Source organism: Brooklawnia cerclae, assembly GCF_011758645.1.
Classification (GTDB): domain Bacteria; phylum Actinomycetota; class Actinomycetes; order Propionibacteriales; family Propionibacteriaceae; genus Brooklawnia; species Brooklawnia cerclae.
Genome location: NZ_JAAMOZ010000001.1, coordinates 1,719,797 through 1,777,059, shown reverse-complemented (window position 1 = coordinate 1,777,059; position 57,263 = coordinate 1,719,797). Strand labels below are relative to the sequence as shown.

General features: G+C 67.9%; 51 protein-coding genes and 1 pseudogene (1 of these 52 cut by a window edge). 29 read left to right on the top strand and 23 right to left on the bottom strand.

The window, feature by feature from the left end; genetic code table 11:
- Positions 1-56 precede the first annotated feature (56 nt).
- The 5 genes from miaB to FB473_RS08195 are packed head-to-tail and all read left to right on the top strand — an operon-like array spanning position 57 to position 6,835.
- Positions 57-1,556, top strand: coding sequence for a tRNA (N6-isopentenyl adenosine(37)-C2)-methylthiotransferase MiaB (gene miaB, locus FB473_RS08215; protein WP_167166344.1), 1,500 nt, complete (start codon positions 57-59; stop codon positions 1,554-1,556).
- A 3-nt stretch (positions 1,557-1,559) separates the two neighbouring features.
- Positions 1,560-2,498 carry a tRNA (adenosine(37)-N6)-dimethylallyltransferase MiaA gene (gene miaA, locus FB473_RS08210; RefSeq protein WP_167166342.1) on the top strand — a complete coding sequence of 313 codons (939 nt, stop codon included), beginning with the start codon at positions 1,560-1,562 and terminating at the stop codon, positions 2,496-2,498.
- Positions 2,499-2,510: 12 nt separating this feature from the next.
- Positions 2,511-3,329, top strand: coding sequence for a diaminopimelate epimerase (gene dapF, locus FB473_RS08205; RefSeq protein WP_167166340.1), 819 nt, complete (start codon positions 2,511-2,513; stop codon positions 3,327-3,329).
- Between the two features lie 34 nt (positions 3,330-3,363).
- Positions 3,364-4,839, top strand: a complete 1,476-nt coding sequence (gene hflX, locus FB473_RS08200) for a GTPase HflX (protein ID WP_167166337.1) — start codon at positions 3,364-3,366, stop codon at positions 4,837-4,839.
- Positions 4,826-6,835 carry an ATP-dependent DNA helicase gene (locus FB473_RS08195; protein WP_167166335.1) on the top strand — a complete coding sequence of 670 codons (2,010 nt, stop codon included), beginning with the start codon at positions 4,826-4,828 and terminating at the stop codon, positions 6,833-6,835. The genes hflX and FB473_RS08195 overlap by 14 nt, the downstream gene beginning before the upstream one ends.
- Before the next feature lie 30 nt (positions 6,836-6,865).
- Here FB473_RS08195 and lexA read toward each other — a convergent pair whose 3' ends face one another.
- On the bottom strand, positions 6,866-7,678 hold the full coding sequence (lexA, locus tag FB473_RS08190; protein ID WP_167166334.1) for a transcriptional repressor LexA: 813 nt from the start codon (positions 7,676-7,678) through the stop codon (positions 6,866-6,868).
- 252 nt (positions 7,679-7,930) lie between these two features.
- On the opposite strand from lexA, the gene FB473_RS08185 reads away from it, so the two are divergent.
- A complete protein-coding gene (locus FB473_RS08185; RefSeq protein ID WP_167166332.1) occupies positions 7,931-8,446 on the top strand; it encodes a hypothetical protein in 516 nt (171 codons plus the stop codon).
- A gap of 114 nt (positions 8,447-8,560) precedes the next feature.
- On the opposite strand, the gene FB473_RS08180 is transcribed toward FB473_RS08185, so the two are convergent.
- Positions 8,561-10,171 carry an RDD family protein gene (locus FB473_RS08180; RefSeq protein WP_167166330.1) on the bottom strand — a complete coding sequence of 537 codons (1,611 nt, stop codon included), beginning with the start codon at positions 10,169-10,171 and terminating at the stop codon, positions 8,561-8,563.
- A gap of 79 nt (positions 10,172-10,250) precedes the next feature.
- On the opposite strand from FB473_RS08180, the gene FB473_RS08175 reads away from it, so the two are divergent.
- From FB473_RS08175 to FB473_RS08165, 3 genes are all read left to right on the top strand, one after another.
- Positions 10,251-10,673, top strand: coding sequence for a DUF2752 domain-containing protein (locus tag FB473_RS08175; RefSeq protein WP_208390485.1), 423 nt, complete (start codon positions 10,251-10,253; stop codon positions 10,671-10,673).
- Positions 10,674-10,867: 194 nt separating this feature from the next.
- Positions 10,868-11,371, top strand: a complete 504-nt coding sequence (gene nrdR / locus FB473_RS08170) for a transcriptional regulator NrdR (RefSeq protein WP_167166326.1) — start codon at positions 10,868-10,870, stop codon at positions 11,369-11,371.
- 109 nt (positions 11,372-11,480) lie between these two features.
- Positions 11,481-14,267 carry a vitamin B12-dependent ribonucleotide reductase gene (locus FB473_RS08165; protein ID WP_243863864.1) on the top strand — a complete coding sequence of 929 codons (2,787 nt, stop codon included), beginning with the start codon at positions 11,481-11,483 and terminating at the stop codon, positions 14,265-14,267.
- A 515-nt stretch (positions 14,268-14,782) separates the two neighbouring features.
- On the opposite strand, the gene FB473_RS08160 is transcribed toward FB473_RS08165, so the two are convergent.
- The 6 genes from FB473_RS08160 to FB473_RS08135 form a co-directional block, all read right to left on the bottom strand.
- Entirely contained in the window at positions 14,783-14,992 is a 210-nt protein-coding gene (locus tag FB473_RS08160; RefSeq protein ID WP_167166322.1) for a hypothetical protein, read from the bottom strand.
- Positions 14,993-15,229: 237 nt separating this feature from the next.
- Positions 15,230-15,562 (bottom strand): GNAT family N-acetyltransferase, encoded by a 333-nt coding sequence (locus tag FB473_RS08155; protein ID WP_167166320.1) that lies wholly within the window; start codon positions 15,560-15,562, stop codon positions 15,230-15,232.
- A gap of 128 nt (positions 15,563-15,690) precedes the next feature.
- Positions 15,691-15,864: an antitoxin gene (locus FB473_RS08150; protein ID WP_167166318.1), complete on the bottom strand. Its 174-nt coding sequence runs from the start codon at positions 15,862-15,864 to the stop codon at positions 15,691-15,693.
- Between the two features lie 126 nt (positions 15,865-15,990).
- Positions 15,991-16,302, bottom strand: coding sequence for an AzlD domain-containing protein (locus tag FB473_RS08145; protein WP_167166317.1), 312 nt, complete (start codon positions 16,300-16,302; stop codon positions 15,991-15,993).
- A complete protein-coding gene (locus FB473_RS08140) occupies positions 16,299-16,934 on the bottom strand; it encodes an AzlC family ABC transporter permease (protein WP_208390484.1) in 636 nt (211 codons plus the stop codon). Before FB473_RS08140 ends, FB473_RS08145 begins: the two co-directional genes overlap by 4 nt.
- A gap of 89 nt (positions 16,935-17,023) precedes the next feature.
- A complete protein-coding gene (locus FB473_RS08135; protein WP_167166313.1) occupies positions 17,024-17,545 on the bottom strand; it encodes a VTT domain-containing protein in 522 nt (173 codons plus the stop codon).
- Positions 17,546-17,639: 94 nt separating this feature from the next.
- Between FB473_RS08135 and FB473_RS08130 the strand changes: the two genes are divergently transcribed.
- From FB473_RS08130 to hrpA, 4 genes are all read left to right on the top strand, one after another.
- Entirely contained in the window at positions 17,640-17,840 is a 201-nt protein-coding gene (locus FB473_RS08130) for a hypothetical protein (RefSeq protein WP_167166311.1), read from the top strand.
- A gap of 76 nt (positions 17,841-17,916) precedes the next feature.
- A complete protein-coding gene (locus FB473_RS18235) occupies positions 17,917-18,855 on the top strand; it encodes an AEC family transporter (RefSeq protein ID WP_167166309.1) in 939 nt (312 codons plus the stop codon).
- A 130-nt stretch (positions 18,856-18,985) separates the two neighbouring features.
- Positions 18,986-21,493, top strand: a complete 2,508-nt coding sequence (locus FB473_RS08120; protein ID WP_167166308.1) for a phosphoketolase family protein — start codon at positions 18,986-18,988, stop codon at positions 21,491-21,493.
- Between the two features lie 146 nt (positions 21,494-21,639).
- Positions 21,640-25,770 carry an ATP-dependent RNA helicase HrpA gene (hrpA, locus tag FB473_RS08115; protein ID WP_167166306.1) on the top strand — a complete coding sequence of 1,377 codons (4,131 nt, stop codon included), beginning with the start codon at positions 21,640-21,642 and terminating at the stop codon, positions 25,768-25,770.
- On the opposite strand, the gene FB473_RS08110 is transcribed toward hrpA, so the two are convergent.
- The gene (locus FB473_RS08110) at positions 25,742-26,665 is read right to left on the bottom strand and encodes a LysR family transcriptional regulator (RefSeq protein WP_167166304.1); all 924 of its coding nucleotides are present in this window, start codon (positions 26,663-26,665) and stop codon (positions 25,742-25,744) included. The genes hrpA and FB473_RS08110 overlap by 29 nt on opposite strands.
- Before the next feature lie 20 nt (positions 26,666-26,685).
- On the opposite strand from FB473_RS08110, the gene FB473_RS08105 reads away from it, so the two are divergent.
- On the top strand, positions 26,686-27,762 hold the full coding sequence (locus FB473_RS08105) for a YeiH family protein (RefSeq protein WP_167166302.1): 1,077 nt from the start codon (positions 26,686-26,688) through the stop codon (positions 27,760-27,762).
- 31 nt (positions 27,763-27,793) lie between these two features.
- Here the strand turns inward: FB473_RS08105 and treZ are convergent, their stop codons facing one another.
- Both treZ and treY read right to left on the bottom strand, forming a co-directional pair.
- Positions 27,794-29,578, bottom strand: coding sequence for a malto-oligosyltrehalose trehalohydrolase (gene treZ, locus FB473_RS08100; RefSeq protein ID WP_243863508.1), 1,785 nt, complete (start codon positions 29,576-29,578; stop codon positions 27,794-27,796).
- Positions 29,575-32,283: a malto-oligosyltrehalose synthase gene (gene treY / locus FB473_RS08095; protein WP_167166300.1), complete on the bottom strand. Its 2,709-nt coding sequence runs from the start codon at positions 32,281-32,283 to the stop codon at positions 29,575-29,577. The genes treZ and treY overlap by 4 nt, the downstream gene beginning before the upstream one ends.
- A 137-nt stretch (positions 32,284-32,420) precedes the next feature.
- On the opposite strand from treY, the gene FB473_RS08090 reads away from it, so the two are divergent.
- The gene (locus FB473_RS08090) at positions 32,421-32,885 is read left to right on the top strand and encodes a hypothetical protein (RefSeq protein WP_167166298.1); all 465 of its coding nucleotides are present in this window, start codon (positions 32,421-32,423) and stop codon (positions 32,883-32,885) included.
- 92 nt (positions 32,886-32,977) lie between these two features.
- Complete coding sequence (locus FB473_RS08085; RefSeq protein ID WP_167166296.1) at positions 32,978-33,871, top strand: acyl-CoA thioesterase domain-containing protein; 894 nt, start codon at positions 32,978-32,980, stop codon at positions 33,869-33,871.
- 15 nt (positions 33,872-33,886) lie between these two features.
- Here FB473_RS08085 and FB473_RS08080 read toward each other — a convergent pair whose 3' ends face one another.
- Positions 33,887-34,822, bottom strand: a complete 936-nt coding sequence (locus FB473_RS08080; protein WP_167166294.1) for a sigma-70 family RNA polymerase sigma factor — start codon at positions 34,820-34,822, stop codon at positions 33,887-33,889.
- A 290-nt stretch (positions 34,823-35,112) separates the two neighbouring features.
- On the opposite strand from FB473_RS08080, the pseudogene FB473_RS08075 reads away from it, so the two are divergent.
- A pseudogene (locus tag FB473_RS08075) lies at positions 35,113-36,531 on the top strand (RNA polymerase sigma factor); the annotation flags it as partial.
- Positions 36,491-36,784, top strand: a complete 294-nt coding sequence (locus FB473_RS08070; protein ID WP_167169319.1) for a hypothetical protein — start codon at positions 36,491-36,493, stop codon at positions 36,782-36,784. The pseudogene FB473_RS08075 and the gene FB473_RS08070, both read left to right, overlap by 41 nt.
- A gap of 67 nt (positions 36,785-36,851) precedes the next feature.
- Here the strand turns inward: FB473_RS08070 and FB473_RS08065 are convergent, their stop codons facing one another.
- From FB473_RS08065 to FB473_RS08055, 3 genes are all read right to left on the bottom strand, one after another.
- On the bottom strand, positions 36,852-37,769 hold the full coding sequence (locus FB473_RS08065; protein WP_167166291.1) for an aspartate aminotransferase family protein: 918 nt from the start codon (positions 37,767-37,769) through the stop codon (positions 36,852-36,854).
- Between the two features lies 1 nt (position 37,770).
- Complete coding sequence (locus FB473_RS08060) at positions 37,771-38,229, bottom strand: aminoacyl-tRNA deacylase (protein WP_167166289.1); 459 nt, start codon at positions 38,227-38,229, stop codon at positions 37,771-37,773.
- Between the two features lie 62 nt (positions 38,230-38,291).
- Positions 38,292-38,489 (bottom strand): DUF7455 domain-containing protein, encoded by a 198-nt coding sequence (locus FB473_RS08055; RefSeq protein ID WP_167166287.1) that lies wholly within the window; start codon positions 38,487-38,489, stop codon positions 38,292-38,294.
- A gap of 198 nt (positions 38,490-38,687) precedes the next feature.
- On the opposite strand from FB473_RS08055, the gene FB473_RS08050 reads away from it, so the two are divergent.
- From FB473_RS08050 to FB473_RS08035, 4 genes are all read left to right on the top strand, one after another.
- Positions 38,688-40,778 carry a toprim domain-containing protein gene (locus tag FB473_RS08050; RefSeq protein ID WP_167166285.1) on the top strand — a complete coding sequence of 697 codons (2,091 nt, stop codon included), beginning with the start codon at positions 38,688-38,690 and terminating at the stop codon, positions 40,776-40,778.
- Positions 40,779-40,930: 152 nt separating this feature from the next.
- A complete protein-coding gene (locus FB473_RS08045) occupies positions 40,931-42,250 on the top strand; it encodes an MFS transporter (RefSeq protein ID WP_167169316.1) in 1,320 nt (439 codons plus the stop codon).
- 85 nt (positions 42,251-42,335) lie between these two features.
- Positions 42,336-42,902 carry a hypothetical protein gene (locus FB473_RS08040; protein WP_167166283.1) on the top strand — a complete coding sequence of 189 codons (567 nt, stop codon included), beginning with the start codon at positions 42,336-42,338 and terminating at the stop codon, positions 42,900-42,902.
- A 35-nt stretch (positions 42,903-42,937) separates the two neighbouring features.
- On the top strand, positions 42,938-43,537 hold the full coding sequence (locus tag FB473_RS08035) for a GNAT family N-acetyltransferase (protein ID WP_167166281.1): 600 nt from the start codon (positions 42,938-42,940) through the stop codon (positions 43,535-43,537).
- Between the two features lie 132 nt (positions 43,538-43,669).
- Here the strand turns inward: FB473_RS08035 and FB473_RS08030 are convergent, their stop codons facing one another.
- From FB473_RS08030 to FB473_RS08015, 4 genes are all read right to left on the bottom strand, one after another.
- Positions 43,670-44,638, bottom strand: coding sequence for a DUF368 domain-containing protein (locus tag FB473_RS08030; protein ID WP_167166279.1), 969 nt, complete (start codon positions 44,636-44,638; stop codon positions 43,670-43,672).
- Positions 44,639-44,681: 43 nt separating this feature from the next.
- Positions 44,682-45,176 carry a beta-class carbonic anhydrase gene (locus FB473_RS08025; RefSeq protein ID WP_167166278.1) on the bottom strand — a complete coding sequence of 165 codons (495 nt, stop codon included), beginning with the start codon at positions 45,174-45,176 and terminating at the stop codon, positions 44,682-44,684.
- 92 nt (positions 45,177-45,268) lie between these two features.
- Positions 45,269-47,719 carry a DNA gyrase/topoisomerase IV subunit A gene (locus FB473_RS08020; protein ID WP_167166276.1) on the bottom strand — a complete coding sequence of 817 codons (2,451 nt, stop codon included), beginning with the start codon at positions 47,717-47,719 and terminating at the stop codon, positions 45,269-45,271.
- Positions 47,720-47,845: 126 nt separating this feature from the next.
- Positions 47,846-48,892, bottom strand: coding sequence for an App1 family protein (locus tag FB473_RS08015; protein ID WP_167166274.1), 1,047 nt, complete (start codon positions 48,890-48,892; stop codon positions 47,846-47,848).
- Between the two features lie 93 nt (positions 48,893-48,985).
- Between FB473_RS08015 and FB473_RS08010 the strand changes: the two genes are divergently transcribed.
- Both FB473_RS08010 and FB473_RS08005 read left to right on the top strand, forming a co-directional pair.
- Positions 48,986-49,570 (top strand): DUF5998 family protein, encoded by a 585-nt coding sequence (locus tag FB473_RS08010; protein ID WP_167166272.1) that lies wholly within the window; start codon positions 48,986-48,988, stop codon positions 49,568-49,570.
- The gene (locus FB473_RS08005) at positions 49,567-50,718 is read left to right on the top strand and encodes an alkaline phosphatase family protein (RefSeq protein WP_167166270.1); all 1,152 of its coding nucleotides are present in this window, start codon (positions 49,567-49,569) and stop codon (positions 50,716-50,718) included. Before FB473_RS08010 ends, FB473_RS08005 begins: the two co-directional genes overlap by 4 nt.
- A gap of 27 nt (positions 50,719-50,745) precedes the next feature.
- Here FB473_RS08005 and sepH read toward each other — a convergent pair whose 3' ends face one another.
- Positions 50,746-51,840, bottom strand: a complete 1,095-nt coding sequence (gene sepH, locus FB473_RS08000; protein ID WP_279588571.1) for a septation protein SepH — start codon at positions 51,838-51,840, stop codon at positions 50,746-50,748.
- Positions 51,841-52,053: 213 nt separating this feature from the next.
- On the opposite strand from sepH, the gene FB473_RS07995 reads away from it, so the two are divergent.
- On the top strand, positions 52,054-52,350 hold the full coding sequence (locus tag FB473_RS07995; RefSeq protein ID WP_167166267.1) for a DUF4193 domain-containing protein: 297 nt from the start codon (positions 52,054-52,056) through the stop codon (positions 52,348-52,350).
- A gap of 144 nt (positions 52,351-52,494) precedes the next feature.
- Here FB473_RS07995 and FB473_RS07990 read toward each other — a convergent pair whose 3' ends face one another.
- On the bottom strand, positions 52,495-52,785 hold the full coding sequence (locus tag FB473_RS07990; RefSeq protein ID WP_341770073.1) for a DUF4235 domain-containing protein: 291 nt from the start codon (positions 52,783-52,785) through the stop codon (positions 52,495-52,497).
- Between the two features lie 54 nt (positions 52,786-52,839).
- Between FB473_RS07990 and dut the strand changes: the two genes are divergently transcribed.
- The 3 genes from dut to FB473_RS07975 are packed head-to-tail and all read left to right on the top strand — an operon-like array spanning position 52,840 to position 54,594.
- On the top strand, positions 52,840-53,376 hold the full coding sequence (gene dut, locus FB473_RS07985) for a dUTP diphosphatase (protein WP_341770072.1): 537 nt from the start codon (positions 52,840-52,842) through the stop codon (positions 53,374-53,376).
- A complete protein-coding gene (locus FB473_RS07980; RefSeq protein WP_167169306.1) occupies positions 53,376-54,215 on the top strand; it encodes a DUF3710 domain-containing protein in 840 nt (279 codons plus the stop codon). Before dut ends, FB473_RS07980 begins: the two co-directional genes overlap by 1 nt.
- Positions 54,202-54,594, top strand: coding sequence for an OB-fold nucleic acid binding domain-containing protein (locus FB473_RS07975; protein WP_167166260.1), 393 nt, complete (start codon positions 54,202-54,204; stop codon positions 54,592-54,594). Before FB473_RS07980 ends, FB473_RS07975 begins: the two co-directional genes overlap by 14 nt.
- Here FB473_RS07975 and FB473_RS07970 read toward each other — a convergent pair.
- On the bottom strand, positions 54,566-55,297 hold the full coding sequence (locus FB473_RS07970; protein ID WP_167166259.1) for a potassium channel family protein: 732 nt from the start codon (positions 55,295-55,297) through the stop codon (positions 54,566-54,568). The two genes, FB473_RS07975 and FB473_RS07970, sit on opposite strands and share 29 nt — an antisense overlap.
- A gap of 10 nt (positions 55,298-55,307) precedes the next feature.
- On the bottom strand, positions 55,308-55,970 hold the full coding sequence (locus FB473_RS07965; RefSeq protein WP_167166257.1) for a potassium channel family protein: 663 nt from the start codon (positions 55,968-55,970) through the stop codon (positions 55,308-55,310).
- A gap of 136 nt (positions 55,971-56,106) precedes the next feature.
- Between FB473_RS07965 and FB473_RS07960 the strand changes: the two genes are divergently transcribed.
- Positions 56,107-57,263, top strand: partial view of an amino acid permease gene (locus tag FB473_RS07960; RefSeq protein WP_167166255.1) — the 5' portion only. 844 nt of this gene lie beyond the right edge of the window; only the first 1,157 of its 2,001 coding nucleotides appear in the window; it begins with the start codon at positions 56,107-56,109; the stop codon falls past the right edge of the window.

Sequence of the window (57,263 nt, the reverse complement as noted above, 5' to 3'; positions counted from 1 at the left end):
AGAGCCGTATCGCTCGGCAAGCCATGTTGGAGCCGACCGTCTACAGTGGATGAGCCATGGTTACTTCTCGCCTCGATCCCGCCGACCTGCGCCCGGATGGCGTCCGCACATATGCGGTCGTCACCTACGGATGCCAGATGAACGTCCATGACTCGGAACGCATCAGCGGTCTGCTGGAGCGGGCCGGCTACGTGCGGGCACCGCAGCCACGAGGCGAGTTGCCCGAGGCCGACATCGTCGTGTTCAACACGTGCGCCGTTCGCGAGAACGCCGACAATCGGCTGTACGGCAATCTCGGTCACATCGCGCGTCTGAAACGGGACCGTCCCGGTATGCAGGTCGCGGTGGGCGGCTGCATGGCACAGAAGGATCGCGAGATCGTCACCACGCGTGCCCCCTGGGTGGACGTCGTGTTCGGGACCAACAACATCGGGTCTCTGCCGGTGCTGCTCGAGCGGGCGCGCGTCGAGCAGGCGTCCCAGGTCGAGATCTCCGAGGCGCTGGAGATGTTCCCTTCCAATCTCCCGGCCCGGCGCGAGTCGGCCTACGCGGCATGGGTCTCGGTCAGCGTCGGCTGCAACAACACCTGCACCTTCTGTATCGTGCCCAGCCTGCGTGGCAAGGAGACCGATCGGCGTCCCGGCGAGATCCTGCGGGAGATCGAGGCGCTGGTGGACGAGGGCGTCCAGGAGATCACGTTGCTGGGGCAGAACGTCAACACCTATGGTGTCGAGTTCGGTGATCGGCAGGCGTTCGCGAAGCTGCTGAGGGCCTGCGGTGAGATCGAGGGGCTGGAGCGCGTGCGATTCACCAGCCCGCACCCGGCATCGTTCACCGATGACGTGATCGCGGCGATGGCCGAGACCCGCAATGTCATGCCGAGTCTTCACATGCCACTGCAATCCGGCTCCGACAAGGTTCTTCGTGATATGCGTCGCAGCTACCGCAGTGCGCGGTTCCTCGACATCCTGGGACGGGTACGCGAGGCGATGCCGCAGGCCGCCATCACCACCGACATCATCGTCGGCTTTCCCGGGGAGACCGAGGAGGACTTCCAGCGCACCGTGGACGTCGTCCGCGAGGCCCGGTTCAGCGCGGCCTTCACCTTCCAGTATTCGATCCGGCCCGGCACGCCTGCCGCGACGATGCCCGATCAGGTGCCGCCCGAGGTCGTCCAGGAGCGCTATGAGCGTCTCGTGCGCGAGATCGACGACATGGCCTGGCAGGAGAACCGCAGGCTCGTCGGGCAGCGGGTCGAGGTGATGTTCGCCGCCGGTGAGGGGCGAAAGGACGAGCGCACCTCCCGGATCTCGGGCAGAGCGCGCGACAACCGCCTCGTCCACGTGGCCGCACCGGCCGACGAGAGCCTGCGCCCGCGTCCCGGGGACCTCGGCGAGGTGGAGATCACCTACGCGGCACCGCATCATCTGGTGGCCGACTCGCCGATCCACGGCCTGCGACGCACCCGTGGGGGCGACGCATGGCAGGCCCGGCAGGGTTCGGAGGCCGCGCCGACGGGCGTCGGGCTCGGGCTACCGGCGATCCCGGGCAGGTGAACCATGGACGCCGGGACACCGCCGGTCGTGGCGCTGGTCGGCCCGACCGCCAGCGGTAAGAGTTCGCTGGCCATCGAGGTCGCCGAGCGGATCGCCTCGCTGGGCGGACGCGCCGAAGTGGTCAACGCGGATTCCATGCTCGTCTATCGGGGGATGGACATCGGCACGGCGAAACCCACCGTCGAACAGCGGAGACGAGTGCCCCACCACCTCGTCGACATCATGGACGTCACGCAGTCGGCGTCCGTGGCCGAGTTCCAGGGGCTGGCCAGGGGAGTGATCGCCGATCTCCGCGACCGGGGTGTCGTCCCGATCGTCGTCGGGGGAAGCAGCCTGTACATGAGGGCGATCCTGGACGTCTTCGACTTTCCCGGCACCGATCCGCAGGTGCGCCGACGCTGGGAGGACGAGTTGGAGGCGATCGGCCCCCACGCCCTGCATCGCGTTCTCGCCGACCGCAACCCGGAGGCTGCCGCTGCGATCCTTCCCGGCAACGGCCGACGCATCGTCCGTGCCCTTGAAGTGATCGATCTCACGGGCACTTTCACCGCACGGCTCCCCGAGCCGACCTATGCACTCGCCGGAGTGCATCAGTTCGGCCTGGAGCTTCCCCGGGAGGAGATGGACGAGCGCATCGCCGCCCGGGTGGACGAGATGTGGCGTCAAGGTCTTGTCGACGAGGTCCGCGGGCTGGTCGAAGCCGGCCTGAGGCGTGGTGTGACGGCTTCGCGAGGGCTGGGGTATCAACAGGTGTTGGCCTGTCTCGCCGGGGACATGGACGAGCAGGAGGCCAGGCGTGCGACCGTCGACGGCACCCGCAGATTCGCTCGCAAACAGCTGGCGTGGTTCCGGCGCGACCCGCGAATCAGCTGGATACCGGTCACGGACCGTGAGGCCTCGCGGCGAATCACGACCAGCTCGGGCATCGAGCAGCCGCAGTGACACACTGGGGTGGTGACCACGCTGAACTTCGCCAAAGGCCACGGCACGCGGAATGACTTCGTGATCGTCCTCGACCGCGAGGGAATCCTGCCGGTCGGGCCTGATGTCGTCCGCTTCCTGTGCGACCGTCGTGCGGGCATCGGTGGTGACGGATTGCTGCGTGCGGTCCGTGCCTCGCACATGCCCGAGTGGTCGGGACGCCCCGATGTGTGGTTCATGGACTACCGCAACGCCGACGGGTCCCTGGCGGAGATGTGCGGCAACGGGCTTCGCGTGTTCGTGAGATTCCTGCTCGAAGAGGGGCTCGTCGACCAGACGCCGATCCAGATCGCGACGCGAGCCGGGCTCATGGAGGCCTGGCCTCTGGACGGTGGCCTCATCCGCATCAGTCTCGGGCACGCGGAAGTGGCCGAGACCCCGACCTGGGTACGGCATGCGGGAATCGAGTACCCGGCCACGACCGTCGACGTGGGCAATCCCCACGCGGTCGTCGAACTCGCCGACCTCGATGCCCTGCGGGCGCTCGATCTCGGCGTGGCGCCGATCTTCGACCCGCAGATCTATCCCCAGGGTGTCAACGTCGAGTTCTACGTGGCTCGCGGGGACCGCGATCTGCAGATGCGCGTCCACGAGCGCGGCGTGGGTGAGACGGAGTCGTGCGGCACCGGGATCGTGGCGGTCGCGGCGGCGCAGGCCGCACATGCCGGGTTCCGCGGCGGCGTCGATGTGCACGTCCCCGGGGGAGACCTGCGCGTCGACCTCGCCGAGGACGGTGTCTTCCTGACCGGGCCGGCGGTCGTCGTCGCCCACGGCACCGTCGTGCTGCCGTGACGGCGTCCTGGTCATCGCGTACTCTGGACCGACGATGACTGAGCATTTCGCCTCGGACCGATGGGACGACGAGGCTGTCCTTCCCGAACGTCCGACTGATCGGATCGACGACCCCGTGTGGGACGAGGAACCGGCCCCCGGCGACCTCGACCTCGAGGAGCGCAACTCGCTGCGCCGGGTCGTTGGTCTTTCGACCGAGCTGGCCGACGTCACGGAGGTCGAGTATCGCCAGCTGCGGCTGGAGCGGGTCGTCCTGGTGAGCGTGTGGACGAGCGGCACGCAGCAGGACGCGGACAACACGATGTTCGAGTTGAAGGCGCTGGCCGAGACCGCCGGGTCGCAGGTGCTCGACGGGCTCATCCAGCGTCGCCAGCATCCCGATCCGGCAACGTACATCGGTTCCGGCAAGGTGCAGGAGCTTCGTGAGGTGGTGGTCTCGACCGGCGCGGACACGGTGATCTGTGACGGTGAGCTCACCCCTGCGCAGCTGCGCACGCTGGAGGACAGGGTCGGGGTGAAGGTCGTCGACCGCACGGCACTGATCCTCGACATCTTCGCCCAGCACGCCAAGAGCGTCGAGGGCAAGGCACAGGTGGAACTCGCCCAGCTGAACTACCTCAAGCAACGCCTGCGCGGCTGGGGCGACAGCCTGAGCCGTCAGGTCGGTGGCCGGGCGTCGTCCGGCGCGGGTATCGGCGGGCGCGGCCCCGGTGAGACGAAGATCGAGACGGACCGGCGGCGCATCAGCCATCGCATCTCGCAGTTGCGGCACAAGCTGCGCGACATGGAGGGCACGCGCGCCATCAAGCGCGCCGACCGGCAGCGTCACGCCGTCCCGTCCGTGGCGATCGTGGGATACACGAACGCGGGGAAGTCGTCGCTGCTCAACCGGCTCACTCATGCCGGCGTACTGGTGGAAGACGCGCTGTTCGCCACCCTGGACCCCACCACGCGGCGTGCGACCACCGACGACGGGCGTGTCTTCACACTCACCGACACCGTCGGATTCGTGCGACACCTGCCGACCGATCTGGTGGAGGCGTTCCGTTCCACTCTGGAGGAGACGACTCAGGCGGACCTGCTGCTGCACGTGGTCGACGGCTCCGATCCCGACCCGCTCGGGCAGATCGCCGCGGTCCGTGAGGTGCTGCACGACGTCGGCGCACAGGATCGTCCCGAGCAACTGGTGATCAACAAGATCGATCAGGCCGACCGTGACGCGCTCGCCGTCCTTCAGCTGCAGGTCCCGGACGCGATCCTGGTCTCCGCCCGCACGGGTGAGGGCGTGGACGATCTGCGCCGCGTGATCGAGGAACGGCTGCCCGTTCCGCAGGTCGAGGTGCGGGTGCTGATTCCCTGGGCCCGCGGAGACCTGGTCGATCGCATACACCGCGAGGGCGAGATCGTCGCACTGGAGCATCACGACGAAGGCACCCGGATCGACGCCCGCGTCCATCCGGATCTGGCCGCGCAGGTCGCGGCCTTCACGGTCACCGATGACGAACGCTGAACCGGAGCACGCGGCTGTCCTCGCCGAGTCGGTCGCCAGTATCGGCGGGTCCGCACGGCCGGGGCAGCAGACGATGGCCGACGCGGTCGCCCGTTCGCTGGACGACGGCGCGCACCTGCTCGTCCAGGCCGGCACGGGCACGGGTAAGTCGCTGGGCTATCTGGCTCCGGCGCTGGTCTGGGCGATGCGCTCCGACCAGCGTGTGGTGGTGGCGACCGCGACACTCGCGCTCCAGTCGCAGTTGGCCGGCAAGGACATCCCGGTGGCGTGCGACGCGATCGAGCGTGTGCTCGGCCGGCGCCCGCGCACCGAGGTGGTGAAGGGACGGTCGAACTACGCGTGCCTGTTGCGCATCCGCGATCAACTGGGTGCCGACCAGGAGACACTCATCGCGGGAGCCGATGTCGCCGACGCGGTGAGGACCTCGGGGGCCGACGCCGAGACCGTGCTCGGTGCCGAGGTCGTGGCGCTGCGCGAATGGGCCGAGGAGCAGGCACGTGATGGGGGCCTGGCCGATAGGGACGACGCCCCTGCTCATTCGCTTCGCGCCTGGGCCCAGGTTTCGGTGCCGGCCCGTGAATGCCTCGGGGTGAATGCCTGCCCTTACGGCGCCGAGTGTTTCGTCGAGGAGTCGCGTGCCCGTGCCCGGCAGGCTGATCTCGTCGTGACCAATCACGCGCTGCTCGCGATCAACGCCATGCACGGGGGAACGGCGCTCCCCGATCACGCCGCCGTGATCATCGACGAGGCGCACGAGCTGGTGACCCGCGTCACCGGGGCCGCGAGCAGCGAGCTGTCCCCGCAGCAGATCGATCGCGTCGCCAAACGATCGTCGTCCTGGCTCGACGATGACCTGTCCGTCGAGTTGCTGGACGTGGTGGACGCGTTGCGCGACGCGCTGGACGAGACAGCTCCCGGGCGCGTCACCGACGGCCAGTCGCCGGCGGCACTCGCGTTCGGCGTCGTGCGCGAGGTGACGCGCCGGGCGGTGTCCGCCATGTCGCAGGGCGGGGAGCAGGCCGATCCGGAGCGATCCCAGGCGGCCGCCGCGATGAAGGAGATCTTCGAGGTCGCCGAGAGGATGGCGAAGCTGGAGGCGACCGACGTGGTCTGGGTCAGCGATCGCGAACGCTTTGGTAGGCAGGCCAACGTCGCCCCGTTGTCCGTGGCCGGGCTCATGCGCGACAAGGTGCTCGGCGAATGCACGACGATCCTGACGTCGGCGACGCTGTCGATCGGGGGCTCGTTCGACGCGCTCGCAGGGGACGTGGGGTTGCGGCGCTCCGCTCGGCTGGACGATGCGGACGAACCTGCTGATGAGCTCGCCTGGCGCGGCATCGACGTGGGCTCGCCGTTCGACTACGCCCGTCAGGGGATCCTCTACGTCGCCACGGATCTGGCCAACCCGGGTCGTGACGGCATCGCCGGGGACGCGTTGGCGCGACTGGCCGAGCTGGTGTGGGCGGCCGACGGACGCACCCTGGGCTTGTTCGCGTCGCAGCGGTCTGCCGAACTGGCCACCGACCACGTGCGACGCGAGCTCCCCGGCGTGACGGTGCTGTGCCAGGGCGACGCGCAACTGAGTGAGCTGACGCGCGTGTTCGTGGCCGACGAGCAGTCCTGCCTGTTCGGCACGCTGTCCTTGTGGCAGGGGATCGACGTCCCGGGCGACACCTGCCGGCTCGTGGTCATCGACAAGCTTCCCTTCCCCAGGCCCGACGACCCGTTGATGCAGGCACGCCAGCAGGCGGTGGCCGATGCGGGTGGCAACGGGTTCATGCAGGTGGCGGCGAACCATGCGGCACTGCTGCTGGCGCAGGGGTCCGGCAGGCTGATCCGGCGGACGGACGACCGCGGGGTGGTCGCCGTGCTCGACCCCCGGCTGATGAAGGCACGATACGGCAGCTACCTGCGGGCGTCCCTTCCGCCCTTCTGGACGACCACGGACGCCGATATCGTCGTCCAGGCCCTTCAGCGGCTTGCCGACAAGGCCTGACGCACGAACTCTTCTCCTGGTACGCGAATCTCAGACGTGCCGGAGAACCGCGACGACCTTACCGAGAATGACTGCCTGGTTCCCGTCGATCGGCTGATAGGCAGGATTGTGCGGCATCAGCCACACCTGCCCGGGAGTGCGCTGCAGGGTCTTGACCGTGGCCTCGCCGTCGATCATCGCCGCGACGATCGCCCCGTTGTCGGCCGAGGGCTGTTGCCGGACGACGACATAGTCGCCGTCGCAGATGGCCGCGTCCACCATGGAGTCGCCGCGGACCTCCAGCATGAACAACGTGCCGTCGCCGACGAGTTGGCGAGGAAGCGGCATGATCTGTTCCACCTGCTCTTCCGCGAGGATGGGCGCACCGGCCGCGATTCGTCCGAGGAGCGGGACCTGCACCGCGACTGGGAACGCATCGGCCATGTCGGTCGGGTCGGCGGGGTCGTCCGGGTCGGGGACTCCGGCGAGGATGTTCTCGCTCGACGGGCGCGGCGCGGGAAGGCGGACCTCAAGCGCCCGGGGACGATTCGGATCCCGCCGCAGGAAACCTTTGGACTCGAGTGCCTTGAGCTGGTGCGACACGCTGGACGGGCTGGCGAGCCCGACGGCTTCACCCATCTCACGGATGGTCGGCGGGTAGCCCCGTGACTCGACCGTGGCCTGGATGAACTCGAGAATGCGGCGCTGGCGAGGAGTCAGACCATCGGGATCAGCCGGGCCGTCGGGCAACTCGCTGATGGACGCCGAGGTGGCCATTTCCCGGGCGACCGACTCGTCGGTGGGACGACCTGCTCGCCGTCGTGGGGGAGTGGGGCCTGTTCCCGGACGCCTGACTGTGATCATGGCACAACACTAGGGAAAACACGCCTCGGATTCAAACACCTGTTCGAAGATGTCGCGACCTGCGTGAAAAATGTCAGACCTGCCTGGTGCGATGGTGGACGACTCGCCGGACCGAGTTTCGAATCGAACACTTGATCGAAGGTGTGAGAAGGCTTAGAGTCTTGTATCGAACAAATGTTCGACATGGCCGGGTCGTGGTGCTGAAACGGATGGAAGACGGCGGCCGGGAAGACGGACAGACGGGGGAACATCATGAGCGCGACAGTTCATCATTTCCAGCAGGTCGGCGATGACGACGGAGGGACGCCGGGCGCCCGCGATGCTGCATCGTCGGCGAGCGACGCGGAAGGTGCCGTGATCCGGCAGTTCCCCCTCACTCCCGAAGCGCGGGCGGAACTGCGTCGGCGTCGTTCACGGTCCGCGGTCACCAGGCCGCTTGCTCCCGGTGGCCGCCCGAGTCAGCCCGGCGCCCCGTTGGTAGGGTCCTCGGTCGTCGCCGGCCGGGTCATCGTCCACAGGGCCACTGTCACGTTGCCCGCGTCCCCGGTGCCGCAGAGGGAGACGTCCTCGCGGCAGACCCAACTGCGCACCTCTTCCGGATCGCAACCCGCTGCTCGACGCGACGTGATCGGTCAGCCGATCAGACTGACGGAACGCGGCCTCGCGGTGGTCATGATCGCGTTCGCGCTGGTGGTCGTGCTGGGCCTTGTGGTGATCGGTGCGCAGTACCTGTCGCTCGACGCCACTTCCGCGACCGGTCTTTCCTGATCGTGGCCCGATCCGTTGTCCAGCTGCGTGCACAGGAAACGGCGCCCGCCGCGAGGGCAGGCGCCGTTCGTGCATCGTTCGCAGGTCGCTGTGGGGCGCCTGCGAACGAAGGTGTCAGTATCCCATCGGTTGCTGGGGCTGCTGCGGGTAGCCGGTGGGAGGCACAGGGCTCACCGACTCGTCGATGACCACGCTGGACGTCACCTTGTCAGCCAGCGTCTGGCGCTTGGCGTCCCACAGCGGGAACAGCCAGCCGATGCCGCAGATCAGGCTGTCGAGGAAGTGGGCGACCAACCTCAGGAAGCCCATGCCGAAGCCGAGAGGAGCGCCGGTCGACTCCGCCACGAGGCGGGTCTTCGCGATCCGGCGCCCGTACGACTGGCCGGTGGTGCCGCCGAGGTAACCCGTGTTGTAGATGAGGAAACCGTAGAAGAGCACGTACTCGACCACGTTGCCGATCCCGTTACCGTTGTAGTCCGTCCCGGCGACCCCGTTGATCGCCGAGCCGATGATCCCCGTGACGATCGCGGGGGCCAGGTAGTCGACGAGCCAACCGAGGGCACGCTTGCCCCACGATGCGTACGGCGCACCGGTTGCGCCCACCGGCCCGTACACCTCGCCGGAGTATGCGGGCTGGCCGTAGCCGTAGTTCGGCTGCTGCCCGTACGAATCCTGCGGCGGGTAGCCGGGTTGTCCGTAGCCGCCGGAAGCGCCCGGGGTCGCATATCCCGCGTCCTGCCCGTACGACGGGGTGCCGTAGCCCGCGCTCTGCCCGTAGGCGCCGGTCTGCCCGTAGTTCGGGGAAGCCTGGTTGGCGTCCTGTCCGTAGGCGCCGGTCTGTCCGTAGCCGCTCTGGCCATAGGACGTCGAGGAACCGTAGCTCGGGGAACCCTGGGAGGTCGGGGACGCGGACGATTGCCCGTAGGCGTCCTGGGCAGGAGAACCGGTCTGACCGTAGCCGCTCTGCCCGTAGGACGAGCCGTAGCTCGGCGATCCCTGCGAGGTCGGGGATCCGGCGGGCTGCTGACCGTACGGGGACTGGGACGAGGGTGTCTGCCCGTATCCCGACTGCCCGTACGTGGGCTGTCCGTAGCCCGACTGTGCGGTCGGGTCGTAGGGACTGGTGGCACCCGGCTGTCCGTATCCCGACTGCCCGGCCTGATCGTAGGAGCCCGATGTGCCCGCCTGCCCGTAGCCGGGGGTGCTGGCCTGTCCGTACGGGCTGGGCGTCCCGTAGGGGCTCGCGGTCGGGGTGGAACTCGTCCCCGGGGTGGACGGTGTGCCGGTCTGGCCGTACGACGACTGGCCGTACGACGACTGTCCGTAGGACGTCTGACCGTACGGCGACTGGCCGTAGGGCGACGACGGCTGCCCGGCCGGAGTGGCACCGGTCTGCCCGTAGGCACCGGCCTGCCCGGAGGGCTGCTGTCCGTACGGCGCGGAACCGTAGGGCGAAGGGGAAGGGCTTCCGTACGGCGACTGTCCGTAGGGGGCAGTGGGGTCGGAGGTGGCCGAGGAGCCTGCCGATGGGCCGCTCTGCTCGGAGGGGCTGGTCTGATTGGGCGAAGGCTGCTGGCCGTAAGCGGGTTGGCCGTATGTGGGCTGCCCGTCACCGGTCGGGGTCTGCTCAGCCTGCGGGGTGGAGTCCTGGTCCGACTGCCCAGGCTCGTGACCAGCTGGGTCTTGGCTCGGGTCGGCCGGTCGACCCCAGTAGTCGTTGCTCACAGCATTCTCCAATCGCGTTGCGTGACTGCACTGAATCCTACGGGCCGATGGGTCGCATCGAAGCTCAGAAGGACGGATAATGGCCACTATGTCTGCGCCGGCACCCGTGCTCCCAGCCTTCTCCGCGCGTCGCGCGTTGACAAGGCTGGGTGCATTCGTGCTCGTGGGAGGGGCGATCGCTGCCGCTCACGCGGTCCTGGGAGTGGGAGTCCCGTGTCCGTTCCGCGAACTGACCGGCCTGCAGTGCCCATTGTGCGGCTCGACGCGGGCGGCACTGCGGCTGACAAGGGGAGACGTGGCGTCCGCATGGTCGCTCAATGCACTGTTCGTCGTGGCCGTGGGCGTCTTGATCGTCTGCGGGGTCGTGTGGGCGGTGGAGGCCCTGGGCGGTCCGGCCGTTCGTCCTCCGCGGTGGGCGCGTCCGCTCCTGCGGCAGAACAGGCTGTATGTCATCGTCGGTGTCATCGGCGTGGTCTTCGCCGTCGTGCGCAACATCGTCTGACGCAATCGCGGCGACACGCCGAATCGCCCGGTTTCCCCGCGCGTCGTTCCCAAACCTCCTTGATTTGATGATCAAAAGATGTACTGTTCCTACATCTAGTAGTTACACGGATGTCTTTTGTCCACAGATTGTGGTCACCACCCACAAGATGTCCACAGAGCTATCCACAGACGCACGGCAGCCGAGGAGGAACGATGCACTGCCCCTATTGTCACCATTGCGACTCGCGCGTGCTCGACTCCCGGGTCTCCGAGGACGGTGCGAGCATCCGCCGTCGTCGTCAGTGCCCGGCATGCGAACGGCGTTTCACGACGATCGAGCAGATGCAACTGGTCGTGGTGAAGAAGTCCGGTGTGGTCGAACCGTTCAATCGCGACAAGGTCGTAGCCGGCGTCCGGAAGGCCTGCAAGGGGCGTCCTGTCACCGAAGCCCAGTTGGCACGGCTCGGGCAGGCTGTCGAGGAGGCCGTACGCGCGTCCGGCCAGGCCGAGATCCCGACGGAGGACGTCGGTGTGGCCATCCTCGGCCCGTTGAGCGAACTCGACCCCGTGGCCTATCTGCGCTTCGCGAGCGTCTACAAGCACTACAACTCGGTCGACGACTTCTTGGACGAGATCGCCCGGATGCGCGCCACCGAGCTACTGGCCGAAGCAGGGGATCTGGGCGACCAGGACCTCGAACCGACCGCCACGCACTGATCCGTCAGCGCGCACCAACCCACCCACCGCCATCACTCATGAGCAGGAGAAGATCGTGACCGACACGACGTATGACCAGAGGACCGACCTGCAGTCCGCAGGCCGCGGAATGACCATCGAGCGTGTGTTCACCACCGAAGGGGTGCACCCGTACGACCAGGTGACCTGGGAACTGCGTGACGTCGTCCAGACGAACTGGAAGACCGGGGAGACCGTCTTCGAACAGCATGGCGTCGAGTTTCCCGACTTCTGGAGCGTCAACGCGTCCACCATCGTCACCACGAAGTACTTCCGGGGGGCGCTGGGCACACCCCGGCGCGAGGCCAGCCTGAAGACGCTCATCGACCGCGTCGTCGGCAAGTATCGCCAGACCGGCCTCGACAACGGCTATTTCGCTTCCGAGGCCGATGCGGGCGTCTTCGCCGACGAGCTCACGTGGCTGCTGCTGCACCAGTACTTCAGCTTCAACTCGCCCGTGTGGTTCAACGTGGGCACGGAGGCACCGCAGCAGGTCAGCGCTTGCTTCATCCTCAGTGTGGACGACTCGATGGAGTCGATCCTGAACTGGTACCGCGAGGAGGGCATGATCTTCAAAGGCGGCTCGGGTGCCGGCCTGAACCTCTCGCGGATCCGTTCGTCCAAGGAACTGCTCCGCTCGTCCGGCGGCACCGCCTCGGGCCCGGTGAGCTTCATGCGTGGCGCGGACGCGTCGGCGGGCACGATCAAGTCGGGTGGCGCGACCCGCCGGGCCGCGAAGATGGTCGTCCTCGACGTCGATCACCCCGACATCGAGGAGTTCGTCGAGACCAAGGCCCGCGAGGAGGAGAAGATCCGCGTTCTGCGCGACGCCGGTTTCGACATGGACCTGGGCGGCAGGGACATCGCCTCGGTGCAGTACCAGAACGCGAACAACTCCGTGCGGGTGAGTGACGAGTTCATGCAGGCCGTCGTCGACGGTGGCTCGTTCGGCCTGAGGGCACGCACGACCGGTGAGGTCATCGACACGGTCGCCGCTCCCGAGTTGTTCCGCAAGATCGCCCAGGCCGCGTGGGAGTGCGCCGACCCCGGATTGCAGTACGACGACACGATCAACGCCTGGCACACCAACCCCGAGTCGGGACGCATCACCGCGTCCAACCCGTGCTCGGAGTACATGAGCCTGGACAACTCGTCGTGCAACCTGGCGAGCCTCAACCTCATGAAGTTCCTGCGTCCGGACGACACCTTCGACACCGCCCGGTTCACCAAGGCCGTCGAACTGATCATCCTCGCCATGGACATCTCGATCACGTTCGCCGACTTCCCGACCGAGCCGATCGCGAAGACCACCCGCGACTACCGTCAGCTCGGCATCGGGTATGCGAACCTGGGCGCCCTGTTGATGGCGCTCGGCAAGGGATACGACTCGGAGGGCGGACGCGCGCTCGCCGCCGCCATCACCTCGTTGATGACTGCCGTCGCCTATCGGCGCAGCGCAGAACTGGCCGCTGTGGTCGGCCCCTACACGGGGTACGCCCGCAACGCCGATGCCCACCAGCGGGTGATGCGCAAGCACCAGACCGCGAACGACGACCTCCGGCCGCTGCACTCGCTCGACCGCGAGGTGCGTGACGCCGCCGGCCATGAGTGGGAGCACGTGATCGAACTCGGCGCCCACAACGGGTTCCGCAACGCCCAGGCGTCCCTGCTGGCCCCGACCGGCACCATCGGCTTCATGATGGACTGCGACACCACGGGCATCGAGCCCGACTTCTCGCTGGTCAAGTTCAAGAAGCTGGTCGGCGGCAGCTCGATGCAGATCGTCAACCAGACGGTGCCCCAGGCCCTCAAGAACCTCGGCTACCAGCCGGAGCAGGTCGAGGCGGTCGTCGCGCACATCAGCGAGCACGGCAATGTCATCGACGCCCCGGGCCTGAGGCCCGAGCACTACGAGGTCTTCGACACCGCCATGGGCGCCAGGGCGATCAAGCCGATGGGGCACGTGCGCATGATGGCCGCTGTGCAGCCGTTCCTGTCGGGTGCGATCAGCAAGACCGTCAACCTGCCCGAGAGTGCGTCGGTCGACGATATCGCCGACGTGTACATGGAGGGCTGGCGCCTGGGCCTCAAGGCGATCGCGGTCTACCGCGACAACTGCAAGGTCGGTCAGCCGCTGTCGGACGCGAAGAAGGTCGACGAGAAGGCCGCGACTCCGGAGCCCGAGGTGCGCATCGAGTACCGACCGCGCCGCCAGCGCCTGCCCAAGTCGCGTTCGGGCCGCACCACGAGCTTCTCCGTGGCGGGGGCCGAGGGCTACATGACCTCGGGTTCGTACGACGACGGGCGTCTGGGTGAGGTGTTCCTGAAGCTCGGCAAGCAGGGGTCGACCCTGGCCGGTGTGATGGACGCGTTCTCGATCGCGGTGTCGATCGGCCTGCAGTACGGGGTGCCGCTGGAGAGCTTCGTCCAGAAGTTCACGAACCTGAAGTTCGAGCCCGCCGGCATGACCGACGACCCGGACATCCGGATCGCCCAGTCGATCATGGACTACATCTTCCGGCGGCTGGCGCTCGATTACCTCTCGTTCGACGAGCGGGCGGAGTTGGGCATCTACACCGCGTCCGAGCGCGCTCGCTACGTGGAGACGGGCAGCTACCTCTCGGAGGAGGAAGCGGCCGAGATGCCTGAGTCGGAGCAGCTCAAGAACGACGCGGGCGACGACCTCCGGGTCGACGGTGCCGGGCCGCTCCAGCCGGTGCTGATCGAGGCGAAGCCGCACACCACGGCCGAGTTGCTCGAGACCATGACGGGCTTGGCGGTGGACGCGCCACTGTGCATGACCTGCGGCACGAAGATGCGGCCGTCCGGAAGCTGCTACGTCTGCGAGGGCTGCGGCTCGACCAGCGGCTGCAGCTAGTCGACGCCCTGACGGCGGGCCGGTTCCTCCTCCGGGAGGGGCCGGCCCGCCGTCTGTGTGGGGCAGAAAACACGTTCGCACCCGGAGTCACCGGGCCAGGCCGTGACACAGTTCCTTCAAATTTTTCGGCCTGACCTGGTGGCTACGGGTGATGCTGACGTGAGCCACCGCCCGGCCTGATTTGAAGGAACTGTGTCACGCGGGTTCGCCCGCAGGGGGCCGCCGGCCCGGGAATCGCTCAACTCTGGTGCAAGAAGAACAGGGCATCGCCGGTGAGCAGGAATCCCGCTGCGTACAGCCCGCCGAACAGCAGCGCGGTGCCGAGGAGAACGGGCCCGCAACGTCGCTTCTCCCGATCGGCGGCTAGGTCACGTGGCGCCCGATACGTCCAAGCAGTCCGCGGGCCGTCTCGGGGGTGAAACTCGGCTGCCGACCGTCCGACGACGTGGACTCCGGCGGAATGCCAGGGATCAGCGGCATGCCGTCTGCCGCCGCGTTCGCCATCAGGACGTCGATCACCGCCCACAGCTGGCCAGGGGGAGGAACTCGGGCTCCGCGTAGATCGTCCATTGCGGGCCGTAGGGCGCCTCGACGCGGAAGTCGGCGCTCGCCGCGATGGGGGACCATCCCGCGGTGTGGCGCAGTGCGATCTCGGGATGGGTGCCGCGCAGAGGGACGACCGCCCAGCCGCGTCGCTCAGCGCGGGCCGGAACAGGAACAGCCACGCGGCGACCGGGAGCAACACCGGCAGGGTCCAGTGGACGGCCGATTCGACGGCCGTGGTCATGGGTGGCCTTCGCGGACGTGAGCGAGACCTCGGTGTTCCTGGCGCCACCGGGTGGACACCCCGCCGCGCCATTCCGTGCGGCTGGCACGAGGAATGTAACTCGCTGTCCGGGCGAGGGACGAGGGAAGATGAAAACTCAAGTACCGGTGTTCGCGTACCGCCCTGGACGCTGCGATCAGCGCTGCTGGGTGTCGTCCGGGACAGGAGCGCGCCCGCTGCTCATGCCGTAGCGAAGACTGGTGTAGTCGGGATGGTGATCGAGCCACGCCTGGACGAAGGAACAGGTCGTGAGCACCTGGCGGGTTCCTTCGGCTCGCACGTCGTCCATCGCGGCCCGGACGAGCTGGGAGCCGAGCCCGCGTCCGGCGAACGCGTCGTCCACCTCGGTGTGGGTGAACACGATGAGGTCGTCGGCGAGCATGTAGTCCGCGAAGCCGGCCGGTTCGCCGTCCACGGAGATCTCGAAACGGTGCGCCTGCTTGTTGTCGGTCACGTGGGTCTGGCCCATGACATCCTCCTCGGCCCCTCCAACTCGATACGGAAGACGGGACTGGGGGCCGGCGCCATGCCGACCCCCAGTCAGATACATAGGGTGTGTCTTTGACGGCTCACGGCCGCCTGAAGCCTTCGGCCTGTTCAGGCCTTGGCATCGTCGATCTGGTCCTTGAGGAAGTTCTGAGCCTGGTCGACCTGAGCGGCGAACTTGCCCTCGGTCTTCTCGTCGACCAGATCACCGACCTTGTCGATGACTTGCTCCACCTGGTCCTCATGGCCTGCGACGGCGGCCTTGATGTCGTCGAACGTACCCATCAGGACCTCCTTTCTCTCGACTCGTGCCGGCGGCTGCCCAGCGCCACTCCAGAGTAGGCCGTCAAGGCTTCAACTGCAGAGGATCGGCACAAGTTCTCGCTGAGCGATAACCGGCCGGTGGGCGCCTCACGGCAGTCCGGCGGCTCGTCCCAGAGCAGCGGCGAGAGCACCCAACACGACGACCAGAAGAAAGGGTGCCCGGGCCCACAGCGCGACCCCGGCGACCACCAGGGCCAGGACACGCGAGTCGAGTTCGATGTGGCTTCCGGACGCGAAGGCGTTGGACGCGACCAGCGCCGCGAGCAGGCCGATCGTCATCGCGCGACTCACCCGTCCGAACCGCTCCGATTCGAGCAGCCGATGGGGTAGGAGGTAGCCGACGAGTTTGGTGGCGAAAGCGACCAGGCATGCGAGCAGGACCCACGCGGTGAGACTCATCGGCGTCCTCGATGCGTGATCGCGCTCATGCCGACCGCGACCACGGCGGCGAGCAGCAGGGGAGTGCCGACGGGGACGAGCGGAACCGCGATGACGGTCACGACCGCGCACGTGATGGCGACGGCGACGGCGTCACGGCTCCTCAGCCGGGGCCACAGGAGCCCCAGGAACGCGGCGGTGGCCGCACCGTCGAGGCCCCATCGTTTCGGATCCCCGAGGGACTCGCCCGCCCAGGCACCGATGAAGGTGAACAGGTTCCACAGCACCCAGACGCCGATGCCGGCGGCCCAGAAACCTCGTCGTCGTTCGGCCGGATCGTCCTGGGCGGCGAAGGTGGCGAACGATTCGTCGATGGACAGTTCGGCCATGACGGGCTTGACGATCGCCCGTGGCTTCAGTGCGGCGTTGAGTTGGGCCCCGTACACGGCGTTGCGAACGCCGAGAAGGCTGGCTGCCGCCAGTGCACCACCGCCACCACCGGCTATCGCGCCGATGAAGGCGAACTGTGAGCCACCGGTGAACATGAGGGCGCTCAACAGCTGCGTCTGCACACGATCGAGGCCCGCGGCCATCGACAACGCCCCGAACGACACCCCGTACAGGCCGGTGGCGATCGATACCGACAGTCCCATTCGTACCGCTGGGCCGGGGCCACGACGAGCGGGAGCAGAGGCAGGCACCCGCCAACCGTAGCCCATGGGGAACGGTCGTCCCCTGTCTCTTATGCGGCGTCTGCAGAGTGATCGTCCGCAGCGGTGGCCGGCGCGTGCGGCGAGCGGCGTCGGACGCGGTGTTGCACGAGGACGAAGAGGGCGGCGGCCGCCGCCAGGGCGAGCGAGCCCACGATGGTCAGACTCGGCGACAGGCGGTAGGCGGCCAGCCACAGCTCCAGCCCGACGAAGCCCACGGTGCCGTAGATCAGGGCCCAGGCCACTCCGCCCACGGCCACGGCGGGCACGAAACGCGGAGCGGGCATGCGGGCCACCCCGGCGGCGACGAGCACCATCGTCTGGAACCCGACGGTCACGAAGCACAGCGCGACAGCGGGAGCACCGTAGCGGGCCACGATGTCGGCCGCGCGACGGTAGCGGGAGTCGGCCAGGATCCGCTTGAAGCGGCTGTGGCCGATTCCGCTCACGACGCCCCGTCCCACCCAGTAGGTGCCGGTCGCCCGGCAGGTGACGATGACGAACAGTGCGGCGTAGACGACCAGCTTGGGGGCGTCCCAGGCCAGTGGGTTCACGGGCGTCCTCCTGTCGGGCGATGCTCACAATCTACCTGCGCCCGATCCCGCGTCCCAGGGACGATGATGGGGATCGGACCAATGAGGAGGGACGATGTTCGGACGAAAAGTGCCCCCGGACCAGCCGCTGATCGGGCTCGACGTGCATGCGCAGGGCGTCTTCCCTGTGGAGATCTCGCAACCCGGGAACTGGCAGAAGAGACGTCGTGTGCCGCTGAAGGCGACTGTCGATCAGCAGACGGGGGAAGTGCACCTCTACATCGATCCCCAGCGGGTCAGGGAACTGAGGCGCTGAGCCCGGGGACGCGGCCCGCGTCCCATCAGGCGCGTTCGGTGCCCATGCGGCGCCGTGCGTCGTAAGCTGAACCCTCGTGGCAGACGTGCTGGCGGGCTTCTTCACCATCTGGGCGGTCATCGGCCTGGGATGGGCGCTGGCGCAGTTGAAGGTGCTCGACGAGTCGGCACAGAGGCTGCTGTCGAAGGTCTCGTTCCTGGTCGGCCTTCCCGCTCTGCTGTTCAGCAGCCTGCGGGTCGCCGAGTTGGGACGCATCTTCTCCACCAACGTCGTCGTCTCGCTGATCGCGATCTTCGCGACGCTGGGGATCTACCAGGTGCTGGCCATGGTGGTGTGGAAGCGTTCGGCGGGCCACCAGGTGATCGGTGGGTTCGCGTCCTGCTACGTCAACGCGAACAACATGGGGCTGCCCATCGCCAACTATGTGTTGCACGACACCAGTTGGGTGGCGCCGATCCTCCTCATCCAGGTGGTCTTCCTGCAACCGGTGGGGCTGAGCATCCTGGACGCGCTGGTCGCGCGGCGCCAGGGACGCCCCACCTCGTGGCTGAGCAACGCGACGCTGCCGGTGCGCAATCCGATGACCCTGGGTGTGCTGGCCGGGCTGGTCGTGAACCTGCTGGACGTCCCCCTGCCCACGGTGGTCACCGACACGATCTCGCTGGTCGGTGGAATCGCCGTGCCTGCGATGCTGTTGGCCTTCGGCATCTCACTGCGGTTGGGTCCGCTGCCCGGGCAGGGCAATGTGACCGAGACGGTGACGGTGTCGGTGCTCAAGGTCGTCGTCCAGCCGCTCATCGCGCTGGTCCTCGCGCACTGGGTGTTCCATCTCGATCCGACGACGGTGCTCGCGGTGACTGTCATGGCAGGCCTGCCGACGGCACAGAACGTGTTCGTGTTCGCGATGCGCGGTGAGCAGTCGGTGCAGTTGGCCCGCGATGCCATCTTCATCACGTCGTTCGCCTCCATACCGACCGTCACGATGCTCGCCGCCCTCGTCCACGCGGTGGTGTGAGCGAATACGCCGGGTTGGCAGCCAATCCGGAACATGCTGCTGCACTTATCACGCATGGATGGCAACTTTGTTGGCCATCCGGAATGCGCAAGTTGCATTATCGTGCTCGCGGGGCGGTTAGCGTGGAGACATGGCATCTGTCCCGAAACTCTCCAAGGATGAACTCCGACGCGTGGACGCCTGGTGGCGCGCCGCGAACTACCTGATCGTCGGACAGATCTACCTTCAGGAAAACCCGCTGCTGACCCGCTCCCTCAGCCCGGACGACATCAAGCCTCGTCTGTTGGGCCATTGGGGGACGAGCGCAGGTCTCAGCTTCATCTACTCCCATATCAACCGCCTGATCCGGCACACCGGTCAGGACGTCGTCTACATCGCCGGCCCCGGTCACGGTGGGCCCGCGCTGGTGGCTGCCGCTTATCTCGAGGGCTACTACTCGGAGGTGTTCCCGAAGGTCACCCAGGACGCCGACGGTCTGCGCAGGCTGTTCCGCCAGTTCAGCGCGCCGGGTGGTATCCCCAGCCACGCCTCGGTCACGACCCCGGGTTCGATCCACGAGGGTGGTGAGCTCGGCTACGCGCTGTCCCACGCTTTCGGCGCGGCCTTCGACAACCCCGACCTGCTCGTCACGGCGGTCGTCGGCGACGGCGAGGCCGAGACCGGCCCGCTCGAGGGCGGCTGGAAGGGCATCAGTTTCCTCAACCCCGTACACGACGGCGCGGTGCTACCGATCCTGCACCTCAACGGCGCCAAGATCGCCAGCCCCACGGTGCTGGCCCGCAAGGATCCCGAAGAGGTCAACGCCCTGTTCGAGGGGCACGGGTACGAGGTCGTCTGGGTCGAGGGTGACGATCTGCCCTGGATGCACGAGCGCTTCTCCGACGCCCTCACGTACTGCTACGACCGGATCAAGCAGATCCAGTCGGACGCGCGCAGCGGCAACTGGGATGGTGAGCGCCCCCACTGGCCGATGATCGTGCTGCGCACCCCGAAGGGGTGGACCGGCCCGCACACCGTGGACGGGAACACCGTTGAGGGCACATGGCGTGCTCATCAGGTGCCGCTGTCCGGTGTGAAGACCGATCTGGACCACCTGGCGTCGCTCGAGGAGTGGATGCGCTCTTACAACATCGACGAGCTGTTCCACGCCGACGGCACGCTGACCGACCTGGTGGCGTCCAACAATCCGGTGGGTGACAAGCGCATGTCGGCCAGCCCGTACGCGAACGGCGGCCGGCTGACCGTCGATCTCGACCTGCCCGACTTCCGCGACTACGCGGTCGAGGTGACTTCCGAGACCCGCGCGACCGATCGCATCGAGTCGACCCGCAAACTGGGCGAGCTCATGCGCGACATCTACGTGAAGAACCCGACCAACTTCCGGCTCTTCTGCCCCGACGAGACGAACTCGAACCGCCTGGGCGCGGTGCTCGAGGTGTCGGACCGCACCTTCATGGAGCGGACCAACATGATCGACGAGAAGCTCAGCTCCAACGGGCGGGTCATGGAGGTGCTCTCGGAGCACAACTGTCACGGATGGCTCGACGGGTATACCCTGACCGGTCGCCATGGCGTGTTCGCGTCCTATGAGGCATTCGGCATGGTGTCGGCGTCCATGACGATGCAGCAGGCCAAGTGGCTCCAGGAGGCCAATCACCTCGAGTGGCGCAAGAAGGTGCCGAGCACCAACGTCCTGCTGAGTTCCACCTGCTGGCGCAACGACCACAACGGGTTCTCGCACCAGTCACCGGAGTTGCTCCAGGTCGTGCTCAACCTGCGGGGCGACGTCTCGCGCATCTACCTGCCCCCGGACGCCAACAGCCTGCTGGTGGTCGCCGACGCCTGCTTCAAGTCGCGCAACTGCGTGAACCTGATCGTGCAGGACAAGCAGCCCCAGCCCCAGTGGCTGAGCATCGACGAGGCACAGGAACACTGCACCCGCGGTTTCGGTGTGTGGGACTGGGCGGGCACCGAGGGTCTGGGCGACGAGAAGCCCGACATCGTGCTGGCCTGTGCGGGTGACGTGGTGACCATGGAGGCCGTGGCGGCAGCCGAGATCCTCAAGCAGCAGCTGCCCGAACTCACGGTGCGCTTCGTGAACGTCGTCGACCTGATGACGCTCTACCGCACGAAGGATCACCCGCACGGCATGAGCGCCAAGCAGTTCTCCGATCTGTTCACCGACGACGTCGACGTGGTCTTCGCCTTCCACGGCTACCCGGGGGCGATCCATCAGCTCGTCCACGGACGCCCGGACGCCGACCGTTTCCGCGCTCGCGGCTTCCGCGAGCAGGGCACCACCACCACGCCGTTCGACATGGTGGTGCGCAACGAGGTCGACCGCTACCACCTGGTGATGGACTGCATCAACAACGCCCGCAACAAGCCGGCAGGCAGCCACGAGCTGTACCAATGGTGCGAGCAGCAGTTGCGACGGCACGAGGACTACATCGTCGAGTACCTGGAGGACATGCCCGAGGTGCGCGACTGGCGTCTCGGTGCGCACGCCTGGGAGACGGCGCTGATCGCCAAGGACGACCTCGACAACAAGGCGGAGGAGGAGCGCCTCGAAGCGCTCGACGCCCAGGTCGACGCTCCAGAGGGTGCCGAGCAGGGCGACGTGCTCGTGGAGCACTGAGCAGCCGCCAGGAACCTTCCTGATGGGCGCCGGACGGGTCTCGACAGGCTCGTCTGGCGCCCATCGGCGTCTGGCAGGCTGGGCCGCTGTCCGTGATTCCCGCCGACTGGGCCTCGCTTCGGCCCGACGCCTAGGCTGGCTGTGAGATGAGTGATCCTGCGCCCAACATCCTGACGTCCCCCGCGCCGCGGGTCTCCTACGACCCCGCACTGCCGATCAGCGCCCACGTCGACGAGATCGCCGGCCTGCTGCGTGATCACCAGGTGATCGTGGTCGCCGGCGAGACGGGGTCGGGCAAGACCACACAGCTGCCGAAGATCTGTCTGCAGATCGGGCGCGAGCACATCGGCCACACCCAGCCGCGCCGGATCGCGGCGCGGAGCGTGGCCGAACGCCTCGCCTCCGAGCTCGACGTCCAGCTGGGCGACCTCGTCGGCTACCAGGTGCGGTTCACGCGCCAGGCCGGACGGGACACGCGGATCAAGGTCATGACCGACGGCATCCTGCTGGCCGAGATCACCCGCGACCGCGAGCTGCGGCACTACGACACGATCATCATCGACGAGGCACACGAACGTAGCCTCAACATCGACTTCCTGCTGGGTTACCTGAAGCAGTTGCTGCCCCGGCGCCGCGACCTGAGAGTCATCATCACCTCGGCGACGATCGACACCGCGCGGTTCAGTGAGCACTTCGGGGACGCACCCGTCGTGGAGGTGTCGGGGCGCACCTTCCCCGTGGAGGTGCGCTACCGGCCGCTGGACGAGCCCGACCGGCCCGAGGTCGAGCCGCTGGAGCAGGCCGAGGGCATCGTCCGTGCCGTCAGGGAACTGTCGGCGGAAGGGCCCGGCGACATCCTGGTCTTCTGCTCCGGCGATCGTGAGATCCGGGACGCGGACACGGCGCTGACCAATGCCCGCCTCGACGGCACCGAGGTGCTTCCGCTGCATTCGCGCTTGTCGTCGAACGAGCAGCATCGGGTGTTCAGCCCTCATGCCGGACGCCGGATCATCCTGTCCACCAACATCGCCGAGACGTCGGTCACCGTGCCGGGCATCCGCTACGTGGTGGACGCGGGCACGGCGCGCATCTCGCGCTACTCCGCCCGCACCAAGGTGCAGCGATTGCCGATCGAGCCGATCAGCCGCGCGTCGGCGAATCAGCGGGCGGGCCGTTGCGGTCGCGTGGCCCCCGGCATTTGTGTGCGGCTGTACTCCCAGGAGGACTACGAGTCGCGGCCGGAGTTCACCGAGCCCGAGATCCTGCGGACGAACCTGGCGTCGGTGATCTTGCAGATGGCTCGCGCCGACTTGGGCGACATCACCGATTTCCCGTTCGTCGAGGCCCCGGACGCCGGCCAGATCGGCGACGGCATCAGGCTGCTGGACGAACTCGGCGCCCTGAAGCCGCGTGCCGGTGGGGCGCGAGGCGCTGGCGGTGCTCGGCGGGGCTCGGAGGTCCCGGGCGGTTCGGTCGTCCGGCTCACCCGTGTGGGACGTGCGCTGGCCGATCTCCCGATCGACCCGAGGCTGGGGCGGATGCTCATCGAGGCGTCCGGACGGGATGCACTGCGCGAGGTGCTGGTCGTCGTCTCGTTCCTCGCCATCCCCGACGTGCGGGAGCGACCCGCCGAACACCGGGACGAGGCCGATCGGCTGCATGCGAGGTTCTTCTCCGACGACGGCCTGGAGGACGCCGGCCGGGAGTCTTCGGATGCGGGTGGGGCGGCCCGTCCTTTCGACGAGCTCAAGGACCGTCGGCAGGGCAATCTCCAGGACAGTCGACAGGGCAATCTTCAGGACGGTCGACAGGGGAATCTCCAGGATGCGGGTGGGCCGGGGGAGCCCCTGCGTCACACCGCGCACACCTCGGGCGCGCTGCGTGCCCAGATGCTGGCGGGCAAACGCCGAGGCGGGAACAAGTCGCGGACGAATTCAGGTTCCGCGGGCAAGATCTCGTCCGCGGGAACGGATTCGGTCCGCGGCGACCCGGGTGGGGACATCATGGCCATCGTCCGGCTCTGGCGTTACCTGGAGACGCGCCGCCGGGAGCTGTCGGGCAACCAGTTCCGCCGGATGTGCCGGGACGAGTACCTCAACTACCTGCGGGTCAGGGAGTGGCAAGACCTGCACATCCAGCTCAAGCAGGTGTGCAAGGACCTCGACATGCACCGCAACGGTCGCGAGGCGCCCACCGAACAGGTGCTCACCTCCGTGTTGTCGGGGCTCTTGTCGCACGTCGGTCTCCAACTCCCGCCGCCGGCCCGCGAGCCGGGTGCGAAGGGACGGCGCCGTCGTCCCGTGACCGAGTACGCGGGAGCCAGGGGAGCGCGGTTCGCGATCCAACCCGGATCGGCGCTGGCCCGTCGCGACCCGCAACTGGTGATGGCGGTGGAACTGGTCGAGACGTCGCGGCTGTGGGCCCGCACGGTGGCGGCCGTCGAGCCCGAGTGGGTCGAGCAGGTGGGCGCCCACCTGCTGAAGCGCAGCTATTCCGAGCCGCACTGGTCGTCCAGCTCGGCCAGCGTGGTTGCCTACGAGAAGGTGACCTTGCTGGGCGTGCCCATCATCGCCGACCGGGCCGTGGGCTACGCGTCGGTCGACGCGGCGGTGGCCCGTCAGATCTTCATCCGTTCCGGGTTGGTCGAGGGGCAGTGGCATCCCTCCGACACGCACGCCGATCACGGCTTCCTGGCCCACAACGCGGCCGTGCTGCGCGACGCGGAGGACGCGTCCGACCGCATCCGGAGGCGTGGAATGGTGGTGGACGATCAGGACGTCTACGACTTCTACGACCTGCGGTTGCCGTCGTCGGTGGTGTCGGGCGCGACGTTCGACGACTGGTGGCGGGGTCAGCCCGACCCCACAGCGCTCGAGTTCTCGCTCGACATGCTCACCGACTCCGACGAACTGGACGATGCCCTGGCCGGGTTCCCCGAGCGCTGGCCGATCGCCGGGCTCAACCTGCCGGTCAGCTACGTGTTCGAGCCCGGGCACGAGCGCGACGGGGTCGCCGTCCGCGTGCCGCTCGCCCAGCTCAACCAGTTGGAGCCCGAGCCGTTCAGCTGGCAGGTGCCGGGACTTCGCCTGGAGCTGGCCACCGAACTCGTCAGAGCGTTGCCCAAGCAGGTGCGTACGAACTTCGTGCCCGCCCCCGATCACGCGCGCAATGCCCTCACGTGGCTGGAAGACCACTCGCCGGATCACGAACGCCGATTCTGTGACGAGCTCGGCCGCGCGCTGAGGGCGCTGACCGGCGTCGTGGTGGACGCGGATCAGTGGCGGCCCGACCTGGTTCCCGCGCACCTGCGGGTCGGCTTCGAGGTGACCTCCCCGGGTAAGCCGTCGCGCTACGGACGCGATCTCGCGGCGCTACGGCAGGAGCTGTCCCAGCAGGTCAGCCGGACGATCACCCGTGCGGCGCCGAAGGCGGTGGAGGCCACGTCGTGGACGTTCGGCACCATCGAGCCCCAGGTGCAGATCCGCCGGTCGGGCATCACGGCCGTCGGATATCCGGCGCTCAAGGACCTCGGCCGCGCGGTCACGGTCGTCATGGCGACCACGCCCGAGCAGCAGGCCGCGAGCCACAGGCTCGGCGTGCGGCGCCTGCTCGTCCTGGTCAACCCCGATCCGACGCGGTGGACCGTCTCGCACCTCAGCAACGCCGAGAAGCTCGTGCTGCCGACGGGGCCCTACCCGTCGGTGCCCAGTCTGCTGGCGGACGCGCGGCTGAAAGCCGTGGATCAATGCGCCCGCCGGGTGACCGACCCTGCGTCGGTCAGGGACGAGGCCGCCTTCGAGCGTCTCGCCCTGGCGGTGAGGCAGGAACAGGCCGATCAGATGCGGCGTGTGGTGACCACCGCGGCGAGCGTCCTCGAACTCGCCCGGGAGGTGCGGGCGAAGGCTGCGCGGGTGCCGTCCATCGGCGCCGAGGTGCTCGGACAGCTCGACAATCTGGTGTTCGATGGGTTCATCTCCTACATCCGCGATCCCTGGTACGACCACCTGCCCCGCTACCTCAAGGCGATGATCGCGAGACTCGACCTGGCTGCCGCCAACCCGGCGCGCGAAGCGCAACTCATTGCCCCGATCGACGAGGTGAGCGACGAGTACGACGATCTGGTCGGTGCGCTCCCGCCGGGCCGGATGCCGGATGCCGTGGACGACGTCGGGTTCTGGATCGAGGAACTTCGCGTCCAGGCGTTCGCGCAGACCCTCGGCACCTCGCTGACGGTGTCGCCGAAGCGGATCAGGAAGGCGATCGCGGCGCTCCCGTAGGACGCGAGGCCGCCTGCACCAGGGCCAGGAGTTCGCTCGCGGCGCCGAGCAACGGCGCGCCGGGGTTCCACACGGCATGGAGCGGACGGCGCAGGCGCTGGGGCTCGTCCACCGGGACGGGACGCACCTGGCCGAGCGACACGGCCGCCGAGACGGCGCGTTCGCTGAGGACAGCCGGTCCAGCGCCGGCGGCGACACTCGCCAGGACGCCGGCGTTGCTGCTGACGACGAGCTCCGGGGGCACCGGGTCGAACCGTGCGAGCGCCCGGTCGAGCGTCTCGCGGGTGCCCGAGCCCTGCTCGCGCACCACCAGGCTTGTCACTGCCAACTGGGCGAGCGACAGCGGCCTGCGCCGCCGCGCCCACGCGTGCCCCCGTCCGACGACGACCACGAGCTGGTCGTGGCCGATCAGGCGTCGGGCGAGGCCGGGACGCAGGGTGGGGGTCTCGACGAGGCCGAGCCTCTCGTCGCCGGCCGACAGCGCGTCCATGATCTGGGTGGAGTTGTGCACCGACATCCTGACCGCCGTGTCGGGCCTGGTGCGGTGGTACTCCGCGAGCCACCGCGGTGCATAGCACTCGGCCACCGTCTGAGAGGCGAGGATGGCCAACTCGTGACGGAGCTCCGCACCGAGCGACGCCAACGCGGCGGTGAACTGCACAGCCCCCGAGAGCAGGGGCGAGGCCCATTGGGCGACCAGGGCGCCTGTCGGAGTGAGCCTCGACCCGGTCGACGAGCGCACGACGAGTGCGTGACCGAGCTGGCGTTCGAGCCGGCCGATCGTCCGGGACGCATTGGGTTGGGCGATGCCGCAGGCGCTCGCGGCGCGCGTGAGGCTTTCCAGTTCGCCCACGCGAACGAGGAGTTCCAGAGCCGCAAGATCAGGCCAAGCCATATCGGTATGATATGGCAGGCATGTCCACTTCGATCTGGTGGACCACCCAGGGATCGGCCACAGTGGCTGGGGTGAAGTCCATTCCTGCTCGTGAACGAGCGATCGCCGCTGACACACCCACCCCGTCCTCCCTGGTGAAGGGCCTGCTGGCGTGCGCCGTCATCGCGGCCGCAGCGGTGATCGTCAACCGGTTCGTCCCCACCATCAGCGCGCTCCTGGTGGCCATCGTCGCCGGAGCGGTGGTGGGAAACGTACGTCCGGTGCCGTCGGCGTGGCGTCCCGGGATCGCGGTGGCATCGAAGACCCTGCTGCGTGCCGGCATCGTCCTGCTGGGTCTTCAGGTGCCGATCGCTTCGCTCCTCGGACTGGGGTGGCCCACGCTGCTGTTGGTGGTGTGCGTGGTGACACTCGGGGTGGGTGGCACGGTGCTGATCGGCCGTTTGCTGGGGGTGCCTCCGCGAATGACCGCGCTCATCGCCTGTGGATGCTCGATCTGTGGTGCGGCCGCGGTCGCGGCAGCCCGTGAGACCGTCGGCGCCGACGACGAGGAGACCGCCTCGGCACTCGCGCTCGTCGTGGTATTCGGCACGATCGCGATCCCGGTCACCCCGGCCCTCGCCCACCTGCTGGGCCTCAGCAGTCACGCCGCCGGGGTCTGGGTGGGAGGCAGCGTCCACGAGGTGGCGCAGGTCGTCGCGGCCGCCGCGATCGTCGGCGGGGACGCCATGACCGTGGCGGTGGTCGTCAAGTTGGCCCGGGTCGTGCTGCTGGCGGCGGTCATGGCTGCGCTGGGAATCGCCATGCGCCGCTCCGATGAGCCCCACACGGGCGGACGCCGTCCCCCGCTGGTCCCGGGATTCGTTCTCGGGTTCCTGGCCATGGTCGTCGTCGGTTCGATCGTCAGCGTGCCGGCGGGGTTGGCCGCGGCCGTGAAGCTCGTTCAGACTTTCTGCCTGGCGATGGCGATGGCCGCGCTGGGAACCGGCATCGTCGTGGGGAGGCTGCGCGGTATCGGGGCCCGTCCCGTGGTGCTGGGCGTGATCGCCTCCCTGATCGTGTCTGCGGTCGCCCTCACCGGCACGCTCCTGATCGGGTGATGGCTCCCCGATCGGCCGCTGCCTCGAGCGTTCAGTTCCGCAGGACGGCGACGGAACCGCCCGGCAGGTACAGCACACCGGACGTGTCGAGTTCGGCCTGCCCGAAGCCGGTCACGAGCCCGGACGCACGGACGGCCACATCGGCGGACGCGGTTCCCGGTGCGAGGACGACCGTGAACGGGCCGTACGTCATCGAGAACCAGCCTGGCCCGTGAGCGGTCGTCGCCGGGGACCCGTCGCCCGGCAACTCGGCGCGGCGCAGATCGATCAGAGTCCGGTACCAGCTGAGCATGCGTGCGTGCTCGGGACGCGACGGTTCGTCCCAGTCGAGCTTGCTCGCGGTGAACGTCGCGGGGGACTGGGGGTCGGGAACCGCGGCGTCCGTGCCGTAGATCTGCGACCACTCGTGTCCCTGGAACTCGCGGAGCCTACCGGCCGTGACCGCTCGCCCGAGGTCGGGGTCGTGGTCGGTGAAGAACTGGAAGGGACGGGTGGTACCCCACTCCTGCCCCTGGAAGAGCATCGGGGTGAAGGGGCCGAGCAGCAGGATCGCCGCCCCGCCGGCGACGATGCCGGGCTCCAGCCGGGCGTCGGGGCGGTCCCCGCGTCCCCGGTTGCCGACCTGGTCGTGATTCTGGGTGAACACGACGAAACGTCGGCGGTCGAGATCGTCGGGCACCGGGGCGCCCCAGGGGCGGCCACGGAACGTGGACCACGAACCGTCGTGGACGAACACGTGCTCCAACGCCTTGCCGAGTACCTCGGGCGAGCCGAAGTCCACGTAGTAGCCGAACCGCTCGCCCGTGAGGTAGGCGTGGAGGGCGTGATGGACGTCGTCGGCCCACTGCGCGTCCAGACCGAGCCCGCCGTCGTCACGGGAAAGCACGGTGGAGGGCTGGTTCCGGTCCGACTCGGCGACGAGGGACACGGGCCGCCCGAGCGCAGGGCGAAGATCGTCGACCCGTCGGCTGAGTTCGGCCAGGATGTGGACCGGCGAGTCGTCCCTGAGCTCGTGGACGGCGTCCAGGCGCAGGGCGTCGGCGTGGAAATCGCGAAGCCACCGGCACGCGTTGTCGGTGATGAAGGCCCGGACGCCGTCGCTGTGCGCGTCGTCCAGGTTGATGGCGTCCCCCCACGGGGTCTGGTGGCGACCGGTCAGGTAGGGGGCGAACACGGACGCGTAGTTCCCGGCCGGGCCGAAGTGGTTGTAGACGACGTCCAGGCACACGCCCAGCCTGCGCGCATGACAGGCGTCCACGAAGCGCTGGAGTGCCTCCGGCCCGCCGTAGGCCTCGTGAACCGCGTAGAGCGACACTCCGTCGTAGCCCCATCCGCGCTCGCCGGGGAAGGGGACGACCGGCATCAGCTCGACGACCCGCACACCGAGGTTCACGAGGTGGTCGAGCCGGTCGATGGCGGCGTCGAGCGTTCCCTGCGGGGTGAAGGTGCCCACGTGGAGCTCGTAGAACACCTCGCCGAGCACGTCGAGCCCGCCCCACTCGCCATCGGTCCAGGAGAAGGCGGTCTCGTCGAAGACCCGGGAGGGCCCGTGGACGCCGTACGGCTGGCGGGCGCTCCGCGGATCGGGGCGGGGATCGCCTCCGTCGACCGACAGGAGGTAGTCGGTGCCCGCGGGCAGGGCGATCGCCCAGTGCTCGTCGTCCAGCCGGGCCATCGGCAGCCACTGTGCCCCTGACAGCTCCTCGGCGGACAACGGCCGGTCGAGCCTGCCACGCGGTGTAGCGGGGACGACCACCGCGTCCGCCCGCTTCGCCAGCGGCGCCCACAGCCGGATCTCCCGGTCGGAGGCCATCATTCGGGACGATCCCGTCTTGGCTTGTCGGCGGGAACCGGGTGAGTGCCGTTCACCTCGCGTCCGTTCTTCTGCTCGGTCTGGTCCCTTTCGCCGAACCTGCGAGTGAGCCATCCCAGCAGACCTCCGGGGGCGGCGTCGGCCTCGGTCGTAGTGGGACGCGGATGCACCGGGTGGTGGGGCGCCTGCATGACGGCGCGCATCGTCGTGGTGCGCTCTCCGTCGGAGACGTCCTCGAGTACAGCGCAGGGGAACCGCGAGAGCATCGGTGCCAGTTCCACGTTGCCGGCCTCGTATTCGCGGCCGGTCAGCACGTCGAACCAGTGGCCCTCGGGCAGGACGACGGTGTGGTCGTTGAAGCCCTCCACCTCGGCTGCGGAGCGGAAGGCCGTGGTCGCGATGGTGACGACCTGGGGTGTGTCACCCCGCGCGAAGCTGAGCACGTGGCCTGTGGAACTGGGCAGCGGCCGGTAGGCGGCCCCGGACCCGACGAAGACCTCCGGGCGGCGCCGCCTCAGCCGCAGGATCTGCCTGGTCAGGTGAAGCTTCTCCTCGGCAAGGGTCTCGGGTTCGTGCTGATTGAGGGTGGCGGTCGTGGCGGCCAGTGCCGCGAAGTCGACCGGTTGCCGGTTGTCGGGATCCACGAGGTAGTTCTGCACCGTCTCACAGGACTGGTAGTTGTCGGCGACGCCGACACAGGTCAGCTGGATCGCCTTCCTGGCGAGGATCGCCACTCGCGCGGACTCCCGTGTGAAGTCGTACCAGTCGGTGAGCGTCCCGATGACCACGTCGTCGGCGTAGAGCGAGCGGATGGTCTCGAGGAGCCGCGTCTCGTCCTCGCTGTTGGGGCTGGTCCATGAGGTCCAGATCTTCTGCTCGCGGGCTGCCTTGACCATGTACTGCTCGAGGCGCTCCCGCTCGATCGGGCCGGCGTCGGTCCAGGTGCCGGCGAGTACCTGCCACAGGAGATTCTCGGTGTGGCCCTCGGTGCTGCTCGCGTACCGGTGGAGCTTGCCCAGCAGAGTCCGCCATTCGCCCGAGTACTGCGCCAGCACGGAGATGCGGCTGCGGACGTCCTCGGAACGTTTCGTGTCATGCGTCGTCCCGCACGTCATCGTCGCGGGCCAGTGGTCGGCGGTCTGCGAACACCAGCGATGGAAGTCGTCGGCGGACATGCCCCACGTGGCGGGGGAGCCACCGACCTCGTTCAGCGAGACCAGATGCGTCCAGCGGTAGAACGCGGTGTCCTCGACCCCCTTGGCCGTGACCGCTCCACACACCTGCTGGAACCGGACGACCAGTTCGTCCCGCTGCTCGCGCTGAGCGCGTCCCCGGGAGCCGACTTCGCGTCCGAGGACGAGGTCGACGACCACGGCGAGGGTGTCGTGGAGCTCCGGGTCGAGCACCCTGCGGGCCCGATCGGCTGCCTGGCCGACCAGGTCGACCGCCTCCTCGGGGGCCTCCTCGCCGGGCACGACGTAGGCGCGGTAGCGGGGAAAGGCGACGACGAGTTCGGTCACGCACTTGGCGATCCAGCCCTGCGTGTGGTCGCGCAGCATGATGTCGTCCCGGCAGATCTGATAGGCGAGGGCGGCGATGCGATGCACCTCGGCGATGAGTGAGGTGGTGGTGATCTCCCGCTTGGCCTGGGCGACCGCCTGATCGAGGGTGCCGGGGATGTCCCCGGCGACCTCGTGGGCGATCGAGCCGAGATCGCCGTAACCGTTCGGGTCGACCTGCAGCGCGCCGATACGCCAGGACGCGTCGTAGCCGGTCGTACCTGCCACGGGCCAGTCGTCCTGCATGGGCTCGTCGGCCTCGAGGATCTTCTCGGCCGCGATCCAGGCCCCGCCGGTGGCCTTCGACAGCCGACGCATGTACCCGCGCGGGTCGGCGAGGCCGTCGGGGTGGTCGATACGGAACGCGTCGATCAGGCCTGCGTGGAACAGTTCGAGCAGCAGGGCGTGCGTGGCGTCGAACACCCCGGGATCCTCGACGCGCACGGCCAGCAGCGTGTCGACGTCGAAGAACCGGCGGAAGTTCAGTTCTTCGGAGGCGACCTTCCAGTACGCGAGGCGGTAGTACTGCTGAGCGATGCACACCGGGATCGGGAGCTGTTCGGTGCCCGCACGAATCGGGAACACGTGGTCGTAATAGGCGAGGACCGGCTGGGCGCCGTCCTCCTCGAACCCGGGGATGACACGCCGTTCGAGGGTTATCTCGTCGTTGCTCAGCACGGTTCCGATCCGCGCGCCGAGGAAGGGCATGAGGATGCCGTCGCCGTCGTCGGTGCCGTCGAACCATCCCGCGTACGGCGACTGCGGCCCGTCCTTGAGCACCGACCACAGCGCGCGATTGTGGTAGATCGGCGTGGGCACGCCCATGTGGTTGGGGACGACATCGACGATGACGCCCATTCCCCGCTTGTGGGCGGCTCGTGCCAGGCGTTCGAAGCCGGCGCGGCCTCCCATGACGTCGCTGATGCGCGTGTGATCGACGACGTCGTAGCCGTGGGTGCTGCCCGGGGCGGCCTGCAGGATCGGGCTGAGATAGAGGTCGGTCACACCGAGGTCGTCGAGGTAGTCGAGGCAGCCGATCGCCTGGTCGAAGGTCAGGCCAGGGCCCAACTGCAGTCGGTAGGTCGACACCGGAGTGCGGCGTCCGAGCGACGGCAGATGGGTCGTCTGAGTGACACGAGCAGCAGGCATGGTGAGATACAACCTAGCGCTCCCGGCACCCGCGAAGCAGGCGACCCGGGACCTTCCCGGAGATTTCACTCGCCTGGCCTGCCGAAGCCCTTTGGTTCACTAGGCTTGATGGCGCAGCCAGGAGGGAAGGGACAGACATGGACTTTGGAGACAGGCTCCAGGATTTCGCGAAGCAGGCGCAGTCCCGCGTCAACAGCTTCGTCGATTCCGTCAAGGACAAGTACGAGGATTCCGACATCGACGACAAGCTGGCCTCCTTTACGCAGGAGGTCACCGACCGCTACAACGACTTCGCGGGTTCGGTCAAGGACAAGCTGGACGACACGGAGCTGGACGACAAGTTCCACAGCTTCACCACTTCGATCGGCGACAAGTACCGCGAGGTCTCGGACAGTGTGAAGGCCAAGTACGAGGACTCCGATCTCGACGAGAAGTTCGACGGGCTCAAGGCCGACCTCGGGGCGAAGTTCACCGATCTCAAGGCGTCTTTCGACCAGGCCGCTCCCGCGACCCCGGGGGAAGCAGCCGAGCAGGCGACGCAAGCCGCTGATGACGTGGCCGACGCGGTTGAGGACGCCGCGCAGGACCAGACCCAGAACTGAGTTCCACCATCCGGGTGGGTGGACGCGCGACGAGCGTCCCCCCACCCGGATTCTTGCGTTGCCACAACCGGAGTTGTGGCATGGTTGGTGGCGTGCCAGCGACGACTGCCGAACTGATCGAACTACTTCATGTCGTGCCCGCGGACGACGACCTGTTCATCGGCCCCCACCTGTCGACCCATCTGCAGCGGACCTTCGGGGGCCAGGTGCTGGCCCAGGCCTTGATGGCGGCCTATGCCACGGTCCGCGACGAACAGGTGGCCCACCATCTGGGGGCCTACTTCCTGCGTCCCGGCGTGGCCGACCAGGACATCGAGTACGTGGTCGACAGGGTGCGTGACGGGCGGACGTTCGCCTCCCGCCTGGTCATCGCGATGCAGGACGGTCGTGTGATCTTCTGGATGTCGGCGTCGTTCCATGTGCCCGAGGACGGGCTGGAGCATTCCGATCCCTTGCCACAGCCGGCCCCGCTGCCCGAGGAGTGCCCGTCCTTGCGCGATGTGATGGTCGAGCGGTTCGGCGCCTCGGAACTGTGGAACGAATGGAACGCCCTCGATGTCCGGTTCGCGGGCGACTCCGGTGCGTCCCATCAGATCACCCCGCGCGTGCACAGCTCCCACCTACGCGTGTGGGTGAGGACGACCGATGCCATGCCCGACGACCTCAGGCTGCATCAAGCGGTCATGGCCTATCTGTCCGACATCACCTTGCTCAGCGCGAGTGTCGTCCCTCATGCCGTCAACTTCACGTCCCCACGTCTCATGGTGCGGTCGATCGATCACACGATGTGGTTCCACCGGCCGTTCCGCGCCGACCAGTGGATCCTGTACGACCAGATCTCGCCGACGGCGTCGAGTTCGCTCGGATACTCGACCGGCAGGCTCTTCCAGAACGGGATCATGGTGGGCTCCGCGTCCCAGGAGGGCCTGATACGCGTACTCCCCGAGACCACGGAGATCTCGGGGAGCGACGGGTTCAGCAAATGACGCGGTGAGGGGTGGTCAGCCCACCGACACCGACGTGCGCTCGCGCAGCAGCACGAGCGCGGCGCGCTCGATCTGGCGGACGCGCTCAGCGGTGATGCCCCACACCTGGCCGATGTCGGACAACTTCGCCTGGCGGCCGTCGAGCAGGCCGTAGCGGCGGCGGACGACATCCGCCGAACGCTCGTCCAGGCCCTCGAGCATGGTGTCGAGCCGTTCACGGTCTTCCTGGCTGAGGACGACCTCGTCGGGGCCGGGAGCGGTCTCGCGGGCGATCAGGTCGCCGAGCGAGGTGTCGCCGTCCTCCTCAACCGGGGCGTCCAGGCTCACATGCTCTCGGCTGTAGCGGATCAGGTCGACGACCTTGTCCTCTTCGACGTCGAGCTCGCGGGCGATCTCCTGCACCTCAGGTTCGCGTCCGAGCGTGCGCTCCAGGTTGCGGCGCACGGCGGAGATCTGGTTGACCTGCTCGGCGACGTGCACCGGAAGCCGGACGATGCGTCCCTGCTGGGCGATGCCGCGGCTGATGGCCTGGCGCACCCACCATGTGGCGTACGTGGAGAACTTGAAACCCTTGGTGTAGTCGAACTTCTCGACTGCCCTGATCAGGCCGGTATTGCCTTCCTGCACCAGATCGAGCAGCGGCATCTGCGAGCGTCCGTACTTGCGTGCGACGGAGACCACCAGACGAAGGTTCGCCTGGACGAAGTGCTGCATGGCCTGTTCACCCTCGCGAGCGACGAGCTCGAGTTCGTCGTCGGTCGCTTGCGCGGTGCGCTCGGCACGACCGTCGAGAACGGCCTGGGCGTACTGGCCGGCTTCGATCAGGCGTGCCAGTTCAACCTCTTGTTCGGCGCTCAACAGCGGCGTCTTGGCGATCGATTCGAGGTAGAGACCTACCGAGTCCTTGCCGTCGATGCCGTCGTTGCTGCGCACACGAGTCTTCGAGTCCATGGGCATGCCTTTCTGTTGCTCGTACTGTGTAACGCAAAAGACGACCGATTTCATTCACCCAAGCCGTGAAAAAGCTGGAAACGGGATCGATTCGGGGGCGGGGTGCGACTGGGGTCTGATGGCGGGCCGCTGTGGGCAGCAACCGGAGGGCGACGACCCGGTTCGGTTCCGGCTTGGTGTACGTGGCACTATTGAACGAAGCGCGCTTGACACCATCGGCGTTGGGTGCGCCCTCATGGTACACGGCTTCCGAAAGGCCACTTGTGACGCCAAGCATCATCGATCAGGCTGCCTCCACCACGGAATCCCCGACGGGTCGGCGCACTCGCCGAACAAAAGCCGTCAAGGACGACGCCACGTCGGTGACTGCCTCGGCCAATGGCAGCCGATCCGGGCGCAAGGCGCCGGAGACGACGAACGTCGCTGATTCAGGCGACACCAAGTCCGCCACGACCGCCAAGCAGACAGGGAGCAGCAGCAGTATGGGTAGGTCCGGCACCGGCAAGACGACCAACGGCAGCGCTCGACGGACGCGCAAGACGTCGAAGACGACGACCAAGCCCACAGCCGGGGCGTCCGCCGATGACGAGAAGCTGGTGAATGTCACGGTGCAGCGTGACGGCGACGATGTCGTCCTCACCGTTGGGGGCAAGAAGCGAAACCTCGACGAGGTGGACGACACCCAGTTCGACTCCAAGGAAGCGGAGAAGGACGAGGCCGAGATCAATGCCGAGGAGGAGGGCTTCAACCTCTCCGACTCCGACGACGCGGACGAGCCCGAGCAGCAGGTGGTCTCGGCGGGTGCCACGGCCGATCCCGTGAAGGACTACCTGAAGCAGATCGGCAAGGTGGCACTGCTCAACGCCGAGCAGGAGGTCAGCCTCGCCAAGCGTATCGAGGCCGGTCTGTTCGCCGAGGAGCAGCTGGGCGAGGACAACGTCCGCGACAAGGACCGCATCGACTACGAGTGGATCGTCGAGGACGGGCGGCGGGCCAAGAACCACCTGCTCGAGGCCAACCTCCGCCTGGTCGTGTCGCTCGCGAAGCGCTACACCGGACGCGGCATGCTCTTCCTCGATCTCATCCAGGAGGGCAACCTCGGCCTGATCCGCGCGGTCGAGAAGTTCGACTACACCAAGGGCTACAAGTTCTCCACCTACGCGACGTGGTGGATCAAGCAGGCGATCACCCGGGCCATGGCCGATCAGGCGCGCACCATCCGCATCCCGGTGCACATGGTCGAGGTCATCAACAAGCTCGCCCGCGTCCAGCGCCAGATGCTGCAGGACCTGGGGCGCGAGCCCCTTCCCGAGGAACTGGCCAAGGAACTCGACATGACCCCCGAGAAGGTCGTCGAGGTTCAGAAGTATGGACGCGAGCCGATCTCCCTGCACACCCCGCTGGGCGAGGACGGCGATTCGGAGTTCGGCGACCTGATCGAGGATTCCGAGGCCATCGTCCCTGCCGACGCGGTGAACTTCACCCTGCTGCAGGAGCAGCTGCACGACGTGCTCGACACGCTCTCGGAGCGCGAGGCGGGCGTCGTGTCGATGAGGTTCGGTCTCACCGACGGGCAGCCCAAGACCCTCGACGAGATCGGCAAGGTCTACGGAGTCACTCGCGAGCGGATCCGCCAGATCGAGTCCAAGACGATGAGCAAGCTGCGTCATCCCTCCCGGTCGCAAATCCTCCGCGACTACCTGGAATGAGTCGGTAGCCAGACGTGGGCCATGTGGTCGTGACCGTGGCAGACAGTCGGGAGCCTTCCGCACAGGCCCGAACGCGCCGACGGCCCTCGACGTCCATGAAGTTCTGTCCGCGTTGGTGCTCAACCGGGCAGAGCATCGGTGGACGTTTCGTGCGATGTTCGGGCGGGACATGCTCGGTGAGGCCGATTCGCCGCGGGTCCGCGAACTCATCGAGGACACTGTCCTGCGGCTGGTGATGGCGAATCCTTCGTAGTCGAAGGCGGACCCTGGGCTGGCGACGCAGGTGTCGATTCGATGTCGTGTCCGGCGCGGTCGCCTAGTCAGCCGGCGGCCTGCCGCACCCAGGAGGCGAGTTCGTCCTCGCGTCCGGCCCATCGCTCGTCCACGGGCAGGGTGAACACATCGTCCCGCCATCGCCGTGTGTGGGGCAGATGCAATGGCTGGCCCCAATAGATCGGTCCGTGGACGCCGCGCGCCGCCAGCGTGTCCATGATCTGGTGCGCGCGGGGATGGCTGAGCGCCACACAGCACGACGCGTCCGGGTTGACGATGTCCATCCCGGTCAGCGCATGCCTCAGTGCCGCGGCCGTGCGCGCTCGCTGCGTCCGGTCGGACTCGTGGTCGAACTCGTCGACGCGGCTCATCGCCTCGAGACTCGGCGGAGCGGGCACCCAGGCGTCGTCCGCGAGATCCTCGGCCGCCTCGAAGGTCTCGAGGGTGGGGTTCGCCAGATGACTCATCCGCGCACGCGTGGCCCGGCGGGTCGCCTCGTTGGGGATCACCCGGGGCGGCAGCCGCAGCCCGGTGACGTAGGCGCCGTCGGGTGTCGGGACCATTTTGCGCAGGCTGGCCACGATGTAGTCGCCGGAGTCCTCGCCCGGCTCCGGCCAACTGTGCGTCCGGTCGATCACGACCTTGGTTCCCGCCTGTCGTGCCGTGCACAGGACGTCCGCCAGTTCCTCGTCCGCCCGGCTGCCGAACGTCTCGCAGTGCAGGACGGCGCTTCCACGATGCGTGCGGAGCGCCTCGTCCAAGGCGTGTGAACGCATCAGGCAGTCGTGGCCGGTCTCCACGACGTGTACATGTATCCCCTCCATGGAGAACGGGACGAGCATGGTGGGGCAGTAGTAGTCGGGGGCGAGCAGCGAGGTCACCCGGAACTTCCGCAGTTCCTGTGCGACCAGCGACAGGGCCTGGCGCCCGAACGCCGTGAGAGTCGCGTCGCCGGGCCAGTCCATGTCAGTTGCTGATATCGGCGACGGTGGCGTTCAGCGCCGTCAGCATGGAATCGGCGTTCAGGCTGACGGACACCCCCTGGGCACCCGCGCCCATCGAGATCCGCCGCCCCGGGATCGATGCGTCGGCGATCACGGGCCATGCGTGGGTGGCCCCGAACGGGGTGATCGTTCCGCGCTCGTAGCCGGTCACATCGCGGGCGGTGCCTGCGTCCGGCATCGAGAGCCGTTTGACGCCCAGCAGCGTCCGCAATTTCGTCCAACTGAATTCCCGGTCACCGGGAACGAGGACGAACAGGTAGTCGTCATCGCCTCTCCGGACCACCAGGGTCTTGACGATGTCCCGTGGCTGGATGCCGCGCAGCTTGGCCGCCTCCTCCAGCGACTCGACGCGACCGTGGCGGGTCACCACCTGTTCCAACCCCAATTGCTTCATCGCGCCCAGGGCGCGTTCTTCACTCATCTGTTCTCCACATAGCAGACGGCCCGGCTCGTTCGAGCCGGGCCGTCTCACGTTTCTTCTTGTCAGCGAAGCCGATCGGTCTCGTCATGGATTCGCAGGGCGACCTGCTTCAGCTTGTCCTCGTGCATCCGTGCGTGGTGGGCGCAGAAGAGGAGTTCGCCACCGGTGGGCAGCGTTACGCGAAGGTAGGCCTGCGCCCCACAGCGGTCGCAGCGGTCGGCGGCGGTCAGGGTCTGGTCATCGACCACGTTGGTGTTCATCGTGCTCCTCCTCAACCCGGGATATCACCCGGTCGCCACCACAACGGTGACGTCTTCGGGTTTGTTCCCCGCGCACAACACTACCTGTCACCCAAGCGGGCACCATCAGCGGCGCGTCACGATCACGTTGCGGTTGCGTGACGAACCCCCCGGCGTCGTTCAAGGGCTCCCGGTGCGGTTCCGGGTAGGCTTCACGCCGTGCCACCACGGACCAACACGACCAACAGCCCCGGTCTTCCCGGACGAGAATACGAGGCGAAGAACCTGCTCGTCCTCGAAGGCCTCGAAGCCGTACGCAAGCGTCCGGCCATGTACATCGGCTCCACAGACACCCGCGGCCTCATGCACTGCCTGTGGGAGATCATCGACAACGCGGTGGACGAGGCACTCGCCGGATCCGGCCGGACGATCGATGTTTCGCTCGACGCCGACGGGTCGATCTTCGTCGGGGACCAGGGGCGCGGCATCCCGGTCGACACGGAGCCCCGCACCGGGCTGTCGGGTGTCGAGGTCGTCTACACGAAGCTCCATGCGGGCGGCAAGTTCGGCACCGGCAACTACAACGCCACCGGCGGCCTGCACGGCGTCGGTGCGTCCGTCGTGAACGCACTCAGCTCGCGTCTCGACGTGGAGGTGGATCGCAACGGGGCCACCTGGGCGATGAGCTTCCGCCGGGGGACTCCGGGCGTGTTCGACGGCGAGGGGCCTGATGCGCCGTTCACCACCGCGCACGGACTGCGGAAGGTCGGCAAGGTGGCCAAGGGCGTCACCGGCACCCGCGTCCGGTACTGGCCGGATCGCCAGATCTTCCTCAAGGACGCACAGCTGTCGGTCGACCAGCTCGTCGACCGGGCCCGTCAGACCAGCTTCCTGGTGCCGGGGCTCGAACTGCGCGTGACCGATGCCCGCGGTGAGGAACCGGTCACCGAACTGTTCCGGCACGAGGGCGGCATCTCGGAGTTCGCGGACTTCCTGGCCTCCGACCCGCCGGTGACCGACATCGTCCGCATCCAGGGGACCGAGAGCTTCGTCGAGACCGTCCCGATGCTGGACGAGGACGGCGCCATGACTCCCACCGACGTGGAGCGGCAACTGGACATCGACATTGCGGTGCGCTGGGGAACCGGGTACGACACGGTCGAGCGCTCGTTCGTCAACATCGTCGCGACGCCCAAGGGCGGCACGCATGTGCAGGGCTTCGAACGCGGTCTGCTCAGGGCGTTCGTCGGTGGCCTGGAGGGCACGCGGCTGCTCAAGAGCGGCGAGGAGATCACCAAGGACGACGTCCTCGAAGGATTGACGACCGTGGTCACGGTGCGGCTGCCCGAGCCGCAGTTCGAGGGGCAGACGAAGGAGGTGCTGGGCACCCCGCCGGTGACCCGCCTGGTCGCGGGCGTCGTGGAGCGTGAACTGGGCAGGTTCCTGGGCTCGACCAAGGCCAACGAGCGCCCGCAGGCGCGCCTGGTCATGGAGAAGGTGGTGAACGCGTCCCGCACGAGAGTCGCCGCGCGCGTCCACAAGGAGAACCAGCGTCGCAAGAACGCGCTGGAGTCGTCCACGCTGCCGCCGAAGCTGAAGGACTGCCGCAGCGGCTCGGTCGACCACTCCGAACTGTTCATCGTCGAGGGTGACTCGGCTCTCGGGACGGCCAACCTCGCTCGCAACTCGGAGTTCCAGGCGCTGCTGCCCATCCGCGGCAAGATCCTCAACGTGCAGAAGGCCAGCGTGGGCGACATGCTCAAGAACGCCGAGTGCGCGTCCATCATCCAGGTGGTCGGAGCCGGATCCGGGAAGACCTTCGACATCGACGCGGCCCGGTATGGCAAGGTCATCTTCATGGCCGACGCCGACTCGGACGGCGCCCACATCCGCTGCCTGCTCGCGACGCTCTTCTTCCGCTACATGCGTCCCATGGTGGAGGCCGGGCGCGTGTTCTCCGCGGTGCCGCCGTTGCACAGGTTCGAGCTGATCAACCCGAAGAAGGGGACGCCGAAGTTCGTCTACACCTATTCGGACCCCGAGTACCAGCGCAAACTCGCCGAGCTGACCAAGAAGGGACAGGCGTTCAAGGAACCGCAGCGGTACAAGGGGCTGGGCGAGATGGACGCCGACCAACTCGCGGGGACGACGATGGACCCCCGCGGCCGCATGCTGCGTCGGCTGACCGTCGACGACGCCATGATCGCGGAACAGACGTTCGAGATGCTCATGGGCAACGAGGTCGGCCCACGGCGAGAGTTCATCATCGAGGGTGCCTACCAGCTGGACGACGAGCGCATCGACGCCTGAACCAGGCTTGTCCGACCAGAAATGTGGGAGTTTGCCCACCGTTCACCGGGAGGCTGTACGTTGCGGTCGTGAGCGAGACCACTGCGCAAGCCCCGGCCACGGCGTTGGCCGCCCCCAAGGACATCTCCCGGAAGAAGATCGTCAGCTGGGCGATGTGGGACTGGGGAACCCAACCCTTCAACACGGTGATCACCACGTTCGTGTTCAGCGTGTACATCACCGGCTCGGCGTTCGGCGACACGAACGCCACCTCGCAGGCCCTGTCCCTGTCGACCACACTCGCCGGGCTCTTCGTCGCGCTGGCCGCCCCGGTGCTCGGGCAGACCGCCGATCGCAGCGGGCGCACCGTGACCGTGTTGCGATCCCTCACCTGGACGCTGGCGCTGATCTCGGCGGCGCTGTTCTTCGTGCGGCCCGAACCCGCGTTCCTGTGGCTGGGATTGGGGCTGCTGGCCGTGGGCTCGGTCGTCAGTGAGATCGCGGGTGTCAACTACAACTCCCTGTTGGACGAGGTCGCCGGCGAACGCAACGTGGGACGCGTCTCGGGGTTCGGCTGGGGGATGGGCTATCTGGGCGGCATCGTCGTCCTGCTCGTCCTGTATTTCCTGTTCATCCAGCCCGAGGTCGGCCTGTTCGGCGTGACGGGCGCAGACGGCATGGACATCCGCGTGTCGATGGTCGTGTGCGGCGTGTGGACGCTGTTGTTCACGATCCCGACGTTCCTGGCCCTGCACGACCGTCCTGCGACCACGCGGCGTCCGATCCCGGGGATCGATCGGTGGAACACGCGGCAGCCCGCCGTCATCTGGCGCTGGCTCGCACCGGTGGTGGCCTCCTACGCCGAACTGTGGAACACGGTCCGGCGGCTGTGGGACGTGAGCCGGCACACGGTCTTCTTCCTGCTGGCCTCGGCGCTGTTCCGCGACGGCCTGGCGGGCGTGTTCGCCTTCGGTGCCGTGATCGCGGCCGGCACATTCGGCTTCAGCAGCGGCGAGGTGGTGATCTTCGGGGCGGCGGCCAACATCGTGGCGGGCCTGTCGACGATCGCCCTCGGCCTGCTCGACGACAAGCTCGGCCCCAAGCGCGTGATCATGATCTCGCTGATCGCCCTGGTGGCGTCGGGAATCGTGATCTTCGCCTTCCACGACGGCGGAGCGACCGTGTTCTGGGTCGCCGGCCTGATCATGTGCATGTTCGTCGGCCCGGCCCAGTCGGCCTCCCGGAGCTTCCTGGCACGCCTGGTGCCGGCCGGCAGGACCGGCGAGGTGTTCGGCCTGTACGCGACGACCGGACGAGTGGTGTCGTTCCTGTCGCCCCTGCTGTTTGGCGCGGCGATCACCGTGGGAGCAGCGGTGACGGGCGGCCAGAACACGCAGTACTGGGGAATCCTCGGCATCGTGCTCGTCCTGCTCGCCGGGCTGATCGTCATGATCCCCGTGAAGGAGCACACCGAGCATCACGCGATCAGCTGATCGAGGGCCCGTCACGGGTATCTTTTTTCGGAGGGCTCCGTGACCGATCCCGGGGCCGCGCGAAAGGCGGGGGAGAGGAGTTCTCGTGTTCGAATACGGAAGAGATCAGTTCCGGGGCGACGGATTCCAAGTTGATTCGAAGTGCTTCTATCTCGTCCTGGCGTTGATCTACCGGCGCCTTGCGGGGCTGCGCGTGGCGGGCCTTCTGATCCCCGGAGAGCTTGATCTCGTGACCCCGCCGGCCTCGTCGATCGTCATCGGCGAGAAGGAATGGGTCGCCTGGTGGTACGAGCTGCTGGCGATCCAGGCGGCGGGGGAATTGCCGCTGCCCAGCATCGCGGCTGTGGGAGAACTCACAAAACTGGAAGCCGACCATCGGCGGACCACGAAGCCGATCATGCAGCAGTGGGAGAATCAGACCTCCGCGAAGGCATCCGCGATCGGGATGCTCGGCGATGTGTGCTACGACATCGCCGTCAACCGGCAGATTCCTGGGGTGGGGATGGTGAGCATCTGCGTCCTGCCCGTGCGCGACATCGGGCCACTGGCCCAGGGGCAGACGATCATCCTGCCGCTTCGGTGGCTGGCGGACGTGGACTCGGAGGAGTGCCGCCTCACCGTCCTCAGCCTTTCCCGGGGCCTGCGGGCGTGAGCGCCCCACGCTCGCGGCCGGTGTAGCCTTCCGGCGTGATCGTCACTCTGGCAGACCTCGATTGGCCCCGCCGCACCGAGCGGCTGACGTTGCGTCCGGTCGTCGACGCGGACGCGAGGGCGATTCACGACTATCTACGGCTGCCGGAGGTCCATCGGTGGCTCACCTCGATCCCGGCACCCTGGGAATCGTTCCCCGATGAGTTCGAGCAGCGCCGTCGGAGATGGCTGGCGATCGAGTACGACGGTCGTGTCGTCGGCAACCTCAAGATCGACCAGCAGGACGCGTGGGCGCAGGCCGAGGTCGCCGACCAGGCCCGTCGGCTCCAGGCCGAACTCGGTTGGACGCTGCATCCAGAAGCCCAGGGCCAGGGAATCGCCACAGAGGCGGCTACCGAGGCTCTGGCGATCTGCTTCGATGGGCTCGGACTGCGCCGCGTGGTCGCGGAGTGTTTCGCGGACAATACGGCGTCGTGGCACGTGATGGAGAAGATCGGCCTGCGCCGCGAAGCGCACTACGTGCGGGAGTCGCTTCACCGGGACGGGAACTGGCATGACGGCATGACCTACGCGCTGCTGGCCGACGAATGGCGTTCGAGGGTACGACACCGCCCCTGTGACGCGGCGGTGTCGTGAAAGATCTTCCTCAAATTGCGCTGCAGAACGCTCCCATTCGGTATCGCCCGTAGTCGCGCGTTCGGCGTAGAGAATTTGAGGAAGCTCTGTCACGGCCGGCTCCGGCGAGCTCGACCGGCGTCCCGACAGGGGTCAATCGGTGCCCTGGGCCGCGGCCTCCAGCGCCTCGCGTTGCACCGAAACCCTGTCCTCGACCTTGCTGAACAGCCAGGACGCGACGGTGCCGACCACGAAGAGCACCAAGGCGAGTGCCACGGCCCCGCCAAGGCTCAGACCGCTGGTGGCAAGCCCCTCGTCGGTGAACGCGGGAAACACGACGGTGGGGAAGATGGCCAGCGACGACCCCACCACCATGCCGAGGATGAAGTGGTACATGCCCGCGTAGTAGCGGTCGAAGGCCCAGGCTGCCGCCTTGGCGAACAGCAGGACGCACACGGCCAGGCCGACGACCAGCGGCACGATGACGCCGAAATCGAAGTCCTTGATGCCCGCGGCCATCTTGTCGTAGAGACCGAAGTAGATGAGGAAGTTCGAGGGACTCATGCCCGGCACGATGACGCCGAGGCCGATGAGGGCTCCCGAAGCGAGCCAGACGAGGAAGCTGGGCGTCACGTCGATGAGCGACTGCCCGCCGACGAGCATGATGACGAAGATGACAACGGCTGCCACGGCGAGAATCACCCAGTGAAGAGGTCCTCGGCCATGCCTGCCCGCCTGCCGGAACAGGGAGGGGAAGGTGCCCACGACGAAGCCGATGAACAGGCAGATGAACTGTGCGGCGTACTTGCCAAAGGCCGCGTCGACGACCACCGAGAACAGGACGACGCCGATGCACATCCCGATGCCGATCGGGACGAAGTAGATCACGTTGCGGATGAAACGATGCTGAGGCTTCGCCAGGAACCGGATGATGGGGTCGTAGATCCGGAAGATCACGGCCAGCACGCCCCCGGACAGGCCGGGAAGGATGAACCCGATGCCCACGAGGATGCCCTTGACCAGTCTGATGAACCAGTTGCCGATCGTCTGGGGCTCGTCCAGGTAACTGGTGGGGGGTGCGGTGGCCGGGTCGAGGTGTTGCGGGCTGGTCGATTCGCTCATTCTCATCCTTCGTCGTGGTCGCGGATGATCCTACCCGGACCGCTCACACCACCTGAGTCAGCCGTCCGGTGTCGACGTCGTAGTCGAAACCTCCGACTTGGGCGAACGATCCGATGAACGGGTGGGTTGTGAGCTCGCGGACGTCGGCACCCAGCCGTCCCAGTCGGTCGACGTCGGCACCGAAGCCGAGACCTGTGGCATCCAGGCCGCTGGCGCGGGTGACGCGTTCGCGCAGGGTGGCGTCGTCGGACGATGCCATGGCGCACCGCGTGTGGGCGACGACGAGGACCCGGTCGACCCCCAGCAGGTGGACGCCGAGCACGCATCCGGCCAGGGCGTCCGGGGTGACGTGGGCGCCGGGTGTGCGCAGGATCTTGGCGTCCCCGACCCGCAGCCCGAGGATCGCCAGCGGATCGATCCGGGAATCCATACAGGTGAGCACGAGGACGCCCGCCTGGGCCTTGCCCGTGAGCGGACGTCCGGTGAAGCTCGCCGCGTAGTGTGCGTTGGCGTCCAGCAGGTCGTTGAATCCGGTCATGTTTCCAGCCTATGTAGCGGGTGAGTCCGTCGGCGCAGGCGCGCACCGACACCGACCGGGTGCGAAGGAGCGCCCGCCGATGGAGGCGCGCGTCACCTCACCAGCCTGCTGGCCACAGCGGCGACAGGCTGGGCGACCGGTGTCCCGGAGCCGTCCCGCCTGTCGTCGGCGGGCGGCAGATCGACAGGAGAGCCCGATGCCGCCGCGGCGATCGCGGGGGCGGGCCCGGCCCATCCGAGGATCAGCGCGTCCTCGCCCTTCAGGAACCGGTGGCAGCGGACGCCGGAGGTTGCACGTCCCTTCCCTGGGAACTCGTCGAACGGCGTCACCTTGACGGTGCCGGGTTCCGTGCCCGGCAGCGAGTCCGAACTGCCCGCGACGGTGACGACGACGGCGTCGGTGGCCGGCGTCGCCCCGAACCAGACGACGCGGGCGTCCCGGCCGAGCTTGATGCCGGCCATGCCCGAGCCGCCGCGTCCCTGTGGACGCACGGAGGCGGCGGGGAAATGCAGAAGCTGTGCATCGGAGGTCACGAAGACGAGTTCGTCGGACTCGTCCTTGAGCTCGAGGGCCCCGACGACCTCGTCCCCGGGAGCGAGGTTGATGACCTCCCAGGAGTCCTTGCTCGCCAGTATCTCGGGGTTCACGCGTTTCACCACGCCGCGGAGGGTGCCCAACGCGAGGCCCGGCGACCCGTCCCCGAGCGACGTGAGCCCGAGCACACGTTCGTGCTTGTCGAGCGGGATCAACTCGGTGACGCGCGAACCCCCCTTGAGGTTGGGTGACGTGGCCGTGGCGGGCAGGGACGGGAGCTCGATCGCCTTGGCCTTGATGAGCCGTCCCGACGAGGTGAGCACCCCGTACTCGGAGTGGGCGGTCGTGCGGATCGCTGCGACGACGGCGTCGTGGCGCGAACGAGGGCCCTGGGCGGCGGAGAGATCGCCGTCCACGTCGAGGCGTGCCATGAGCCCGGACGAACTCAGCACCACCCAGCACGGGTCGTCGGGGATCTCCAGGGGGGCCGCCGCCGCGGCCGACGTGGCCGCCCCGGAGTCGGTGAGCAGCACCGTTCGCCGGGGTGTGCCGAACTTGCGAACCACCTCGTCCAGCTCGTCACTGATCAACCGGTGGAGCACCTCGGGACTCTCGAGGATCTGCGTGAGGTGGGCGATACGCTTGCGCAACTCGTCGCGCTCGGATTCGAGCTCGATCCGGCTGAGCCTGGTGAGCCTGCGCAACTGCAGGTCGAGGATGTAGTTCGCCTGTGCCTCCGAGAGCTCGAAGGCCTCGATCAGGCGTGCGCGGGCCTCGGCGACCTCGTCGGAACTGCGGATGATCGCGATCACGTCGTCGATGTCGAGCATCGCGATGAGCAGGCCCTCGACCAGATGCAGGCGATCGTTCGCACGCCCCAACTGGTAACGGGTGCGCCGCAAGGTGACGTCGAGGCGGTGGCCGAGGTAGACCTGCAGCATCTCCTTGAGGGTGAGCGTGCGCGGCTGCCCGTCGACCAGGGCGACGGCGTTGATGGCGAAGGAGTCCTCCAGCTTGGTGAGCTTGTACAGCTGGGCGAGCAGGGCGTCGGGGTTGATGCCGTTCTTGACCTCGATGACCAGCCTCGTCCCGTTGGTCAGGTCGGTGAGGTCCTTGACGTCGGCGACGCCCTGCACCTTCTTGCGCTGCACCAGGTCCTTGATCTGCTCCATGATCTTCTCCGGGCCGATGCCGTAGGGCAGCTCGGAGACGATGATCCCGCGCCTGCGGGGGCTCACCTGGTCGATACGGGCACTCGCCCGGAGCTTGAACGTGCCGCGCCCGGTCGCGTAGGCGTCGCGGACGCCGTCCAGGCCGATGATCGTGCCGCCCGTCGGCATATCGGGGCCGGGGATGAACCGCATCAGCTCGTCCAGCTCGGCCTCGGGATTGCGCAGAAGGTGCTTCAGGGCACCGACCACCTCGACGAGGTTGTGCGGCGCGATGTTCGTCGCCATGCCGACGGCGATACCGGTCGCGCCGTTCACCAGGAGATTCGGGAAGGCCGCGGGCAGGACGGAGGGCTCCAGCTCCTTCCCGTCGTAGTTGGGCCGGAAGTCGACGGTGTCCTCGTCCAGCCCGTCGACCATGGCCAGCGCTGCGGGAGCCAGCCGGCACTCGGTGTACCGGTAGGCGGCCGGGCCCGCGTCCAGCGAGCCGAAGTTCCCGTGTCCGTCGACCGTGGGCAGGCGCATCGACCAGTCCTGGCCGAGGCGGACGAGCGCGTCGTAGATGGCGGAGTCGCCGTGGGGGTGCAGCAGACCCATCACCTGCCCGACGACGCGGGCGCACTTGACGTGGGGCCGATCGGGACGCAGACCCATGTCGTGCATCGTGTAGAGGATGCGGCGCTGCACCGGTTTGAGCCCGTCGCGTGCGTCCGGCAGGGCCCGGGCGTAGATGACCGAGTAGGCATATTCGAGGAAGCTCGTCTCCATCTCGGCGGAGACGTCGACATCGATGATGCGTTCCTCGATCTCCTCGACGTCGGTGGGTGTCTTCTTGGCCATCGGACGAACGTATCTCCTGCTCTTGTCGCGGATCCCAGGAAAGGGCCCTCAGGGAATTGTGCCGCTTTCAACCTGATCGGGGTGTTCCGACACCCGCGCGGCACGGGAAACGGCCGTGGGCCGACGCTAGTCGGGCTCCTTCAGGGCCCTGCTCACGCGCGGCGCCAGCTCGTCCCCGTCGGCCCCGAGGACCTCGGGGACGACCGGGGAATCCCAGCGGAGATCAGCGTTGTCGCGCAGGAGCGATGCCGTGCCGTGGGCCAGGATCTGCTCGGTGGGCGACAACCGGCGGATGGCGATCGCACGGACGCGGTCGGGTCGCAACTCGGCGAACTCGCGGTAGAGCGCGGGGTCGTGCTGACCGTCGTCGCCGACCATCAGCCAGCGGATGTTCGGGAAATCCCTGGCCAGTTCGGCGAAAGAGTGCCTCTTGTGCTGCGGTCCGCTGCGGAACCAGCTGGCCTCGGTGGGTCCGAAGTCGGTGAGGAGCATGGGGCCCTTGGGGAAGCCGTGCCGTTTCATGAAACGGTTGAGGAACGGCAAGGTGCTCCAGGATCCCGTCGAGACGTAGACGATGGGGGCCCCGGGATGCTCGGCGAGAAACTGCTGGTACATCCGTGCCATGCCCGGGACGGCCTGCCGGTTGCCCTCGGTGAGGACGAAGGAGTTCCACGCCGCGAGGAACGCGCGCGGCAGCCATGTCGACAATATGGTGTCGTCGATGTCGCTGATCAGGCCGAACCCCTCGTCGGACGACACCACCTGGACGGGTGCCGGGGTGGCGGAGGCCTCGTCCGTGCTGATCGTGACGTCCTGCCAGCCCGCAGACAGGCCTGCGGTGCGCACGGCGACGTCGATGTAGCCGCTCCGGTCGGTGACGACCTCCAACTGCCTGCCGGCCACCTGGATGGTCGCCGGACGCCGGGGAACCGGGATGCTCACGAAGTTGCGCCAACCGCGTTGGTTCAGGAACTGCCCGGCGTACATGCCGAGATAGGTGCGCGGTTTCGTCGGCCGCAACACCAGCCGGCCCATGACGCGCACGTGCTCCGCGGTTCCGTACCCGGTGAAGGGGACGATCGTCTCTCGCCAGCCCCGACGCCGGAGAAACCGGACGATGTGCCGGGTGACGAAGTCGTCGATCCGCAGCCCGACGAACTGGCGAGACCTCATGAGGCCCAGACTAGCGAGGAGTACCGGGCGGAGGTGCACCATGGGCTCGCGTACGGACAACATGCGCCTCCTGGTGGCAGGATGGGGCGGGTGATGCGAGACACACCGGCCGAGTGGGGACAGTTGCCGCGGGAACTGGCCCGGGAGATCACCGATTGCGGGTTCTTCCCCCAGCTGGTCGCCGACTCCGTCGCCCTCGGGCTCGGCGACGAGCGCGTCGACGAGTATCTGGTGCACCACGAGGCGACGTTCGCCCACGAGGGGATCAGCCGCCACCTGTCGGTGCTGGTGCTGACCCCGACCCGCTTGATCGTCAGCCACACCGACGAGAACACCGACGACCCGGCGGGGGCCACGGCGATCAGCTCGACCGAGTCCGTGCCGCTCCGGCTGCTCGGCGCGGTCGCCCTGACGCGGGTCGCCGCGAACCCTGAGCGCTTCGGAACGTCCTCCTCCCAGGTGGTGGAGACCTGGCTGACGCTCAGCTGGGAGACGATGCGCCGCATCGACCTGGAACCCGCGACGTGCGGCGACCCGACCTGCGAGGCCGACCACGGCTTCACCGGCTCCGATGTGGGCGAGGACATGGTGGTGCGCATGAGTTCGGCCGCCGATGGTGCCGAGAACGTGGCTCGCCTGGTCAGGTTCGGCACGGCTCTGCAGCAGAAGGTGCGATGAGCGTGATCGCCAAGCCGTCGCCCACCGTTCAGCAGCCGGGCGGCATCGTCCTGCCCGGGTACGGCCGCTCGACCCTGGCAGATCTGCTGCCCTCGATCGCCGCCCACCTCCTGCCGGACGCCGGAACGACCGACGTGCTCGGGTTGCCGCGGGCAGAACGCTATGTGCTCGTCATGGTGGACGGCCTGGGGCGCGAGCTCCTGGAGCGGAATCGTCAGCGCGCCCCCTTCCTGGCGCAGTTGCTCCACGGCTCGCCCGAGCTCACGAGTGCCGTCCCCTCGACCACCGCCACCTCCCTGACGACTCTGGGCACGGGTCTGCCCCCCGGCGAGCACGGCATCGTCGGGTACTCGTTCCGGGCTCTCGGCGAGGTCATCAACGCCCTGCTGTGGGACGACAGGCTCGACCCTGTCGCCTTCCAACCGCATCCGACGTGGTTCGAGATCTTCGCGGCCGCGGGAATCGCGTCCACCACCGTGTCGTTGGCGACCTTCGCGAACTCGGGGCTGACGCTCGCGGGGCTGCGTGGCGGCCACTTCGTCGGGCTCGACGACGAGACGGACGCCGACACGAGGATCTCCCGGGTCGTCGAGGCGTCCCGCCGGGCCGATCGGTCGTTCGTCTACGCGTACGAGCGGCGGCTCGACCATGTGGGACACGGATCGGGCTGTGAGTCGTCGCTGTGGCGCGACACCCTCGACACGATCGATGCCTGGATCGAGCAGCTGCGCGCGAGCCTCGACCCGGGCACCCGCCTGTTGGTGACCGGCGACCACGGGATGCTGGACGTGCCCAGCCACCACCACATCATGCTGGAGGACACCCCGGGCCTGTCGAGCGGCGTCGACCTGGTGGGCGGGGAGGGCAGGTTCCGGCAGCTCTACACCGACAGGCCCGCGGACGTGGCGGCCCAGTGGGCCAAACGGCTGGGGGAGCGGGCGATCGTGAGGCGTCGCGAGGAAGCTGTCGAACAGGGTTGGTTCGGGCCGCTGGACGAGCCCGTCGTCAACCGTATCGGCGATGTGCTCGTCGCCATGCGAGGGGACTGGTCGGTGATGACCTGGCAGCGTCCGGGGGAGTTGAGCCTCGTGGGGCAGCATGCCTCGCTCAGCGCCGTCGAGATGCGCGTGCCGCTCCTGATCGCCTGACTCGCGAGCCCGACGGGCGGCGACCGATCAGTCGGGAGGCTGGGGACCACCGAACATGATCTCGTCCCAGCTGGGCACCGAGGCCCGGCGCTTGCGGTGCTTGCGAGGGCCCTGCTCGTGGTCGTCCGGCTTGTTGTCGTCCTGGGCCTTGTGCTCGGTGTCCCCGGCGGGGGGCTGCGCCGCGTCCGGGGACGGGTGGGGTGCGGCGGCCGCCTCGGCGGGAAGTGACTCCTGCTTGTCAGGGCGGTTGCGCCGGGTGCGCGTGCGCTTGGCGGGGCCCGGAGCCTCCTGCCGCGTCTCGGGCGCCTGTTGCTGGGGGTCCGGCTGGGTCGCGATGGGCTGGGTCAGGCCCGTGTAGATGCGGACCGAGTCCTCGTTGAAACCGGCGAGCATGTCGTAGAGCACGTCCATGTCGCTGTGGGGGTTGGGGACGATGTCGTAGACCCCGTCCACCTTCTCGAGCTCGGCCGGGGTGTAGTCGTCGGGCTCGTGCTCGTCGTCCGCTGGGTTCTGCGAATGGGAGGGGAGCTTGATGATGCGGGCCGCGGGGACGTCCGGCACGACGGCCGGAGGCTCGGTCTCGTCCTGCACGACGCGGACGATGGCCAACTCGTCGTGGAGGTCGACGGTGGGCTCGGCGTCCGGATCGGCGGTGCGCACCGGGGTGGGAGGACGATCGCCGATGATCGAACGGGCCTCGGCGTTGCGGGCGACCGAATAGCGGCCCCGTGGGTCGAAGTCGAAGTCGGCATGGTGCAACGTGGCGTCCACGGCCCAGGTCGCGCGCACGGTCCAGTGCCGGTTCTCGTCGCGCCAGGCGTCCCAGCTGATCTGGTCGCTCTCGACGCGTGCCTTCGCCAGGGCGTCCTCGACCGTGTCGCCCAGCGTCCGCGGCGAGGACGATTCCTTGCGGCGCCGGACCTGAGCGCCCCGCGCCTGCAGCGTGGCGTGTTCGCGCTCTGCGAGGACGGGACCCGCGAAGGGTTCGATGTGTTCGACCGGGACACCGGCCGCCTGCGCGACGTCGGCCAGCGATTCGCCTCCGCGAATCCGGGCCTGAATCTCGCGCGGCGTCAAGGCGCTTTCCATGTGCCGGTCTCCTGGTGATTCCTGGTGCTTCATGCCTCTCGGCCGAGGGGCGCGTGGACGCCCGAACGGCCTTGCCTGTAACCTACCGCTCACCCCGCAAACCCATGCCACAGCCGCGCCGTTGCTGGTGGGAATAAACCAGCCCCTGGGTGTCTTGTGTGTGCGGGTATGGTACAACATGCATCGACGCGGGGGGCGATAATCGGCGCCCTGCGGCGAAATCTTGATTCTTCTTGGAAGGGCACGATGGCAACCGACTACGACGCTCCTCGCAAGACCGATGAGGAGATGAGCGAGGACTCTCTCGAAGAACTGAAGTCTCGCCGGAACGACAAGGCCTCGGGCCAGGTTGACGAGGACGAGGTCGAGGCTGCCGAGGCGTTCGAGCTACCCGGCGCGGATCTCTCGCACGAGGAACTGACCGTGCGAGTGCTGCCTCGGCAGGCCGACGAGTTCACGTGTGCGAGCTGCTTCCTCGTGAAGCACCGCAGCCAACTCGCGGAGAAGCGCGGCGATCTGGAGTACTGCGTGGATTGCGTATAGACCTGATGCCCCGGGACGCCGCGATGTGAGTCGCGGGCGACCGGGCGACGAGTGAAGGCCTCCTGTTCGTGGAGTGGCGCTGGTGAAAGCGCGCCTCACGGACGAGGGGGCCTTTGTGTTGCCCGTCCCGGCATCCCCGGCCGTCTACTGCCCCACGGAGTGCCGGCCGATTCCCGAGTACCGCTTCGCTGCGAATCGCCGGACGAGCACCTGGACGACGGCCACGCCGACAGCGCTCGCGGCCACCCATGCCACGGCGGACACCGTCGAGGCCTCGGGATCGTCGGGATCAGGGGGCTCCTGGCCGGTGATCGTCGTCCATCCGCGGCTGATGAGCTTCTGCGCCGCGAACGTCGCGACGCCCCCCAGCAGACCTGCGACGATCTTGAACTCCATGTTGGCCATCGGGTCCTCCTCGGCCGCGTTGCGTGTCACGTGCGCCATCCTAGGCCCTGCACCGGCCCGGAGGGGTGCACTACCCTTGCGTGCGTGAGCGAACAGCAGCAGCCCACTGCGGTGAGGGTGGAGATCAGGCGGATCGACCCGGAACTGCCGGTTCCGCGGTACGCCCACCCCGGCGACGCGGGCGCCGATCTCGCGACGGCCGTCGACGTGGTGATCGAGCCCGGGCAGCGAGTGGTCGTCCCCACAGGGATCGCTCTGGGCCTACCCGACGGATACGCGGGGTTCGTGCATCCGAGGTCGGGACTGGCAGCGCGCAGCGGCCTGACCATCGTCAACACCCCCGGCACATTGGACTCCGGATACCGCGGCGAGATCAGGATCTGCCTGCTCAACACCGATCGTCACACTCCCATCGAGTTGCACCGCGGCGACCTCGTCGCCCAGCTGATCGTCCAGCGCGTGGAACAGGTGGTGTTCGTCGCCGTCGACGAGCTGCCGGACACCGTCCGGGGCTCGGGTGGCTATGGTTCCACGGGGGGTGTTCAGGCATGGTCCGCCGCGTCGGGACAGGTTCGGCCGCCCGCTAGTCTTGAGGGGACCGACAAGGGGGAGAGATCGTGATCTTTGGCCGTTTCAGGCACAAGAAGGCTGAATCGAGCGACACTGACCTCGTCGAGGACGAGGACCTCACGCAGGACGACCCGGACGAGGACGACGAATCACCCGCACGGGCGCTGGACGAGGCCACCGACGACGAGGCCGCCGAGGAGGACACCCCCACCGACGACGAGCCTGCAGCGGCGGAACCCGCCGACGAGTGGGAGGCCCTGGACGCCGGCAAGGATTGGCGTGAGGACGGCCCGTTCGACATCAGCGAGGTCGATCTCGAGGCCGACGAGGTCGAACGGCTCGATTTCGGCTGCGTCGTCCTGACCCCGTTCGAGGGCATGCAGATGCAGTTGCAGGTCGACCAGCAGACACGGCGTGTGCAGGCGGCGCTGGTCAAGGCGGGGCCGTCGGCCATCGAGGTGGCCCTGTTCGCGGCACCTGCGCACACCTCGACGCTCGGGCAGATCCGTGACGAGATGTCCGCGGCCACCGAGAAGGCCGGGGGGACGGTGACACTGGTCGAAGGTCCCTTCGGCACCGAGGTGCGCCGCGTCATACCGCTGAACGACCCGAAGGGCAACAGGGTCTACCACGTGTCACGCACCTGGTTCGCCCAGGGGCCGAAGTGGCTGCTCCGCGGCGTGATCATGGGTGATGCGGCCCAGGCGGAGGGGATCGACGGGCCGAGCGAGTTGCTCTACGAGTTCTTCAGCAACACGGTCGTGCGCCGCGACAACGAGCCCCGCGTCCCCGGCGACCTGATCCCCATGACCCTGCCGAAGTCGCTCGCGACCTCGGTTCCCGGGGGAGACGGGGACGCCGAAGCCCCGACCGCCGATGCCCAGGACTAGGCCGCGTCCCGCCGCGGACACGCTGCCCGGCGGCCTGCGCAGACTGCGCAGGCTGCTGGCGTCGTCCGAGGAACTCGCCAACGAGGAGCTGGCGCGTGAGGCCATCGACTCGGGAGCCACCACCATCGCGTCCCTGCGTCCGCGAACCCGGGGTGTCGTTCAGGGGACGGTGGGCGTCCTGACGATAAACCCCCGCAACGGGCGGTCGTGGCTGGAGGCCGAGTTGCGCGACGGCACCGGGGTGCTGCTGCTCATCTGGATGGGCCGGCGGCTGATCCCAGGAGTGGACCCCGGGACCAAGCTGCGCGTGAGCGGCATGATCGCCGACTACAACGGGCGACTCGCCGTGTTCAACCCTGCCTACGAGCTGCTCGCCTGATCGCGGCGCTGGGAGCCGCCGTGCGGCTGACCACCGGGGGCTCGCTCTTGGGCGCGAGCATGGCATGCAGGAGCGCCTCCGCCTCGGGATCGCTCACGAACAGGAGTTCGTCGGCGGCCTCGAGCGCGGCGTCCGGCTCGGGGTTCGACGGGGTGCCGTCGCGGATGACCGCGACGAGCACTGCCCGCATCGGCCACTCGATGTCGCGTACCCGCTTGCCGACCGCCGGGCTGTCGTCGGGCAGACGCAGCTCGATCAGGTTGGATGCGCCCTTCTTGAACGTCAGCAGCCGGACGATCTCACCGACCGACACGGCCTCCTCGACCAGGGCCGACATGATGCGGGGCGTGGAGACCGCCACATCGACCCCCCACTGATCGTCGAAGAGCCATTCGTTGCCGGGGTGATTGACCCGGGCGACGGTGCGCGGGACGCCGAACTCGGTCTTCGCCAGAAGGGTGTGGACGAGGTTGGCCTTGTCGTCACCCGTGGCCGCGATCGAGACGTCGCACGTCTGCAGGTCGGCCTCCTCCAGGGAGTCCATCTCGCAGGCGTCGGCCAGCAGCCACTCCGCCTCGGGAACGGTGTCGGACTTGATCGCGTGGGGATCGCGCTCGATCAGCAGCACCTCGTGACCGTTGGCGATGAGCTCTCGGGCGATCGATCGTCCGACGTTGCCGGCACCGACAATGCACACTCGCATGTTCCGCTCCTCAGTGCTTCGCCGGCGCTACGGCCAGGAGACGTTTGACGCTCCCGACCCTCGGCAGGTCGGTCGCCACATAGATGAGGTCACCGTCCTGGAGGATGATCTCGGGGTCTGGGCAGATCCCGCGTCCGACCCGGAACATGAACGGGATCCGTGCGCCGATGCGTTCCTCGAGCGCGGGGAGCGGTGTGCCGATCCATCCGGCGTGGAACGGGATCTGGACGAGCCCGACCTGCCCCGACGGGTCGAGCCAGACCGGCTCGGCCTCGGAGGGAAGCAGCCGGGTCATCACCTGACCCGCGGCCCAGCGGACGGTGGCGACGGTCGGGATGCCGAGCTTCTCGTACACCTGGGCGCGGCCCTGGTCGTAGATGCGGGCGACCACGTTGTCGATCCCGAACTCCTCGCGGACGACGCGAGCGGCCAGGATGTTCGAGTTGTCACCGCTGGAGACGGCGGCGAACCCGTCGGCAGTGGATATGCCCGCCTTGATCAGCACCCCTTTGTCGAAGCCGACGCCCTTGACCGTCCGGCCCGTGAAGTCCGGCCCCAGCCGTCGGAAGGAATCGACGTCCACGTCGATCACCGACACCTCGTGACTGCGGCGCTCGAGCGCCCGTGCGAGGGACGACCCGACACGGCCGCACCCCATGATCACGATGTGCATGACACCTCCCGCCGATTTGGACTGCAGAGAAACGCTACATCAACGGCGCGGGGTGACCGGCACCGAACTCGGCCGTGATCTGGTCACTGTTCGGCGTTGGTGCTCGCAGGCCATCCGCGGACTACAGTTGCGGGTCGTGAACCTGTGGGATGCCGTGAAACGGCTGCTTGTGGGGAGGAAGCTGGCCAGCACACGTCTCAGCGACACCCTGCTGCCCAAGCGCATCGCTCTGCCGATCTTCGCGTCCGATGCACTGAGCTCGGTCGGCTACGCGCCCGACGAGATCCTCATCATGCTGTCCCTGGCGGGGATGGCGGGTTTCTCGTTCTCGCTGCCGATCGGGCTGCTGATCGCCGCCGTCATGCTCACGGTGGTGGCGTCCTACCGGCAGACGGTGCACGCCTACCCGTCCGGCGGTGGCGACTACGAGGTGGCGACGACCAACCTGGGACCGACCGCGGGCCTGACCGTCGCCAGTGCCCTGCTCGTCGACTACGTGCTGACGGTCGCGGTGTCGGTGAGCTCCGGCATCCAGAACGCGAAGGCCATGCTGCCCTTCATCGCGGGGCACGAGGGGCTGTTCGCGGCCGTCGTGATCGTGTTCATCATGGGCATCAACCTGCGCGGCGTCCGTGACTCGGGCGGCATCTTCGCCGTTCCGACCTACGCCTTCATGGTCGCCGTCGCCTCGCTGGTGCTGTGGGGGCTGTTCCAGGTGCTCGTCCTGGGCCGCCACCTGGCGGCTCCGACGGCCGACTACACGGTCGTCGGCCCATCGGGATACGACCCCTTCGCCGGGTTCGTCATGATCGCCCTGCTCGCTCGCGCCTTCTCGTCCGGTTGCGCGGCACTGACCGGCGTGGAGGCGATCAGCAACGGCGTGCCGAACTTCCGCCCCCCGAAGTCGAAGAACGCCGCCACCACGCTGTTGATGCTCGGTCTGATCGCCGTGAGCATGCTTCTCGGCATCATCCTGATGGCACGGATCACGGGCGTGAAGATGGTGGACGTGAACGAGGGCGCGTACTTCGTCACGCCGACCGGCCAGGAGATCCACACCGAGGCCACCACGGTGCTGGGCCAACTCGGGCAGGCGGTGTTCTACGACTCGTTCCGGCCCGGCTTCTACTTCCTCATCACGGTGACGATGATCATCTTGTTCCTCGCGGCCAACACCGCGTTCAACGGTTTCCCGACCCTCGCCTCGATCCTGGCCCGCGACTCCTACCTGCCGCACCAACTGCACTCGCGCGGCGACAGGCTGTCGTACAGCAACGGCATCGTGATGCTCGC

Excerpts from the sequence above, each read along its gene's own strand:
- miaB (WP_167166344.1), top strand. The coding sequence starts at position 57 with ATGGTTACTTCTCGCCTCGATCCCGCCGACCTGCGCCCGGATGGCGTC.
- miaA (WP_167166342.1), top strand. The coding sequence starts at position 1,560 with ATGGACGCCGGGACACCGCCGGTCGTGGCGCTGGTCGGCCCGACCGCC.
- hflX (WP_167166337.1), top strand. The coding sequence starts at position 3,364 with ATGACTGAGCATTTCGCCTCGGACCGATGGGACGACGAGGCTGTCCTT.
- FB473_RS08195 (WP_167166335.1), top strand. The coding sequence starts at position 4,826 with ATGACGAACGCTGAACCGGAGCACGCGGCTGTCCTCGCCGAGTCGGTC.
- lexA (WP_167166334.1), bottom strand. The coding sequence starts at position 7,678 with ATGATCACAGTCAGGCGTCCGGGAACAGGCCCCACTCCCCCACGACGG.
- FB473_RS08185 (WP_167166332.1), top strand. The coding sequence starts at position 7,931 with ATGAGCGCGACAGTTCATCATTTCCAGCAGGTCGGCGATGACGACGGA.
- FB473_RS08175 (WP_208390485.1), top strand. The coding sequence starts at position 10,251 with ATGGCCACTATGTCTGCGCCGGCACCCGTGCTCCCAGCCTTCTCCGCG.
- nrdR (WP_167166326.1), top strand. The coding sequence starts at position 10,868 with ATGCACTGCCCCTATTGTCACCATTGCGACTCGCGCGTGCTCGACTCC.
- FB473_RS08165 (WP_243863864.1), top strand. The coding sequence starts at position 11,481 with ATGACCATCGAGCGTGTGTTCACCACCGAAGGGGTGCACCCGTACGAC.
- FB473_RS08155 (WP_167166320.1), bottom strand. The coding sequence starts at position 15,562 with ATGGGCCAGACCCACGTGACCGACAACAAGCAGGCGCACCGTTTCGAG.
- FB473_RS08150 (WP_167166318.1), bottom strand. The coding sequence starts at position 15,864 with ATGGGTACGTTCGACGACATCAAGGCCGCCGTCGCAGGCCATGAGGAC.
- FB473_RS08145 (WP_167166317.1), bottom strand. The coding sequence starts at position 16,302 with ATGAGTCTCACCGCGTGGGTCCTGCTCGCATGCCTGGTCGCTTTCGCC.
- FB473_RS08140 (WP_208390484.1), bottom strand. The coding sequence starts at position 16,934 with ATGGGACTGTCGGTATCGATCGCCACCGGCCTGTACGGGGTGTCGTTC.
- FB473_RS08130 (WP_167166311.1), top strand. The coding sequence starts at position 17,640 with ATGTTCGGACGAAAAGTGCCCCCGGACCAGCCGCTGATCGGGCTCGAC.
- FB473_RS08120 (WP_167166308.1), top strand. The coding sequence starts at position 18,986 with ATGGCATCTGTCCCGAAACTCTCCAAGGATGAACTCCGACGCGTGGAC.
- hrpA (WP_167166306.1), top strand. The coding sequence starts at position 21,640 with ATGAGTGATCCTGCGCCCAACATCCTGACGTCCCCCGCGCCGCGGGTC.
- FB473_RS08110 (WP_167166304.1), bottom strand. The coding sequence starts at position 26,665 with ATGGCTTGGCCTGATCTTGCGGCTCTGGAACTCCTCGTTCGCGTGGGC.
- FB473_RS08105 (WP_167166302.1), top strand. The coding sequence starts at position 26,686 with ATGTCCACTTCGATCTGGTGGACCACCCAGGGATCGGCCACAGTGGCT.
- treZ (WP_243863508.1), bottom strand. The coding sequence starts at position 29,578 with ATGATGGCCTCCGACCGGGAGATCCGGCTGTGGGCGCCGCTGGCGAAG.
- treY (WP_167166300.1), bottom strand. The coding sequence starts at position 32,283 with ATGCCTGCTGCTCGTGTCACTCAGACGACCCATCTGCCGTCGCTCGGA.
- FB473_RS08090 (WP_167166298.1), top strand. The coding sequence starts at position 32,421 with ATGGACTTTGGAGACAGGCTCCAGGATTTCGCGAAGCAGGCGCAGTCC.
- FB473_RS08080 (WP_167166294.1), bottom strand. The coding sequence starts at position 34,822 with ATGGACTCGAAGACTCGTGTGCGCAGCAACGACGGCATCGACGGCAAG.
- FB473_RS08065 (WP_167166291.1), bottom strand. The coding sequence starts at position 37,769 with ATGGACTGGCCCGGCGACGCGACTCTCACGGCGTTCGGGCGCCAGGCC.
- FB473_RS08060 (WP_167166289.1), bottom strand. The coding sequence starts at position 38,229 with ATGAGTGAAGAACGCGCCCTGGGCGCGATGAAGCAATTGGGGTTGGAA.
- FB473_RS08055 (WP_167166287.1), bottom strand. The coding sequence starts at position 38,489 with ATGAACACCAACGTGGTCGATGACCAGACCCTGACCGCCGCCGACCGC.
- FB473_RS08045 (WP_167169316.1), top strand. The coding sequence starts at position 40,931 with ATGTGGGACTGGGGAACCCAACCCTTCAACACGGTGATCACCACGTTC.
- FB473_RS08030 (WP_167166279.1), bottom strand. The coding sequence starts at position 44,638 with ATGAGCGAATCGACCAGCCCGCAACACCTCGACCCGGCCACCGCACCC.
- FB473_RS08025 (WP_167166278.1), bottom strand. The coding sequence starts at position 45,176 with ATGACCGGATTCAACGACCTGCTGGACGCCAACGCACACTACGCGGCG.
- FB473_RS08020 (WP_167166276.1), bottom strand. The coding sequence starts at position 47,719 with ATGGCCAAGAAGACACCCACCGACGTCGAGGAGATCGAGGAACGCATC.
- FB473_RS08015 (WP_167166274.1), bottom strand. The coding sequence starts at position 48,892 with ATGAGGTCTCGCCAGTTCGTCGGGCTGCGGATCGACGACTTCGTCACC.
- FB473_RS08010 (WP_167166272.1), top strand. The coding sequence starts at position 48,986 with ATGCGAGACACACCGGCCGAGTGGGGACAGTTGCCGCGGGAACTGGCC.
- FB473_RS08005 (WP_167166270.1), top strand. The coding sequence starts at position 49,567 with ATGAGCGTGATCGCCAAGCCGTCGCCCACCGTTCAGCAGCCGGGCGGC.
- sepH (WP_279588571.1), bottom strand. The coding sequence starts at position 51,840 with ATGAAGCACCAGGAATCACCAGGAGACCGGCACATGGAAAGCGCCTTG.
- FB473_RS07995 (WP_167166267.1), top strand. The coding sequence starts at position 52,054 with ATGGCAACCGACTACGACGCTCCTCGCAAGACCGATGAGGAGATGAGC.
- FB473_RS07975 (WP_167166260.1), top strand. The coding sequence starts at position 54,202 with ATGCCCAGGACTAGGCCGCGTCCCGCCGCGGACACGCTGCCCGGCGGC.
- FB473_RS07970 (WP_167166259.1), bottom strand. The coding sequence starts at position 55,297 with ATGCGAGTGTGCATTGTCGGTGCCGGCAACGTCGGACGATCGATCGCC.
- FB473_RS07965 (WP_167166257.1), bottom strand. The coding sequence starts at position 55,970 with ATGCACATCGTGATCATGGGGTGCGGCCGTGTCGGGTCGTCCCTCGCA.